The 57,671-nt window shown below is 40.6% G+C and carries 37 protein-coding genes (1 of these 37 running past the window's edge); 13 read left to right on the forward strand and 24 right to left on the reverse strand.

What is annotated here, in order from left to right:
- Positions 1–165: 165 nt before the first annotated feature.
- Positions 166–480, forward strand: coding sequence for a hypothetical protein (locus HYU69_06335; protein ID MBI2269963.1), 315 nt, complete (start codon positions 166–168; stop codon positions 478–480).
- A 42-nt stretch (positions 481–522) separates the two neighbouring features.
- Positions 523–6,978, forward strand: a complete 6,456-nt coding sequence (locus HYU69_06340) for a gliding motility-associated C-terminal domain-containing protein (GenBank protein MBI2269964.1) — start codon at positions 523–525, stop codon at positions 6,976–6,978.
- Between the two features lie 47 nt (positions 6,979–7,025).
- Here the strand turns inward: HYU69_06340 and HYU69_06345 are convergent, their stop codons facing one another.
- Entirely contained in the window at positions 7,026–8,486 is a 1,461-nt protein-coding gene (locus tag HYU69_06345; protein ID MBI2269965.1) for a hypothetical protein, read from the reverse strand.
- Between the two features lie 254 nt (positions 8,487–8,740).
- Between HYU69_06345 and HYU69_06350 the strand changes: the two genes are divergently transcribed.
- From HYU69_06350 to HYU69_06370, 5 genes are all read left to right on the forward strand, one after another.
- A complete protein-coding gene (locus HYU69_06350) occupies positions 8,741–13,039 on the forward strand; it encodes a PKD domain-containing protein (GenBank protein ID MBI2269966.1) in 4,299 nt (1,432 codons plus the stop codon).
- Positions 13,040–13,214: 175 nt separating this feature from the next.
- The gene (locus HYU69_06355; protein MBI2269967.1) at positions 13,215–15,359 is read left to right on the forward strand and encodes an SBBP repeat-containing protein; all 2,145 of its coding nucleotides are present in this window, start codon (positions 13,215–13,217) and stop codon (positions 15,357–15,359) included.
- Between the two features lie 90 nt (positions 15,360–15,449).
- Entirely contained in the window at positions 15,450–16,187 is a 738-nt protein-coding gene (locus tag HYU69_06360; GenBank protein ID MBI2269968.1) for a hypothetical protein, read from the forward strand.
- Positions 16,187–16,762 (forward strand): hypothetical protein, encoded by a 576-nt coding sequence (locus tag HYU69_06365; protein ID MBI2269969.1) that lies wholly within the window; start codon positions 16,187–16,189, stop codon positions 16,760–16,762. The genes HYU69_06360 and HYU69_06365 overlap by 1 nt, the downstream gene beginning before the upstream one ends.
- Positions 16,763–17,078: 316 nt before the next feature.
- Entirely contained in the window at positions 17,079–18,131 is a 1,053-nt protein-coding gene (locus tag HYU69_06370) for a PKD domain-containing protein (GenBank protein MBI2269970.1), read from the forward strand.
- On the opposite strand, the gene HYU69_06375 is transcribed toward HYU69_06370, so the two are convergent.
- Positions 18,118–19,695 carry a hypothetical protein gene (locus HYU69_06375; protein ID MBI2269971.1) on the reverse strand — a complete coding sequence of 526 codons (1,578 nt, stop codon included), beginning with the start codon at positions 19,693–19,695 and terminating at the stop codon, positions 18,118–18,120. The genes HYU69_06370 and HYU69_06375 overlap by 14 nt on opposite strands.
- A 193-nt stretch (positions 19,696–19,888) precedes the next feature.
- On the opposite strand from HYU69_06375, the gene HYU69_06380 reads away from it, so the two are divergent.
- Complete coding sequence (locus HYU69_06380) at positions 19,889–23,386, forward strand: hypothetical protein (protein ID MBI2269972.1); 3,498 nt, start codon at positions 19,889–19,891, stop codon at positions 23,384–23,386.
- Here HYU69_06380 and HYU69_06385 read toward each other — a convergent pair.
- From HYU69_06385 to HYU69_06405, 5 genes are all read right to left on the reverse strand, one after another.
- Positions 23,373–25,415 carry a urocanate hydratase gene (locus HYU69_06385; GenBank protein ID MBI2269973.1) on the reverse strand — a complete coding sequence of 681 codons (2,043 nt, stop codon included), beginning with the start codon at positions 25,413–25,415 and terminating at the stop codon, positions 23,373–23,375. The two genes, HYU69_06380 and HYU69_06385, sit on opposite strands and share 14 nt — an antisense overlap.
- A 108-nt stretch (positions 25,416–25,523) precedes the next feature.
- Positions 25,524–26,357, reverse strand: a complete 834-nt coding sequence (locus HYU69_06390) for a T9SS type A sorting domain-containing protein (GenBank protein MBI2269974.1) — start codon at positions 26,355–26,357, stop codon at positions 25,524–25,526.
- A 121-nt stretch (positions 26,358–26,478) separates the two neighbouring features.
- The gene (locus tag HYU69_06395; protein MBI2269975.1) at positions 26,479–27,240 is read right to left on the reverse strand and encodes a response regulator transcription factor; all 762 of its coding nucleotides are present in this window, start codon (positions 27,238–27,240) and stop codon (positions 26,479–26,481) included.
- Positions 27,240–29,243 (reverse strand): tetratricopeptide repeat protein, encoded by a 2,004-nt coding sequence (locus tag HYU69_06400; GenBank protein MBI2269976.1) that lies wholly within the window; start codon positions 29,241–29,243, stop codon positions 27,240–27,242. Before HYU69_06400 ends, HYU69_06395 begins: the two co-directional genes overlap by 1 nt.
- Before the next feature lie 20 nt (positions 29,244–29,263).
- On the reverse strand, positions 29,264–29,452 hold the full coding sequence (locus HYU69_06405; protein ID MBI2269977.1) for a hypothetical protein: 189 nt from the start codon (positions 29,450–29,452) through the stop codon (positions 29,264–29,266).
- Positions 29,453–29,480: 28 nt separating this feature from the next.
- Here HYU69_06405 and HYU69_06410 point away from each other — a divergent pair, with 28 nt between their 5' ends.
- Both HYU69_06410 and HYU69_06415 read left to right on the forward strand, forming a co-directional pair.
- Positions 29,481–30,434, forward strand: coding sequence for a 1-aminocyclopropane-1-carboxylate deaminase/D-cysteine desulfhydrase (locus tag HYU69_06410; GenBank protein MBI2269978.1), 954 nt, complete (start codon positions 29,481–29,483; stop codon positions 30,432–30,434).
- 200 nt (positions 30,435–30,634) lie between these two features.
- Complete coding sequence (locus HYU69_06415) at positions 30,635–31,627, forward strand: glucosaminidase domain-containing protein (protein ID MBI2269979.1); 993 nt, start codon at positions 30,635–30,637, stop codon at positions 31,625–31,627.
- Here the strand turns inward: HYU69_06415 and HYU69_06420 are convergent.
- The 15 genes from HYU69_06420 to rfbA all read right to left on the reverse strand — a co-directional run bounded on the left by HYU69_06420 (position 31,624) and on the right by rfbA (position 49,481).
- Positions 31,624–33,000, reverse strand: coding sequence for a 1-acyl-sn-glycerol-3-phosphate acyltransferase (locus HYU69_06420; protein MBI2269980.1), 1,377 nt, complete (start codon positions 32,998–33,000; stop codon positions 31,624–31,626). The two genes, HYU69_06415 and HYU69_06420, sit on opposite strands and share 4 nt — an antisense overlap.
- Positions 32,997–34,331, reverse strand: a complete 1,335-nt coding sequence (locus tag HYU69_06425; GenBank protein MBI2269981.1) for a dihydroorotase — start codon at positions 34,329–34,331, stop codon at positions 32,997–32,999. Before HYU69_06425 ends, HYU69_06420 begins: the two co-directional genes overlap by 4 nt.
- Positions 34,332–34,372: 41 nt before the next feature.
- Positions 34,373–35,086, reverse strand: a complete 714-nt coding sequence (locus HYU69_06430; protein ID MBI2269982.1) for a polyprenol monophosphomannose synthase — start codon at positions 35,084–35,086, stop codon at positions 34,373–34,375.
- A gap of 148 nt (positions 35,087–35,234) precedes the next feature.
- A complete protein-coding gene (acs, locus tag HYU69_06435; protein ID MBI2269983.1) occupies positions 35,235–37,151 on the reverse strand; it encodes an acetate--CoA ligase in 1,917 nt (638 codons plus the stop codon).
- Positions 37,152–37,193: 42 nt separating this feature from the next.
- Positions 37,194–37,961: a hypothetical protein gene (locus tag HYU69_06440; protein ID MBI2269984.1), complete on the reverse strand. Its 768-nt coding sequence runs from the start codon at positions 37,959–37,961 to the stop codon at positions 37,194–37,196.
- A 4-nt stretch (positions 37,962–37,965) separates the two neighbouring features.
- The gene (locus HYU69_06445; GenBank protein MBI2269985.1) at positions 37,966–39,573 is read right to left on the reverse strand and encodes a hypothetical protein; all 1,608 of its coding nucleotides are present in this window, start codon (positions 39,571–39,573) and stop codon (positions 37,966–37,968) included.
- Position 39,574: 1 nt separating this feature from the next.
- Complete coding sequence (locus HYU69_06450) at positions 39,575–40,162, reverse strand: sigma-70 family RNA polymerase sigma factor (protein MBI2269986.1); 588 nt, start codon at positions 40,160–40,162, stop codon at positions 39,575–39,577.
- A gap of 352 nt (positions 40,163–40,514) precedes the next feature.
- The gene (locus HYU69_06455) at positions 40,515–41,219 is read right to left on the reverse strand and encodes a hypothetical protein (GenBank protein ID MBI2269987.1); all 705 of its coding nucleotides are present in this window, start codon (positions 41,217–41,219) and stop codon (positions 40,515–40,517) included.
- 83 nt (positions 41,220–41,302) lie between these two features.
- Entirely contained in the window at positions 41,303–42,586 is a 1,284-nt protein-coding gene (odhB, locus tag HYU69_06460) for a 2-oxoglutarate dehydrogenase complex dihydrolipoyllysine-residue succinyltransferase (protein ID MBI2269988.1), read from the reverse strand.
- Between the two features lie 242 nt (positions 42,587–42,828).
- Complete coding sequence (locus tag HYU69_06465; protein ID MBI2269989.1) at positions 42,829–45,555, reverse strand: 2-oxoglutarate dehydrogenase E1 component; 2,727 nt, start codon at positions 45,553–45,555, stop codon at positions 42,829–42,831.
- Between the two features lie 50 nt (positions 45,556–45,605).
- Positions 45,606–45,956, reverse strand: a complete 351-nt coding sequence (locus HYU69_06470) for a hypothetical protein (protein MBI2269990.1) — start codon at positions 45,954–45,956, stop codon at positions 45,606–45,608.
- A 39-nt stretch (positions 45,957–45,995) separates the two neighbouring features.
- Positions 45,996–46,322: a (2Fe-2S) ferredoxin domain-containing protein gene (locus HYU69_06475; GenBank protein MBI2269991.1), complete on the reverse strand. Its 327-nt coding sequence runs from the start codon at positions 46,320–46,322 to the stop codon at positions 45,996–45,998.
- Between the two features lie 251 nt (positions 46,323–46,573).
- Positions 46,574–47,587, reverse strand: coding sequence for a polyprenyl synthetase family protein (locus HYU69_06480; GenBank protein ID MBI2269992.1), 1,014 nt, complete (start codon positions 47,585–47,587; stop codon positions 46,574–46,576).
- Positions 47,568–48,518 (reverse strand): NAD-dependent epimerase/dehydratase family protein, encoded by a 951-nt coding sequence (locus HYU69_06485; protein ID MBI2269993.1) that lies wholly within the window; start codon positions 48,516–48,518, stop codon positions 47,568–47,570. Before HYU69_06485 ends, HYU69_06480 begins: the two co-directional genes overlap by 20 nt.
- A gap of 99 nt (positions 48,519–48,617) precedes the next feature.
- A complete protein-coding gene (rfbA, locus tag HYU69_06490; protein ID MBI2269994.1) occupies positions 48,618–49,481 on the reverse strand; it encodes a glucose-1-phosphate thymidylyltransferase RfbA in 864 nt (287 codons plus the stop codon).
- A 367-nt stretch (positions 49,482–49,848) separates the two neighbouring features.
- Between rfbA and HYU69_06495 the strand changes: the two genes are divergently transcribed.
- Positions 49,849–51,024 (forward strand): hypothetical protein, encoded by a 1,176-nt coding sequence (locus HYU69_06495; protein MBI2269995.1) that lies wholly within the window; start codon positions 49,849–49,851, stop codon positions 51,022–51,024.
- A gap of 35 nt (positions 51,025–51,059) precedes the next feature.
- On the opposite strand, the gene HYU69_06500 is transcribed toward HYU69_06495, so the two are convergent.
- On the reverse strand, positions 51,060–52,505 hold the full coding sequence (locus tag HYU69_06500) for a hypothetical protein (protein MBI2269996.1): 1,446 nt from the start codon (positions 52,503–52,505) through the stop codon (positions 51,060–51,062).
- A gap of 237 nt (positions 52,506–52,742) precedes the next feature.
- On the opposite strand from HYU69_06500, the gene HYU69_06505 reads away from it, so the two are divergent.
- A complete protein-coding gene (locus tag HYU69_06505) occupies positions 52,743–54,353 on the forward strand; it encodes a T9SS type A sorting domain-containing protein (protein ID MBI2269997.1) in 1,611 nt (536 codons plus the stop codon).
- 166 nt (positions 54,354–54,519) lie between these two features.
- Positions 54,520–55,536, forward strand: a complete 1,017-nt coding sequence (locus HYU69_06510; GenBank protein ID MBI2269998.1) for an SPASM domain-containing protein — start codon at positions 54,520–54,522, stop codon at positions 55,534–55,536.
- Positions 55,537–55,614: 78 nt separating this feature from the next.
- Here HYU69_06510 and HYU69_06515 read toward each other — a convergent pair whose 3' ends face one another.
- Positions 55,615–57,671, reverse strand: the 3' portion of a protein-coding gene (locus HYU69_06515; protein ID MBI2269999.1) for an SBBP repeat-containing protein. Its footprint extends 1,621 nt past the window's final position; only the last 2,057 of its 3,678 coding nucleotides appear in the window; the start codon falls outside the window, past its right edge; its stop codon occupies positions 55,615–55,617.

The raw sequence follows: 57,671 nt of genomic DNA on the forward strand, positions 1-57,671 counted from the left end.
ACAATTTTCCATTGGGCATCGGTAAGGCTTGTTTCATACATGGTACATAGGGTTTTGGTCAACACTAAGTAATTCAGTAGGAGATTTCCTTTTAGATGCCCTTTATACTTTTTATCAAATGAATTTTAAACAGTTTCTAAAATTTACCTTGCTTTCCTGATTTTATTGACAGGCGTTTCACGACTGTCATTTTCCCAAAATCAAAGTCCGGAAAAATCAATTTCGGGCAATCATCATTATATTGAATACACTTTTCAACTTACCGAAGGATTAAATCATCCGGATGATGCGGAAAAGGTTGATCAGATCATGCAAAGTCTGAAAGACCTGGTTGCTTCTTCAAAAACAGATTATGAATCGCATTATATTAAAGTTCAGGTTTATGATGCCCGCATTACTTTTGAATCGCTTGTTTATGTTTTGGAATTAAGCGGATTTAAAGCCTCGGCATTGATCAGTACTAAGAACGAAGAAAATTAATTATATAGTTTGCCCTTCAAACAACGAATTAATTTTTAGTCAATGAAAAAATCAGTCCTTATTATATTATCGGTATTTGGATCTTCATTGGCTGTGTTTGCCCAGGGAGGAAACACCTGCGCTGCAGCACAGGCTGCTCCTATTACAATTGGAACAAGTTATTCGGCGCAAACAACCTGCGGCAAAGTAAACGATTATACCGGAACAGGAAGCACTTGCCTGAGTACCCTGTATTATGGCTCGGAGGATTGGTTTTATTATTTCTGTGCTCCCACCAGCGGATGCATTACCCTTTCATTAAGCAATCTTACTTCAGGCGTTTCCGGGAAACCGGCATACATTTCATTCTCCGTATTTGATGGCTGTCCCGGAACCGGAAGCTGCGTGAATGGCTCTTATCAATACCTGGCGGCCAATACCACTCTTGCATCAGGGCCTTCTATTCAGGTAAATGCAACTGCGGGAAAGTGTTATTATATTGTAGTCGATGCATATTCCTATACGAGCTATGCAGGGTGTTTTAATTTTACATTGAAGTCTTCAATTGTCCCTCCGTTAACTCAAACACCTGGCGGGAATACCTGTTCGGATGCTCAGGCAAATCCTATTACCATTGGAAATACCTATACCAATCAAACTACTTGTTGTGGAGGCAATGACTACACCGGAACGAGCAGCACCTGCATGGGTGGTACAGGCACTTACAACAGTGCGAGCGACTGGTATTATTATTTTTGCGCCACTCAAACAGGCTGCGTAACTTTTTCTATGCCCAATACATCTTCCGGTGTTTCAGGAATCCCAGTTTATGCCTCCCTCTCAGCCTATGATGGTTGCCCCGGTTCTTCATCGTGCCTGGCGGGAAACTATACATACGTTGGAGCGGGTACTACTGTCGCTGGCCCTTCAATAAATTTCATGGTTACCGCGGGCAAGTGTTATTATATTGTAGTTGACGGGTACAGCATCGGGGGGACATACGCTAATTGCGCCAAATATTCACTTACCTCTACTTTCCAGCTTCCCGTTTCTCAAACTCCCGGCGGAGCTACATGTACAGCAGCTATTGCCAACCCTTTAACTATCGGAAGTACTTATAATAACCAAACTACGTGTTGCACAGGCAACAATTACCAGGGAACGAATTCCTGTCTCAGTACAACTTATCTTTCCGCTAACGATTGGATGTATTATGTTTGCGCCACTCAATCAGGATATTTACAGGTTAACCTGAGTAACATCACATCTTCTGTAGCCGCATACCCAAGCATTTCGGTTTTTAACGCATGTCCGGGTACTGCAGGGGCATGCGTGAGCACCAACTATGTTTACATTAGTGCTGGTGTTGCCGGCACACAAACCCTTCTGATCAATGCAGTTGCGGGTCAATGTTACTTTATTTTAGTGGACGGATATGGTGATCCTTATGCCAATTGTGTCAAGTATTCTATCTCTACTTCATTTTCCGCCATACCCAAAAACCCAACTTGCAACAATATGGATTTTGAAACAGGAAATCTGACCGGCTGGTTTGGCAATACGGGTACCGCCACAATGGGAGCTGTGGGCGCACCGACGCCTATGTATACTTTGACGGCTATTGGCATTGTTGCGGGAAGACAAACAATAGTGGGTCCTGCAGGAACCGACCCTTGCGGCGGATTTCCGGTAGTCGGTGCCGGCAGCCGCTCTCTAAAACTGGGGAATAACTCTACCGGAGCGCAGGGAGAACAGGTCAGTCAGACTTTTTTGGTTTCAGCCGCCAATGCCAGTTTTACATACCGGTATGCAGTTGTACTGGAAGACCCGGGACACACAAGTAACCAGCAGCCATTCTTTATGGCATTGATGACAGATCAGACTGGAAAAAAGATTCCCTGTTCTGAATTTATAGTATCTGCAGCGGCTTCTCTTCCGGGCTTTTTTAATTCGACATCATGTCCTTCCGTCAGGTATAAACCCTGGAGTACGGTTAACGTTGACCTGACCTCATATATTGGAACTTATGTAACTATTCAATTCACAACCGGCGACTGCTCTGCAAGCGGCCATTATGGATACGCCTACGTTGATGCCCAGTGCGGAACGTCCATACTTGCTTCCAATAACGATACCATTTGCCCAGGTCAGTGTACTCCTTTGCAGGCTCCTGTTGGTTATGCATCTTATCAGTGGCAGCCCGGAAATCTGAGTACCGCAACGATAAATGCCTGCCCTACTACCACCACCGTTTATACATTAACCCTTACCGGGTTTAATGGCTGTAAGACCACCAATTATGACACTATTTGGGTTTCACCAAATCCTGTCGCCGATTTTACTTTTACCACACCCGGTTGTAACAAACCCATCAGTTTTACAAATACTTCTACGATCACTTCACCATCGACAATAACAAATTATTCCTGGACGTTCCAGGGGGGAACACCCGGCAGTTCTACCACTCAGAATCCAACCAATATAACCTGGAGTGCTCCCGGCACTTATAGTGTTACGCTTACTGTAAGTACTGCTGCAGGCTGTACATCATCTGTAACCAAGCAGGTGGTCATACCCGCCTGTACAATAGCTGTATCAATTTTGGGAGACTCAGTTTGTGCAGGAAATTGCCACTCGCTGAATGCTACTGCATCATTGGGCGTTCCTCCTTATACATATGCATGGAGTCCAAATATTGGCAACGGTCCCGGCCCGCACCAGGTTTGTCCTACTGCTACTACAATATATACTGTAACCCTTACTGATTCACAAGGCACTGCAAATACAGATGTCGCAACAGTGGCTATTTATCCTTCCGTGAATGTGACCGTTACCGCAAATAACATTACCTGTAACGGAAAATCTGATGGCAGCATTACTGCCAACCCTTCAACCGGCGCCTCACCCTATACTTACGACTGGAGTGCCCCGGCATCCTCACAAACCACACAAACTATAACAACCCTTGCTCCCGGTGATTATACAGTTACTGTAACCGACAAAAACGGCTGTTCGTCAACTTCTTCGGCAACTATAACAGAACCTACAGCGCTAACTACAACTATTACTCCGCCGGTATTAAATAATTGCAATGGAGGTACTACCTCGGCAACAATTACTGCAACGGGTGGAATAACACCTTATACATATACCTGGTCCGACCCCGGAGCACAAACTACCGCAACAGCATCCGGATTGGCCACGGGTATTACTTATACAGCAACAGTTACAGACAACAACGGATGCATCAACACTTCATCGGTAACCGTAACAGGCAGTGGGACACCACCAACCGTGACTGCGGTGAGCAGCGGTGATCTTACCTGTATAATAACCAGTGTGACATTAACCGGCACCAGCGCCGGAAACACTATGGTTTGGAATGGAGGTTTGCTGACTAATGCCGCCGACCCTGCCATTGTTTCATCTGCCGGAACCTATACTGTTACAGCAACTGATGGGACCACGGGCTGTACCGCAACACAAACCGTTACCGTAACATCAAATACAACAGTTCCTGACATCAGCATTGCAACGCCGGCACAACTTACCTGTACCGTTACAAGCACAACCCTGACCGGCAGTTCAACCTCCCTGGGTACTACTTTCCAATGGACAGGAGGACCCGCAACAGCTACTTATACCGTTTCTGTGGCGGCCATTTATACTTTAACTATTACTGATCCATCGAACGGATGTACAGCAACACAAACCGTTACTGTAACAACTGATACAATTATTCCTGATATCAGTATTGCAGCACCCGATCAACTTACCTGCATAAATACCAGTGTAACATTAACAGGCACTTCCGTTACTGCAGGAGTAAACTATCAATGGACAGCAGGTCCGGCAACGGCAAGCAACACTGTTTCTGCTGCAGGCATTTATACTTTAACTGTTGTTGATCCGGCAAACGGGTGCACGGCAACACAAACGGCTACAGTAGCAGCTAATACTGTAGTTCCTGATGTAAGTATCACCACACCACCGGAACTTACCTGCACAGATACCATCGCAATTTTAACAGGTAATTCAATAACTCCCGGAGTTACTTTCCAATGGACAAATGGACCCGCGAATGATAGCAACACTGTATCGATAACAGGTGTTTATACTTTAACAGTTACTGATACGACCAACGGTTGTATAGCTACGCAAACCATTACGGTGACATCAAACACGACAGTTCCAGACATCAGCATTGCAACTCCGGCGCAACTCACCTGTACTGTTACCAGTGTAATTCTGACAGGCAGCTCAATGACCACGGGTGCTGCTTTCCAGTGGACAGGAGGACCTGCAACGACAGCTTATTCCGTTTCTGCGGCAGGTATTTATACATTAACAGTAACCGATACTACTAACGGCTGCACAGCTACCCAAACTGTAACAGTTGTATCAAGTCCGGGCGTTCCCGATATCAGTGTGACACCTTCGCAGATCACCTGCTTTAACCCCAGCGTAACTTTAACCGGTAGTTCAACAACATCCGGTGTAACTTTCCAATGGACAGGAGGACCTGCTACAGCTACTTATACCGTTTCTGTGGCGGCCATTTACACTTTAACTGTTACTGATCCTTCTAACGGATGTACCGCCTCACAAACCGTTACCGTAACAGCTGACACTCTTCTACCCGACATAAGTGTTTCAACACCTGCTCAGCTGACCTGTATCGTTACGAGCGTAACATTAACAGGAAATTCAACTACTGCGGGTGCAACGTACCAGTGGACAAACGGACCAACTACAGCAAGTTATTCTGTATCGGCAGCCGCTATTTATACGCTGACTGTTACCAATCCGGCTAACGGATGTATATCAACACAAACAGTTACTGTCACTTCCAGTCCGGGCGTGCCGGATATCAGTATTGCGCCGCCATTACCGCTTACCTGCACCAATACAAGTGTGACTTTAAAAGGCAGCTCAACAGCTTCTGGTGTTACTTTTCAATGGACAGGAGGACCTGCATCAGATAGCAATGTGGTATCAACAGTCGGCATTTATACTATAACTGTTACTGATCCGGCCAACGGGTGTACAGCATCGCAAACTGTAACTGTAGTAAGCAATACCACTCCGCCGGTTGTTACTGCTACAGCAAGTGGTAATTTAACCTGTATTGTAACAAGTGTGGCATTGACCGGCACGAGTCCTGGCAATATTATGGTTTGGAATGGAGGAGCTTTAACCAACGCTGCTGACCCTGCTGCTGTTTCAGCTGCGGGAACTTATACTATTACGGCGACTGACACAACAAATGGCTGTACCGCAACACAAACAGTAACTATAACGGCAAACCCGGGTGTTCCCGATATCAGCATAGCATCTCCCCCACCTCTTACCTGCACCAATAGAAGTGTAATATTAACAGGCAGCTCAGCCACAACCGGCGCTACTTTCCAATGGACAGGCGGGCCATCAACGGATATCAATACAGTCTCAGTGGCCGATATTTATACCTTAGTGATTACCGATCCGGCTAACGGATGTACGGCTCAACAGACCGTAACGGTAACGATCGACACCATACCGCCAACAGTAACTGCAACGAGCAGCGGCAGTCTTACGTGCCGTACAACAAGTGTTGTTTTGACAGGTACAGCAGCAGGAAGTTCAATAGTATGGAATGGCGGCGCATTAACTAATACGGCAGATCCCGCCACTGTTACAGCTCCGGGAACTTATACTGCTACGGCTACCGATCTGGCAAATGGCTGCACTTCAACACAAACAATTACAGTGGTGCAGATTGACGGCATTACTCTATCCTCTGAAAGCACCAAAACAGTATGTGGCGGCGCGACGGGTACGATTACCGCACATGTGGCCGGGGGTACACCTTCCTTTACTTACGAATGGGATCATACAACAGGCAGACAAACGGATTCCGTAGCGGTGAATCTTATTGCCGGCACTTATACCGTAACCGCTACAGATGCCAATGGTTGTACTGCAATCGCAACTGATACTGTAAAAAATGCGCCACCCCCTGTTATAACTATTGTGCCTGCACAGCAAACAATAATGGATGGTCACAGTATAGCTATAACTGTAACAGGAGCTTCAACATATACATGGCTTCCGGCTTCAGGATTGTCTTGTACCAATTGTTCAAACCCAACAGCGAGTCCAGCGACAACTACAACCTATACAGTTGTTGCTGCCGATGACAACGGGTGTACTGTAACTGCCCTGTTAACAATCACAGTAAAACAAGCTTGCATTGATGACGAATCGGCTGTATATGTTGCCAATATATTCTCTCCCAATAATGATGGAAAGAATGATATACTCTTTATTGAAGGCAACGGCCTGAGTCAGATCTATTGGGCGATATACGACCGATGGGGTAACCTGTTGTTTGAAGCCTTCGACCAGGTTCATGGCTGGGATGGAACATATAAAGGCACAGAAATGGAACGCGGCACTTATGTATATTACCTGAGGGCAACTTGCATTAAAACAAATGCTGAAGTGAAATTAAAGGGTAATGTTACAGTTGTAAGGTAAGTGCGGCAAGGCAATATTCTTTATCAGAACTCCCGTTATATTCCACTCTATTTGCTCTTCTCTTTTTTCACTTTCTCTTTTATCACCTCTGCGAGCAACCGGTTTTGGATCTTACTTTTGAGCCATGAAATGAAATCGAGGTACTGAAGCTTGTTCTTTTCGGAAGGGATATTTCTAATTACCAATAATTTTTCCAAACACTCCGAGAATAACTGAACAGTATCTTTTCGGGAAGCAGTTGCTGAATAGTTATTACGAAACAGCTCTAATATTATCGTTTCCATTTCCCCCAACATATTTTCCTTTTCAAAAGTTGAATATGCAGATACGGCAAGCTCTTCTGCATACTGTATCCTGCCTAATTCATATTGTATAATTATATTTAATAATGTTGTAGAGTTATAAATATCCGGACGAATTTCGTCCTTGCTCATTTGCAGGATCTTATTCACAAAAACCAAAGCGGATCTGTGAACCGCTGTAATAAAATACACAGTGGCAAAATTATAATATATGATCTGTAAACCATGTGAACTCAATTTGAAATCCGGCTGAACCATATCCTCCTGAAGCTTTTCAACCAATTGTAATGCAGTATCAAAATCAGCAGTATCAGTATAATACAACAGTTCATGCAAACTGAACTCGATTTTTAAAGCAATAGGAGCACCCGGGTTATCCTGCATAGTTACTTTAGCCAACCTTATTCCTTCCGCCATAGCGCTGTAATTTTTCAATAAACCGGAAATAACAATCTGCCTGGAAAGTAATGTCAGGTAATCAGAATACGAATTATAACTCAACGTGCAATTTTGGCTAACAATATCAATTGCCCCCTGATTATGATCAAAAGCCTTTTGATAATTCATATTGTAATAGTTATAAGTGGTGTTAGCAAGGTGGTACCATAATTTTGAAGTAGTGGTGGTCGCCAGCTTATAGTCACGCAACAAAGGATTCCTAAATATTATTTTCAGTTCGGCATTGGCTTTCCCGACAGATGCTTCTCCATAAGCTATAGCCACCGCTTCGGTTTTATCACTCAGCCATTCATAACGAACTACATTTTCCATATCCTTTAAAGCTCTCAATTCCTTTGTCAGCAGTTTATTCAAATATGAAACATGTTTTGGGGGCGAGTTTTTATACCTTGAATACACATGCTCCTTTTTATACAAATCAACAAGATCATTGTGTACTTCATACTTCAGCGCCAATTTTTGTGCTTTCACAAGCAATTTTAACCCCGCCTTATGAAGCTTCTTCCTGTACAAAAAATCCAGGTCCTTTTTCATATCGGCCAATTGCGCCTGCACACTTCCCTTACTATGATAAAGCCGCATGGACTTCAATATGAGGTTAAAAAGATAGTGTTTGTTGAAACGAAAATTTTTGGTGAATGATTCTTGTTTAAATCTCGTCAGGAATTGCTTTTCATTGTATTCCTTTTGTTTATCCATTGCATCAAACAACTTAACAAAAGAACTCTCTTTTGCTTTCATACTCATTGAGGCAAAAACTTTAAAATAGCGCTTTTCTGTCTGATTTAAAGACTTAATAAGGGCAAAAAGGTCGATATTTTGCATATAAATTAAAACAATAAATAAGTATAAATTATATTATTTATTTGATTATCAATATTTTATAAAATATTTATTTTATAATTATATTATATGAAATCAAATTTATTACATTTTTCTTATTGATTTAGCGTTTTTATTGAATTAATTTTAGATGTATGGTTGATGAATTACAAAGACTAATGAAAAAAAAATCGCTTATTTACACTATGTTGCTATTCATTTCAACATCATTGTTTGTGAATGATCCTTTATCAGCAAAAACCGACAGCGAGGAAAATGATTCCGATTTAACAAAACGCAAAGAAGAAATTATCCAAAACATAATGAATATGCCCGTTTCGTTCCGACCAAATCACGGACAGTGGGAGAACAAGATCTTGTTCCAGGCAGCATCCGAAAATGGCAATATTTATTTCATGAACAATTGTCTCAGCTTTGCACACAGAAGAGATATTATTTCAGATACGACTAAAACCAATCAAAATATTTCAGGTAAGGATTATGAAATTTTGGTCTGGAACATTCACCTCGATGGCACAAACCCCAACACCCACATTCTTCCTTCGGGTAAAAAGGAAAGTCATGCTAATTATTTTATAAATAACAAACAGATTTCAAATGTTCCTGATTATTCCGAAATTATTTACAAAGATGTATATGACAAAATTGACTTAAAGTTTTACAACACTTCAAAAGATCTTGAATATGATTATATCCTGAAACCAGGTGCGGATGTTAATAAAATCAGAAGAACTGTTGATGGCATAGAAAAAATTACTATCAACAACACCGGCGATATTGAATTCACAAATAAATGGGGCATTATACAGGAAAGAAAACCGTATGCTTATCAGATCATTAACGGAAAAGAAACAGAAGTCCCTGTTCAATTTTTGCTTATCAATGACAAAACCTACGGATTTAAAATTACAGGTAAATATGACAAATCTAAAGAACTCATTATTGATCCTGTAATCCTTCAATGGTCAACATTTGTAGGAGGAATAGCAGGTGCAGGTTCGGGAAATATTAATGATATAAGCGTAGGAGGTAATTTTGCGAACCCTGCCATTTTTGGCACGGGCTATTATAATGCCTCATACCCTGTTACTCCCGGTGTTTATGACAATACATTTAACGGAGGGGAAGACGTATATGTATTCAGGTTAGACGGAACGGGTACCAATATGTTATGGGCCACCTACGTTGGCGGGGCCGGTAATGACCGTGGACAAGGCATATTGGCCAGAACAATGCCGGATGTAGTATATGTTACGGGGTATACGGCCTCTGCCGCATTCCCAACTACAGCAGGAGTATTAGGCCCTGCCTATAACGGAGGAGCAGCGGACGCATTTTGCTTTCAACTGGATGGTACTTTAGGAGCAGTAATGCTCTGGTCAACTTTCCTTGGTGGCACTGGTGATGATTATGGCACAGATGTAAGGGTTGACGGAGGCGGGGTACCTTATTATACAGGCTATACCAAATCAACTGACTTTCCAACCACTGCCGGAGCTTTTGATGTAACACCCAACGGCGGATTTGACGCATACTTCACTAAACTAAATCCGGCAGGAACTATGGTAACATATTCAAGTTACATCGGAGGCAGTGGAGATGACTATGGCAATGGCATTACATTAAATACATTTGGAACCGACCGAATATTTATAGTTGGTTCTACAAACTCCCCTAATTTTCCGACTACTGTAGGCGCTTTTGATGCTGTTTACAACTTAGGAGACGACGCTTTTGTATTTGCTTTCGATGCACCAGGTGGTGTTCCGAATGCGATACCATTATATTCAACCTACCTGGGCGGACCCGGAAATGAGTCAGCAACAAATTGTTATCTCAATTTTGCAAATCAGGTTGCTGTTACAGGATATACAAATTCTGTAGGCTTCCCCACTACACCCGGAGCTTATGATATTACCCAAAACGGAGGCTATGATGTTTTTGTTACCGTAATGAACCTTGCGGGCAACGCCCCTGTATATTCTACATTTGTAGGCGGAGGTGCTGACGATTACGGAGATGATATTGTTTATGGTTTTGGCGGCATGGGAATTCCCCTGTTTGTTGCGGGCACAACAAGTTCTGCAGATTTTCCCACAACTTGTCAGGCTTACGATAAAACATACAATGGCGGCTTATCCGACAATTTCCTATTGAAAATAAATTGCACAAACGGAGCCGCTGCCCAACTATTGTACTCCTCCTTTTTTGGCGGAACAAATAAAGATTATAACGCATGCCTATATTCTGATTACTCATTATCGCACATGGGTTGCGAAGGCGTATTGATGGGCTACAATTCACATTCATTTGACTTTCCAACCACAGCTGGTGTTTTTCAATCAACAAAATTAAACGAGGCTATTGCTGGATTAAATCCTCAACCGGGGGTGCTTATGCTTCGCAGCTCTGCTCCAACAGAAGGATTTTCTTATTCAAGTACTAATTGCAGCCTTACAGTAAATTTTGCGGCCCCACCCTGCACACAGTGGACATTTGACGGGCCATACACAAATTGGTCATGGTCGTTTGGGGATGCAACCAACTCAAATCTGGAAAACCCCACACATACATATGCAGCACCCGGCACATATACAATTTGGAACTCCAATTTTCCAAGTTGCGGAGGCGGTAGTCCGCAAACAATTACTGTAGGCGTTCCGCCAACATTAGTTCCATCAAGTACCAATTTAAAGTGCTTTGGAGGGAATAACGGATCTGTATCAGTAACGCCTTCAGATGGTAAGCCAGGTTATATCTATAATTGGAATAATGGCGCAACCGGACAAACCAATACCGGACTAACACAGGGTACATATACAGTAACTGTAACAGACAATAACGGGTGCACAAAAACCGCCACAACGAGTGTTACCCAACCCGCGGCAATCACGGCAAGCATCTCTGTTGTAACAATTAACTGCTTTGGAGGAACTACTACCGCAACTGCAACCGGTGGTGGAGGAACACCAGCATACACCTATTTGTGGAATGTCGCCGGCCAAACTAATGCAACTGCAACAGGACTTACACAAGGAACATATACGGTAACAGTTACAGATAACCAGGGATGTACGGCTACTTCAACTACAAATATAACGCAACCCACGGCAGCCACTGCCGGCATTTCTCCCGGAACGATCAACTGCTTTGGTGGAACAACTACAGCTACTGCATCAGGCGGAGGTGGAACACCCGCATACACCTATCTGTGGAACGCGACCGGGCAAACTACCATTAATGCAACCGGACTTACACAGGGCACTTACACAGTAACTATTACAGACAACAAAGGGTGTACTGCTACATCTACCACAAGTATCACACAACCGACTGCTACATCTATAAGTATAATTCAGGGAACTATCAATTGCTTTGGAGGAACGGCTACAGCCACAGCCACAGGCGGAGGCGGCACCCCCGCTTATACTTATCTATGGAACTCCACTGCACAAACTACAGCTACTGCAACCGGACTTATCCAAGGCAATTACACAGTAACTATTACTGACAACAAAGGTTGCACTGCTACATCATCAGCAAGTATTACACAACCGCCGGTTCTTTCTGCAAACGTTAATGTTAGTGATGCGTCCTGCGGTTCTTCAAATGGCAGCGCGGTTGTTAACGCAAACGGCGGCACAGGGGTTTTAACTTACAGCTGGAGTTCAGGTGCTACTTCCGTAACAGCTTCCGGGTTATCATCCGGAAATTACAATGTTACTGTTACTGATGCAAAAGGTTGTACGATTATTACAAATGCAACAGTAAATAACACCAGTGGAGGAACTGCTACAATTTCAATAGTTTCAAATGTGAATTGCAAAGGTGGTAATAACGGAAGTGTTACCGCAACTGCCGTAGGTGGAATTCCAACTTTCACTTATTCCTGGAGCAATGGAGCTTCTGGAGCCACAATTTCAGGTCTCACGGCTGGAAGTTACACAGTTACGGTAAAGGACGGATCCGGATGTCAAAGTATAAGCACTGTGAGTATAACAGAACCGGCTTCTTCAACAGTAGCTATTACAACAGGAACCATCAATTGCTCCGGAGGAACAACAAGCGCTACTGCAACAGCCGGCGGCGGCGCGCCTGCGTATACATACACCTGGAGTGCTGGCGGGCAAACTACAGCCATTGCCACAGGGCTATTACAAGGCAACTATACTGTAACTGTTACTGATAGTAAAGGGTGCACAACAACTACTACAACCTCAATTACTTCACCACAGCCCATCGTTGGTCAATTTACAAAGGGCACTGCCACCTGTGCAGGATGCGGTTGCAAAGAGTGGGTACTGGTGAATGCTACAGGCGGCAGCAGCCCTTATACATACTTATGGCAAGATGGATATACGAACAGATATAAAAATCAACTTTGTCCGGGTACATTTATAATAAATATTGTTGACAAAAATGGCTGCAGTACAAAAGTTAATCTTAATGTACCCTGAATTAAAAAAAATTGATTTTGCTGCGTGCCTCAAAAACACTGCTTATCAAACACATGATCCTGCTGAATCCTCATACTCTGTCGTTCCACAAAGCGATTATAGCAACCCATAAAGTGGATAGGCAAACAAATAAAATCAAGTATTTTAGCGTGAACTAAAATTTGGTCGGCCAACAATGAAAAGAAATACTTTTCTTCTTACTTTTTTACCGTTTCTCATTCTTTGGGGCATTTGCACCAAAAATATGTATGCACAAGGCGGTAGACTTTGGGGAACCTATTATGGTGGATCTGAGTTTGATGATATCGGATTAAGCTGGAGCGCCGGCAAGTGTATTGCAGGTGATGCTGCCGGAAATGTTTACATAGCCGCAGAAACATCCAGTCCCAATAATATTGCGGCCGGTGGATTTTTGAATGTGTATACAGGCGGAGGTTGGTATGAAGGATTTGTTACAAAGTTTGATGCTGCAGGTAACCGTTTATGGGGCACTTATTATGGTGCGGGCTTTGCAAAGAACACGCAGGCAACTTCTGTTGCAGTTGATAATATTGGAAATGTTTATGCGGCGGGTTTTACAAATAACAACGCGAATATTTCATTAGGCGGATTTCAAAATGCTTTCGCAGGTGGTGGCACTGATGCCTTCTTAGTTAAGTTTGATGCGAATGGGAATCGCCTATGGGCCACTTATTACGGCGGACCGGGTGCCGACTGGGGATTGGGTGTAAGTACTGACCCCTTTGGAAATGTTTATTTAGCCGGCACTACAGCAAGTCTATCGGGAATTGCTTCAGGAGGATTTCTGAATGTCATTCCTCCGGGATGGGCACTAAACGCTTTTTTGGTAAAATTTGATCCGGCCGGGAACAGGCTATGGGCAACATATTATGGAAATTCAGCTTCTGAATATGGATGGGCAGTAGTTACTGATGCTTTTGGAAATGTATATTTAGGCGGCTATACGGCTTCCTTAGCTGGAATTGCATCGGGAGGATTTCAAAATGTACACGGAGGCAATCTTTTCGATGCGTTCCTGGTGAAATTTGATGCAGCAGGAAACAGGCTCTGGGCAACATATTATGGAGGCAATGCTGATGACCTGGGCAGAGATCTGGCGGTAGATCCTTTGGGAAATATTTACTTAAGTGGCTTAACACAAAGCAATGTCGGAATCGCATCAGGAGGTTTTCAAAACGCGATTGGAAATATTGCTACAAATGATGCATTCCTCGTAAAATTTGATCCGGCCGGAAATCGGTTATGGGCTACATACTACGGTGGGACAGGAATAGAAGACGGATGGGGTGTAACCTGTAATAATGCGGGCGATGTTTTTCTTTGCGGAGAAACAAGCAGTCTTGCAGGAATTGCATCGGGCGGCTTTCAAAATGTTTATGGCGGAGGCGCTACTGATGCATTTATGGTAAGATTTGACGCTTCCGGAAATCGTCTATGTGCCACTTACTATGGCGGTACCGGAGACGACCGGGGATTTAGTGTCCTTTCCAAAGCTGCTGGCGCCGCTTATTTATTCGGAAATACGAATGGGAATGATGGCATATCATCTGGCGGTTTTCAAAATATGTATGGAGGCGGATTCATGGATGTTTTTTTGACCAAACTCTCTGCCTGTAATATTATTTTAACTGCTACAATCGTTTCTACTGATGTATCATGCAAAGGAACGTGTAATGGGTTGGCCACAGTATCTTCCTCAGGAGGCACTGCTCCATTTACCTATTTATGGAATGATGGACAAACTGCACAAACTCCAACAGGTCTTTGCGCGGGAACATACACCGTAACTGTTTCCGATGATGGAAATAATACCGGTACGCAAACTGTAACTATTACTCAACCGGACAATGCACTAACATCTGGCCTTACTTCAGGTTTGATCAACTGCTACGGAGGAACTACAACCGCTATGGCTACCGCGGGCGGAGGCACACCTGTATATACTTATAACTGGAGCGCCGGGGTTACGGGTTCAGGGTTCCAGGTTTCAGGCTTGTTGGCAGGCAATTATACTGTAACTATAACTGATAGCAAGGGCTGCATCTCAACTTCTACCGCCTCAATAACTTCACCTCCTGCAATAGCCGGACAATTTACCAAAGGCACCGCCGGATGTACAGGTTGCGGTTGCAAAGAATGGATAATGGTAACTGCCACCGGTGGTACAAGTCCATATTCATACTTATGGACGGGTGGATATATCGAAAGGTATAAGAATCATCTTTGTCCCGGAACGTATACTATAAATGTCAAAGATAAAAACGGATGTAGTATAAATGTTAACCTGAGCGCACCGTAAAATAATTTGAAAATATGTTAATTTGATCCCGAGTGATCGGGAGATAATAAAACAAAAACGTATTTATGATCAATTGAAAACCCATACACCATGCACCAATACAATACTATAAAGCAGCTGTTGCCCCTTGCTGCGGTAGTAGTATTCATTGGCCACAGCCACGCCCAGTTCTCGACAAAAGCCCGAACTGACCTCAGCATTGGATCGGGAAACCTGCAAACCCGGAACCCACTTCGCGGCAATGGCCTGTGCTTCACCCCCAACAAAGGCCAGCTAACAGATACGGACGGAAAGCTGCGCCCCGATGTTTTATACAAAGGCGATGGCGCAGGAGCCGATATTTACTTACGCAAAACCGGCATTAGTTATGTCTACACCAATATGACCGAAGTAATGCACGAAGTTGATGAACAAATAGAAGATTTAATTAAAGCGGGAACAATAACCGAAGCCTATGAGAAAGAAAAGAAAGATGAATTACTGGAAATGGAAAGCATTAAACTTCATCGGGTTGATATGGATTTTGCAGGTTGTAATAGCAATATATCCGCTGTAAATGAAGACGAAGTCGATGGCTACCAAAATTTTTATTATGCCCACTGCCCGCAAGGTATATCCAAGGTAAAACAATATAACAAAATAACCTGCAAAAATATTTACAACAACATTGATGTAATTTATTATGCCTGCCCTGAGCAAAGCCGAAGGGGCAACAAAGACCATGGCCTAAAATACGACCTTATCGTACAACCCCATGCCGACCCAATCAAATACAACTTAAGTGGACGGGAGCTGAAAGTATATATCTCAATGGTGAAGGAAACTTAGTGATCAAAACCAGCATAAATGAGTTTTACGAATCCATTCCCAAAGTATATCAAAACATAAACGGGAAAATTGTAAACGTTAAAGCAGAATACGTATTAGAACCTGAAGTCTATAGTATACCGCTTCAAACCTCAAAACTAAAGACAAAAAACCTGAGACAAAAGACTTATAATGTAACTTTCAAATTTTCTACTTTCAACACAAATTATCGTCTAATCATCGATCCTAATACCTGGATAACTTATTATGGGGGAAATAATACTGAAGCAGGTAACTGCATAACAAATGACGCGTTGGGAAATGTTATTTTTACAGGTTATTCCAGATCAGGAAATTTTCCGAAATCTGTCGGAGCATTTCAAACAATTTTGAGTGATTCTTCTTTTGATGCATTTATTGTTAAATTAACTCCTGCTTGTGTGCGTCTTTGGGCGACCTTTTATGGTGGCACTGGTATTGAATCCGGAAGAGGTGTAATTACTGATGGATCCGATAATGTAATTGTTACAGGGTCTACCAGTTCGACAAATTTTCCCATAGGCTTATCAGGAACAAATTTAATTCATCAGGAATAAGACAATGGGGAACCTATTTAGGTGGAGGTATTAATGGACCCGCAACCGGTGGCAGCAATGACTATAATACCGGACTTGCATGTGATATAAATAGTAATATTATTGTCGGAGGAGATACTTACAGCATAAATTTCCCAAGCACAGTCTGTGCTTATCAACCTGGTTTCGCCGGTACAGAGGATCATTCATTAGCGCTTTTCGACCTACTGGTACACTTATATGTTCAGGCTATATTGGTATTGGCAATTCCACAAGCCCACATAACGAAACAACACCTGTTGGTGGATCCATAGCTGTATATGGTGGCTATGTATATTTGGTTGGTTTTTCAACATGTAATTTCCCCGTAACTCCCAATGCTTATCAGCAAACATGTGGTGGAGCTGAAGATGCAACAGTAGCCAAATTGTGTATCAATGCTTGCGGCCTGCCCAATAATGTAGCCAGTTTTGTAGCCAACCCAACAACAGGTTGTTCTAATACTCCTGTTTCCTTTAGTTTAACCAATACAACCTGTGATACCACCAACACTACTTATCTGTGGACATTTAATGGAAGTTTTCAGGGAACCTCCAACATACATAACCCCAAAGACATTACCTGGACTAATACCGGGACTTATGATGTATCAGTAAAAATTATGAGTCCCTGTGATACTATTTCAGTAACACAAGCTAATTACATTACAATTACTCCCTGTGGAATTACCGCTACTGCAGCCGGTTCAAGTATATGCCCGGGAGTTTGTGCAACTGCGATATCCTATGGTAGCGGTGGCACAAATCCTTACACCTATTCCTGGAGTACCGGTGATACGTCACAAAACATAAACCCTTGCCCAGTCTCAACCACCACTTACACGGTAACAATAAAAGATACCGGGGGAAATACAGCCACTTCAACAGTTGTAGTAACGGTTAATCCTGCGGTTACCGTAACAACTTCAGCAACAAATATAAATTGTAACGGAGGTACGGGATCAGCGTCCGCCTTAGGCGGAAGTGGTACTTCCCCGTATGCATATAACTGGAGCAACGGACAAACCGCGCAAACAGCTACAGGCCTTACTACAGGAAATTATACTGTAACAGCAACTGATAGCAAAGGCTGCACTGCTACTTCTACATCTGCAATAATTTCGCCTCCCACTCTTATGGGACAATTTACCAAAGGCACAGCCAGCTGTAGCAGTTGCGGTTGTAAAGAATGGATAATTGTAACTGCCACAGGCGGTACAAGCCCATATAACTATTCCTGGTCAGATGGCAATACAAATAGGTACAAGAATCATCTTTGCCCGGGAACATACACTATAAACATCACAGACAAAAATGGCTGCAACGCGGGTGTGGTCCTCACTGCACCTTAACAGATAAGCGGCTTTTCTTTAAGGCCTTCCCTCGCACAATCTCAGCGAATGATCGCCTTTCTATCTTGCTACCCAACCAGGAAATGAAATCGAAATATTCCATTGCCCTTTTTTCTTCCGGATCCTGGAAAATGTGCTCAACTTCCTTTTTAAAACTCCGGAACAGCTCTACTCTTTCCTTTTGTGAGCTTATTTTTGAAATTTTTTTATCAAGAAATACAAATAAGACTTGTTCAGTTTTATGAAAACGCTTTACCTTTTTCAGGTAGCGTGAAACTGAACGGACCTCACTTCCGGAGAATTCATTACCGTCCAACTCATATTGAATCAGTATTTTTAAAATACGTGACCGGCAATTTATGTCAATGCTTAAATTATTATTGCTTTCCCCCTCTATCGCATTAAGCCATATCAACGCCTGCTTATACTTTCCAATTCCGAAATTCATATATGCAAGATTATAATACAAACGGAAGATGTAATTTTTCTGAAAATTTTTTCCTTTAAGTTCAACTATCCATTGTTCAATAAACAACAGCCAATTTGTACTTTCATTAAATCTCCCGAAACCGGTAAATACGCGGAGTATATTATTATAATGCATAATAAAATGTTCCTCATTATCCGGTATAATCTCTTCCGGAACCTCCCTTATACTATTGATATACCGCAAGGTTTTTTCAAAAGTTGCATGTTTGATCAATATGCTGATTATATTGTTAGTTGTAAAAAGATAGTTTCTTATATATTGCCGTAACCGGCCGGGGTCGCTTTTTATAAAGCTGGTAAGATCCGTAAAGGATTTTAGACTTTCTTTGATCTTTTCTTTTATTAAAAAATAAATACCGTTCAGATGATAATAGATTATACGCGACCTGTCGGATAAAGCAGTTTCTCTTTTTTCAAGAAGAACATTATTACCTAATAGCTTATCGAATTTTTTGATGTCATTTTCGGATCTGGCAAATCCGACTTTTTCGCTTAAAATATAAGTTTCATAAGCTAATTTCCGGTATTGCTGGAAATTTGCCATTTCAGCAATTGCCCCGCTTTGCTTAAAGTAGACCCCCTCTAAATTTTCTTCCAGCCAATTTACATTTGCTATACCTTCCATATATCGCAACTGCATTTCAGAAGCTTCGATATAACCCGCATACAAATCATTATCCAATGCAAGTTTCTTCGCTTTGGTAATTATTTTATTGAATTGCTTCGATTGTTTTTTTAAGCATAAAAAATCTGCGTAATCCAGTAATTCCCTGACCTCACTTTGAAAAGTCTTTTTTGAATGAAAAACCCGCATGCTTTTTAATATCATTTCATAGAGGTAGTTTTTTGCTACATGAAGTTGCCTGGAAAATTTTTCTTTTGAAAACCGTTTTAGCAACGCTTCTTCATTATATTCCATTTGCTCATCAATAGCATCAAACAGTTTCAGGTATTTATTTTCCTCCCCGATCACATGGCGTTGAGCAAAAACAGTAAAGTATCTCTTCTCCGGACCAGTCAATGACTTTACCAGGTTAAAAAGCTCAGGCGATTTATCTCTTTTTCTGCTTTTCATTAGACGATTTATTTTATACAAAGTTAAAATAATACCCGATACTTAAAATCAGACTCCTACAAATAAGATATTTTTTGTTTGTATTTTGCTTTTTTTTGGCCCAACTTGCATATAATAAAAATGAAAAAGAAGACGCTCTTATCATTATTTGCAATTAAATCACAGGATCAAAAAAAATGAAAAAATCACCTCAATGAAAAGATTAGCGCTTATTATTTCGATTTTTTTTATGGGGCAATCAATGCAAGCGCAATTGACAGGTTCTAATTCAGAAAATCCTTCTTCAGACTGGACAAGGAATGACATTTTCCGGAATAATGTTTTTATAGAAAATAAGGGGCAGTTTGATAAAAAGGATAAGCGACCTGCATCAAAAATTTTATTTGGAGTATTCGACAACGGAATGCAAATATTTTTTACTTCAAAAGGCCTTACCTACCGCTATGACAAGGCGGAGATCCCTGAGAAAATGATCGAGGAAATTGAAAAGAAACGAGGACACAAAAATGAAGCTAATGAAGAGAAGGTGGAGAAGGAAATCGCAAAAAACATGAAAACAATTTCTTACACTGTAAATTTCGAATGGTTAGGTTCCAACCCGAATGTTAAGCTAGTTGCCGAAAACATGGTTTCCCAATACTACACTTACGGTGATGAAAAGAAATCATATAAGGCATCGGCATATAAAAAACTGATCTATAAAGGTCTGTATACTGGCATAGATGTGGAATATATTTTCCATGAGAAGGAAGGAGTAAAATATTCTATTCTCGTTCATCCTGGTGCCGATGTCTCAAAAGTTAAGATGAAGTATTCGGGTGCTGATAAAATAAAGAAAGACGAACTGGGAAACATACATCTTGTAATTGCATTAGGCGATATAATAGATCATGCCCCAATTACTTTTTATGAATCCGACAAAACTGAAATTGCTTCATCTTTTTCAGTAATAAATAAAACTGTTGGTTTTAATTTAAAGAATTATGATGACAAAAGCAGCATTGTTATAGACCCCTGGACAGTTGGCATTACAATGAACACATCCAATCAAATCCTTGAGGTTGAAAGAGACAATGCAGGTAATATTTATATTCTGGGAGGACCAGAAAATAGTGGTATTCCAATGCTTCTTAAAAAATATAATTCTGCCGGATCCTTACTTTGGACCTATACTCCGGTAACCGTAGGCTTTAGCGGAAGGTATGGTGATGACCTTAAAATAGATAAATCGGGTAATGTTTATATTTTGGCTGGATACGGAGCCCAACTATTTAAAGTAAATAGTTTGGGTATTCCAATATGGGCAAATGCTGCCTTGGGCGGAGGGAATCGCGAATTATACCGGCTACTTTTTGATTGTGATAATTCCAATCCTTTTGTCACATCAGGGGAAGATGGAGGAGCTCCAAATCAGGCCTTGTATATAAATCCCGGAACAGGGAACACTTCATCAACAGTTCAACCTATTTTTAATGGTGCTCCCAATCAAGATGATCTAAGAGATCTGGTATTGGCTCCGAATGGAAATTACTATGGTATAACTGTTGGAAATAATTTTTCTACGCCAAACAGTAGCAAATTTGGGTCTCTCACAGCTTTTTCTCCTTCCCTAAATAATTCGTGGTCACTTAATCACGGTTATCCACTGCTATATTGGACACACTATGGGAAATTTGCAAATCAAGCTGCAGCTATAGGACAGCCCGGATCAGTACACTTAATAGCAGTCAGTAAAAATTATATTTACACAACCAGTGGATCTGTTCTGAACAAAAGAAACTTAGCTAACGGAACCATAATTGGAAGCACTATTATTATACCCGGAGGCGTTTTAGCAACCAGTGCCAACGGTAATTCGGGAATTGTATTGGATACGTGTGAGAATATATATGTATCATCCGGTGCTGGAGTATATAAATACGATTCAAACTTAAATTTCATTGCTTCAGCGACCACTCCGGGAGCAGTATATGATATTTGTTTGGGAATTACCGGAGAAGTAATTGCCTGTGGTGATGGCTTTCTTTCATCATTAAATTTATCGGCATGTGTCGCTGCTCCTTTAAATGTTTCCGCACTTGCAACTCCATCCGGAAATTGTAACAATGGCAATGTTGGTACTGTTACCGCCCTCCCAACAGGTGGTAATCCTTCCTACAATTATTACTGGATACCGGGAGGACAAACAACAAAAACAGTGACCGGTTTAGGTGCAGGCACTTACAGTGTTATTGTTGCCGATATGAACTGCAATAAAGATACAGCCATAGTTACAGTTTCATCTTCGGGAGCATTGATTACATCAATAACGCAAACAAATTTGCAGTGCTATGGCGCAAGTAATGGATCCACTGCAGTTACCGCTACAAATGGAACTCCCTCTTATACTTATTTGTGGTCAACCGGAAACACCGGAGCAGCAATTACAGGATTAAGTGCCGGCACATACATTGTTACCGTTACAGATGCTAATGCCTGCAGCTCTGTAAAACAAGTCAGTATTTCCCAACCTTCCCAAATGACTGTTGCTATTACAACTCTTGCTACAACTTGCAATAGTGCGACTGGAAATGCCACCGTTACTGTATCCGGATCATCCGGACCGTATACATATTTATGGGCTACAGGTAGTACATCCATTTATGCAAATAGATGTGGTACTTTTAATGCTGGCTGTCAAGGAATAATATCAGGAACATATACTGTTACTATAAGAGATTCGAATGGTTGTACCCAAACATCTACGGCTACTGTACCTTCCTCCACGAACCCAGCTGACCCCTCCTTCACCCAATCACCAAGTGGAACTATTTGCATCGGAACTACAGTAAACTTTATTAATACAGGTTCAACAGGCACATATAGCTGGACTATAACTCCGGCAAATGTAAGCGGTACAACAACAGATTTTTCCTACACTTTTTTAACAGCGGGTACATATAATGTACGACATACGGTTACAAATGGAGGATGTACGAATGCTTTAACAAGTCCTATTACAATAATTAACTGCACCGGTCCCATTGTAACTGCCACCGGCAGTTCAGTTTGCCTGGGCAGTTGTGCCACAGTTACCTCCTATGGCAGCGGTGGTGCCAACCCATATATTTATTCATGGAACAATGGAGCAACTACGCAAAACATAAGTCCTTGTCCTGCATCCACCACAACCTATACTGTAACAATAAAAGATACCGGGGGAAACACAGCCACTTCAACAGCAGTAGTAACAGTTAATCCTGCGGTTACCGTAACAATTTCAGCAACAAATATAAATTGTAACGGAGGTACGGGATCAGCGTCCGCCCAAGGTGGAAGCGGCACCTCACCTTACGTGTATAACTGGAGCAATGGGCAAGCCACCCAAACAATCACAGGTCTTGCTGCGGGCAATTATACTGTAACAGTTACTGATGCAAAAAGCTGTACTACCGCGACGAATGCTCTTATAATTTCACCACCATCATTGTTAGGACAATTTACCAAAGGTACTGCCAACTGCACAGGTTGTGGCTGTAAAGAATGGATAATGATAACTGCCTCAGGAGGCACAGACCCATACAGCTACTCCTGGCCCACCTCAGCCGGACATGATAAAAGGTACTTAAATCATCTTTGCCCCGGAACCTACACTATAAATATTAAAGACAAAAATGGTTGTGGCGTAACTGTCAACCTTACTGCTCCCTGACATTTGCAGGCGTAATGGGGATGACATTATTCAGAATCTCATCATCAACCATATTTGCCAACGTCACCTTCAACTTTTTTTCACGGTTCATTGCTCTCTGAATTGCAAAAATAGCTTCCTTGTTGCGGGCCCAGCTCCTGCGGGCAATACCATTATTCACATCCCAGAATAGCATTGATCTTAACCTGCGGTCGGCCTCCTTTGTTCCATCAAGCACCAAACCAAATCCGCCGTTGATCACTTCGCCCCATCCTACTCCACCTCCATTATGCAATGATATCCAGGTAGCACCCCGAAAGGCATCCCCTACAAAATTATGCACTGCCATGTCGGCTGTAAACTGTGAGCCGTCATAAATGTTTGATGTTTCACGATATGGAGAATCTGTCCCCGACACATCGTGGTGATCGCGGCCCAACACGACAGGTGCCGATATTTTTTTTTGCCTGATTGCTTTATTGAATGCTTCCGCAATTTTTATCCTGCCTTCAGAATCCGCATACAATATACGCGCCTGCGAACCTACAACCATTTTATTCTTCTGCGCATCTTTTATCCATCGCAGATTATCGGCCAATTGCTGCCTGACCTCTTTAGGCGCTGTTTTATATATTTTTTCCAGTACCTGCGCTGCAAGTTTATCTGTAATAGCGAGGTCTTTAGAGTCGGCGGATGTACACACCCAACGGAAAGGACCAAAACCGTAATCGAAACACATGGGGCCTAAAATATCCTGTATGTAGGAGGGGTAACGGAAGGTCCTTTTATTAGCTATGGTGAAAACATCAGCGCCAGCCCTGCCAGCCTCTAATAAGAATGCATTCCCGTAGTCAAAAAAGTACATACCGCCTTCAGTCATTCTATTTATTGCCACAACATGACGAACTAATGTTTGCTGAACTTCTTTTCTGAACTGCTCTGGTCGATCAGCCATCATGCGTTTGGATTCCTCCAATGATAATCCTGCAGGATAATAACCTCCAGAAAAAGGATTATGCAATGAGGTTTGATCTGACCCTAACTCCACTTTTATTTTTTTCTCAACTAATTTTTCCCACAGATCCACTACGTTGCCCTGGTAAGCCAGTGATACCGCTTCCTTTTTATTACGTGCGATCTCTATCCTATCAATTAACTTATCAAGATCTTCAAAAACTTCATCCACCCATCCCTGTTCATGACGCTTGCTGGTTGCCTGAGGATTCACCTCCGCAATAATGCCAATAGCTCCTGCTATCTTAGCCGCTTTTGGCTGCGCGCCGCTCATGCCGCCTAAACCCGAACTCACAAATACCATCCCCGAAAGATCACTTTTGCCTTTCAAAAATTTACGGCCGGCATTTAAAATGGTTATGGTAGTGCCATGAACTATGCCCTGCGGCCCAATATACATGAATGATCCGGCAGTCATTTGTCCGTACTGTGTTACACCCAAAGCATTAAAACGTTCCCAATCATCTGGTTTACTGTAATTCGGTATCATCATCCCATTTGTAACAACCACACGCGGGGCTTCTTTGTGCGAAGGAAAGAGTCCCATCGGATGACCTGAATAAAGCGCAAGTGTTTGTTCATCGGTCATTTCCGCCAGGTACTTCATCGTGAGCAGATACTGGGCCCAATTCTGAAATACCGCGCCATTACCCCCATAAGTGATCAATTCATGCGGATGCTGGGCAACTGCATGATCGAGATTATTACTAAGCATGTGCATAATCGCTCCTGCCTGCTTCGACCTGTAGGGATATTCCTTTAAAGGACGGGCGTAAATTTTGTAATCGGGACGAAAACGGTACATGTAGATGCGTCCATAAGTATTCAACTCCTCTGCAAATTCCTTTGCTAAAATTGCGTGGTGCTTTTTATCGAAATAACGCAGGGCGTTTTTAAGCGCAAGTTTTTTTTCTTCGGCATTTAAAATGTCCTTACGTTTGGGCGCATGATTAATGCTGTGGTCATACGGTTTTGGAATTGGCAATCCTGTAGGGATACCCTGCAATACCAATTTTTTAAATCCCTTTTCATCCATGTCCTGATCTTATTTGACCGTTAAGATATTGAATACGTTGCATACAACAAAAAGGCCACCGATTTGTTTATCAGCAGCCCTTAAAATTTTCTATCAGAAATACAAATATTACTCTACTTGGATCAATCTTTGGGTGGAAGGAACCCCATTGATAACCGACCTAAGGAAGTAAATGCCTTTGCCTGAAACATTCAGATCATACATATATTTTCCGGCTTGCAGGGATCTGTTTTCCAATTCCGAAATCTGCTGGCCCAATGCATTACACAATACGATTTGAACAGTTGAGTTTTCTGTTAATTCAAGTCCAATACCGGTTTTCAAGTTGAATGGATTGGGATAAATCTTCAATATATTATTCTCCTTAGCATAAGTCCCAATGCCAGTAATAGTTTTTTGCCCGGTTAAAATTTGCTGATCAGCCACTGTATTATATGCATAGTCCCTGATAGTTATTTTTGAAAAATTTTTAGGAGTATTTAATCTCGCCCAACCATAATGCCATTTACCTGATATTTTTATCCGAAGTCCTACGTAAAAATCGTTACTTCCTCCACTATAAACAATTTGTGCAGAATTGCTGGAATTAAAAACAGAACAGACCCAGGTACCATTAAACGGTGGCGATTTTAAGACAATATTCTCGGTTGTCAGTTGAAAAACTTCATTACCGGAAAAAATCAATATTTGCGTATTAGTGTCTTTACAATAAATTTCAACAGCCATGAATGTTGAATCGGGTCGAAAATGCCGGATCTCAAAATCTTTAGTTCCATCGTTATTCAAATCCAAAAAATAGTTGTAATGTCCGACACCCTTGCTGGCATCCACAATAGTATCAGGATTTATGTCAGTATAAACTATCTGAGATTGGATAGTATGCATGCCAAGGATTAAAAAACTAATGGCAAAAATTCTGGTTAGAAGTAAAGTCTTTTTCATGGTTTAAGAATTTACTTCAAATGTAAATCAACAGACTTAAGTATATCCAATATTTTTAGAATTCGATGGATCCGAATTAGAATTTGAAGGATTTAAAATAGAGTTGCAAGGAAATTAATCTTTACAGAGATTTAAGAAGCTCTTGTAGTCTATCTCTTTTTCTCTGGGCTACAGGCAGATTTGTTCCATCGGACATGACCACATAACCACCTTCACTTTTGATATACGATTTAAGGTAAGAAAGATTGATTAAATGAGATTGATGTATACGTTCAAAACCATGTTGAGAAAGCAATTCTTCATATTCCTTTAATGTCTTTGAAATCAAAATTGGCTTATGCCCTTTGATAAAGAAATTGGTGTAGTTATCTTGCGACTCACAACGAATAACATCATTTACATCAAACAGATGAATGCCGGTTGAAGTTGACAATGCAATACGCTTAAAATTGTCAACCTTTTTGCGGATATTTTCGAGTAACAGATCCAAATGCTCGAATGAATTACTTTTTTCTATGAATGATTTAACTTTACTCACTGCATTTTGCAAATCAACCGGGTCAATAGGTTTTAGAAGGTAATCCAAAGCACTGAATTTAAATGCCTTCACAGCATATTCCTCATGAGCTGTTATAAAAATAAGATGTGAATTTATTTTACGATTGCTTTTTGTCAGTTGTTCCAAAATATCAAATCCTGTTCCATCATTAAGCCGGATATCTAAAAAAATGACCTGGGGATTTAATTTGCTGACCGCTTCTATTCCGGTCTTTACACTTTCTGCTTCTCCGATAATAGTTATCTCAGGAGTATACTTTGCCAAAAGACTTTTCAAACCCTTTCTTAAATTCCCGTCATCATCAATAAGCAATGCAGTTATCATTATACTCTGATTTTTATGTCTGAAATAAATTGAACAGGCAGATTGATCATAACTTTAGTACCGGACAATTCATTGTTTTTATCCATCATATCTTCCATACGAACATTTGCAGACATTGAAGTTACTGACTCCATGATCTCCAATCTCTTTTTTGTTATTTCCAAAGCCATTGATTTATGCATAGTAACAGATCCTTCTTTAGCCTCCTTTGACTTCTCCAACCCAATCCCATTATCTACAATCAAACATATAAGGTTATCATTTTCTATGTTAAAATGAACTTCTATCCTGCCTTTTCCGGGCTTGGGAACAATACCATGTAAAATTGCATTTTCAACAAATGGTTGAATTAGCAAAGGCGGTAAGGCCATATCATCTTCCACGAGAGCGCTTTTCTTAATTTCGAAATCAAACTTATCGTTAAAACGCAATTGCTCCAGTTCAAGATAATTTTGAAGGCTTTCCATTTCTTTATCAATAGGGATAAGTGATGCTTTAGAATACTCAAGCGTTAAACGCATTAACTTTGAAAACTTGGCCAGGTAACGGATAGCCGAATCAGTACCATTTTGCGCAATGAAACTGGAAATGGACCCAAGACAATTAAAAACAAAGTGAGGGTTCATTTGAAGATGCAGGGCTTTCTGCTCATATTCAACCAGGTCCTTTTGAAGCGTTAACCGACGCTTTACCTGCCAACGGTTATAGATTACAAATACTAACCCTGAAAATAACAGCACTCCGGAGATTAAAAATGTCGACAATTGTTTTTGGCGTTTTGCACTTTCCAAATACAACGCTTCTTTTTTATCCTGTTCGGCCTTTTCCAGTGCCTGCTTTTTTTCAAATTCGTAGTTCATCTCTACACGCACAATTTTTTTTGCATTCTCGGTATTGAAACTGCTATCCCTCGCAATAATATACTTTTTGTAATGATCCAATGCATTCACTCCATCATGCATTTGTTCATATATTTTACTAAGGGACTCCTCGGCTAAACGAATAAGTTTAAACGATCCAATTTTTTTCCCTAATTGTAATGCCGAATCCTGGTACGACAGAGCTTCTTTAAATTTTTTTTGTTTAAAATAAACGTTTCCAATACCAGTTGAAGAACCTGAAACAAGAAAGTCATCCTTAATTTCTCTCGAAATTTTTAAACCCTCCAAATAATATTCCAATGCCTTATTGTATTGACCCTGATCAAAGTAGCAATCTCCAATATTAAGTATTGATACAGCGATCTTATCATTGTCTCCAAGCTCTCTATTTAACCTTAATGATCTCAGAAAATACTTCAATCCCTTCTCATAATTTAATTTATTGGTATAAACCGTTCCAATACCATTGAGTGACGTAGCTTGGCCCCTTTTGTCATTATTCTTATTGGATATATTTAATGATTTATTATAATATTCCAATGCTTTTGAATTGTCATGCTGAAAAAAATAAACGTTACCTATACTATTGAATAAAGGCGCAATTGTACTGCTGTTGTTAGTTTCCTCCAGTATTTGTAATGCATTAAAAAACTGTTGTAATGCCTTTGAATAAAATGCTTCTCCAAGGTATGTCCAACCTGTATAGTGATAGGAAGTAGCCAATTGCTTCTGAATAATTTTCCTGTTCGCGTTTTCGGGGGAAAGGAGTTGCTTATAAATATTTTGAGCATTCGTAAGATTTTTCAGCGAAGCTGAAAAATTGTGGGAGTTTGTATTAGCCCAGCCAATGTTCAAATATGCATCTGCTTCTCCCAATTGGTAATTAATCCTTGTCGAAAGAACGAGCGCCTGTCTTGCATAAAAAATTGCAGAATCCGGTTTGCCCCTGGTAAATTTATCCGATATGACATTCAGAATATTTATTTTTTCAGTATCTTCTTTAGCAATTTTTAAACCACTTAACAAACTATCAATTACTCGATTTTGCGAGAACGAGATATTGGTACACAATAGAATCATTAAAAGTGAAGAAGTGAAATTATATGGAAATATATTTTTCAAAATTGTGCGGTTAACCTGATTTATGATTTACTTTGAGGCTTATCAATTCGTCCTGTTTTTTTATTGAACCCATAAGGACAATGCTTACAACCATTCTGGCAACAGTAGCCCCGCTTTAATAAATATTTTTCCGTGAAAACCACATAACCTTCTTCGCTGTAATAAAAGTCATCCGGTTCAAGTTCAGGTTTATTTGAAAACTCATTCATCCTGATCAAAATTAGGTATTTTTGAGATATGTCAACGGTAAACGAACAACCACCGATAATTAAACTTAATGACCCCATACTTAATAAACAAGGTGCGGAATTATTTGTCTGCAAATTATACCTGACACACCCCACAATCAGCGGCAACAAATGGTTCAAGTTAAAATATAATTTACAGGAAGCAAAACGACTGGGACTTAACACCATTTTAACATTTGGAGGAGCCTATTCCAATCATATTCATGCTACTGCCGCTGCATGTAAAGAATATGGGTTAAAATCGATCGGAATAATAAGAGGAGAAAGAAGCAATCCGCTTAATTCAACATTAACCTTCGCTGAAAGTTGCGGCATGCAATTGTATTTTATTGACAGGGGGGTCTACAGGAACAAAAATACTGATGCCTTTATTGAAAAGCTTAAGACAGAATTTGGCGCATTTTATCTTGTGCCGGAAGGAGGCTCAAACTTATTGGGAGTTACAGGATGTGTTGAAATAATGGGGAACGTGAAAGCGGCGAGGGACGAGGGGCAAAGGACAATTGAAGATTTTAATTATGTGTGTTGCGCTTGTGGTACCGGGGCTACATTGGCGGGAATCACACTATCATTAAAGCCGCACCAAAAAGCCCTTGGCTTTTCAGTATTAAAGGGCGGAGAGTTTTTGAAAGAGGGTGTGCAGCTATTTATAGATGAATACAATAAAAATACTCCACGGCTCTCGGGATTAATCCCTTCAACAAGTGAGTACGGGATCGAAACCAACTACCACTTTGGCGGCTATGCAAAAGTCACCCCTCAACTATTTGAGTTTGCATCAAACTTTGAAAAGCAACACAACATTCCTCTCGATTATGTTTATACTTCCAAAATGTTTTTCGGACTATTTGATCTGATAAAAAAAGGCTATTTTAATAAAGGCTCCCGCATAATTGCCATACACACCGGCGGACTGCAAGGCAATAAAGGCTTTCAAAAATAAATCTGGAATTTTAACAAATGACTGTCAATCATCCTATCCAACCCATTCATCTGATTTCCTTTTTTCCTTTGCAACACAAACTCAAAAAACAGGCTTAATAACACTGTGTTGTTAAAAATTTTAGAATTAAAACGTCCTGATCCCCTCAACTTTATTCTAATTTCATATCTTAGTTATTTGTGACCTATTTTAAGACTGGTATGAAATTAGTACAACATATTTCACTTACGGTTGTTTTGCTTTGCATAGCTTATGTGTCTGCATCACAGGCTCCTCCTAACCGCAAAAGCGCAAAACAATATATTGAGGAATTTAAACATGCTGCGATCCGGGAAATGCATGAAGATGGCATACCTGCAAGTGTTACACTTGCACAGGGTATCCAGGAATCAAATTCAGGAAATAGCCCTCTAGCCATTTATGCCAACAATCACTTCGGCATCAAATGCCAGAAAGAATGGACTGGCCCCACTTTTATTCAGGATGACGATAAAAAAGATGAGTGTTTCAGAAAATATGAATCCGTATTCGACTCGTATGTTGACCATTCAAATTTTTTAAAATCACGTCCCCGCTATGCCTTCCTGTTTCAGTTGGAAATTACCGACTATAAAGGCTGGGCTCACGGATTAAAAGCTTCCGGCTATGCCACCGATCCAATGTATGCCAACCGCCTTATTAAAATCATCGAAGAAAATAAATTATCCCAATTTGATACCGTTAAGCAACCGTCACCCGAGCTTATCGCATCAGTTGATAATTACTTTAGCGCCGCAGAAAAAAAAATACATAAAGGAAAGTATTCAGCGCAAAATGAAAAATACGAACTTCCTTATTCCAAACGAAGCATTCAGCTTATCAATGGACGTAAATTTATTTATACCCGTACAGGCGAAACAGTTGACGAGATCAGCACCGAATATGATGTAGACCCCCGGCTGATACGCAAATACAATGAGTTGGATAAGGAAAAGAAGACACGATTCCGGCCCGGACAAATAGTTTTCTTACAACCCAAACGAAATAAGGGGTCGGAAGAATTTCATACTGTTCAGAGAGGAGAAACAATGTATAACATTTCTCAAAAATACGGGATCAAACTGCGGAAGCTTTATAAGAAAAATAAAATGAAACCGGGAAGCGAACCTAAAGCTGGAGAAAAACTTTGGCTCAGAAAAACCCCAAAAGGTTAATTCAACGACTTTATATACCTGCAATAATCTGTTTTCGCCTTTTCAAAGAAACCGATCAACTCCACCCTTTGCCTGACCGTGTTTTCAAACTGAGTTTTACTTCTTTTCATCAGGCTAAAAAGCTTTCTGCGACCTGCAGCCTCCTTCAGCACCGGAGATAGACCCAATACATACAAACCGGTAAGGGGCACTAACAACGCATATATACCCAATAATAGCCAACTGTGAAATAACAGCCCGACTACTATCAGCTGCGCTGCATAGTAGGCTATCCAGGAAAACCAGGCAACCGTCATATTAACTGAGGCATGAAACTCTACTTCTTTGGCCAATTTATCAGCAGCAACGTGACCCAATTTATATGGTGGATAATTCGTCATTAAACCAACGAAAAACAATGGCATACCAATAATAAAGATCAGAATATCGACTCCAACTCTCACAACTTTTATACTTTGCAGACCTTTTGCAGTAAGCAAATGATCGGGTATTTCCCGATCACGTAACACATCCATATATGCGCTTACTTTTAGCCTTACCTCCTCTACCCATTGCGGCTGATTGTCTTGAAAATAATTTACGGCATTTGCTATATCACAACTCACCTGAAAATCAGCTTCAAGATCGCGGGGGTTGAGCCCCAATTCAATCATTAATTGCTCCTTATATATCAGATAAATATCTTCAACTAAATGGTCGTTCTCCTTATGCTGAATATTCACCACCAGCTTCTTCATTGCGCGCTCCAGTTCGGCTGTCAGCTCATTCAGAGCCTTTGCCTTGTCGAGCTTATAAAGCTCAGCATATTTAGCCGTCGCAATAGGTTCTCCGAAATTCATAAATAAATTACTCCGGAATTTTGGGGGAGCCGAATAATTCAATCCTACCGGCAACAGAACGAGGTTACTTCCAAAATCCATTTGCTCCTCAACACCAAAAGCAATACGGGCTGCACCTTTTTTTAGTTTACGCAGCCTGCGTTCCTGCACACAAATTGCTTCAGGATAAATGACAAGAGCATTGCCCCCGCTAAGGACCTTACTGCAGGTCATAAATGTTTCTTCGTTCCTCCCAAGATTTTCAGCTCCTTCCGATAAACGATAGATCGGAATCAGTTTCCACTGAGTAAGCAGCCAACGCATGAATGGTTTTTTAAACGCGTCGCCGCGCGCAAGAGAAAATATCTGGCGACTGGTATGTAATTGTATTGAAATCGGATCCATGAAAGCATTCACATGGTTGCTGCAAATAAATACAGGACCTTTCTTTGACAGGTGCTTAAGATTACTGATCTGGATCCGTTTATAAAATATACGGATAGCAGGCATCGTTATCGGCCTGGTAATTTCATAAATAAGAGAGAAACTGTTCATCGTTGAAACAACAGGCGCTGACCCTTTTTACTTTCATCAAACACACCGTTTTCATAAGCCAGGTGGCCATTTACAAATGTGTGCGTGACCTTTGAGTGAAACGTTTCCCCTTCCAGTGGCGACCAACCACATTTATACAGGACATTAGATCTGTCCACCTGCCATGATGCATTAAGGTCAACCAGTACCAGGTCGGCGAAATAACCCTCACGTATATAACCCCGCGCTTCAATCTGAAAACAATCAGCCACCGCATGGCTCATTTTTTCAACCACTTTTTCAATAGTTATTTTTCCTCTTTTCGAAAGCTCCAGCATGGCCACAAGTGAATGTTGCACCATCGGTCCGCCGGCAGGAGCTTTCAGATAACTTTGTTTTTTCTCCTCAATAGTGTGAGGCGCATGATCTGTCGCAATAATGTCAATTTTATTATCAATAACACCTTGCAAAATGGCATCCCGATCCTGCTTTGTCTTTATAGCGGGGTTCCATTTTATAAAATTACCTTTTGTTTTATAATCCTCGTCGCTGAACCAAAGGTGATGTATGCAGGCTTCTGCGGTTATTCTTTTCTCCTTTAAAGATTTCGTGTTATCAAACAAGCTCAATTCCTGAGCAGTAGAAATATGTAAAATATGCAAACGTGCATTGTATTTCTTTGCCAGTTCAACAGCCAGCGAAGAAGACCTGTAACAGGCTTCGCTGCTACGGATTAATGGGTGACATTCAACAGGAACATTCTCACCGTACTTTTGCCTGTATAATTCAGCATTAGCGCGTATAGTAGCCTCATCTTCGCAATGAGTTGCAATCAGCAGTTTACTTTTTGAAAAAATATTTTCAAGAGTCTGCCTGCTATCGACCAGCATATTGCCTGTTGATGAACCCATAAAAATTTTTATTCCGCAAACATTTCGAGGGTTTGTTTTAAGTACTTCCTCAATATTATCATTGGAAGCACCCATAAAAAAGGAATAATTTGCCAGTGATTTTTCCGAACCCTGCTCGTATTTGGCTTCTAACAGATCCTGCGTAAGTGTATTAGGAACAGTATTAGGCATATCCATAAACGATGTTACCCCGCCTGCAACAGCCGCCTTTGATTCGGTATAAATATCGGCCTTGTGTACAAGGCCCGGTTCACGGAAATGCACCTGATCATCGATACACCCCGGCAGAAGATATTTTCCCGCGGCATCAACAACCTTATCGGCCTTGTCGGTAATCTCCTGTTCTGAGATCTTCTTTATCCGTTTATCCTCAATAAGTAAATGACCTGTAAAGGTCTTCCCCTCATTAACAATTACAGCATTCCTGATGATCGTTTTCATTATGGCCCTCTCATTCATCTTCTGCAAAGAAGAGAAATTTTCTATTTTATTTTTTTGAAGCGCATCTGAAGCACGCCCAAAAATGCTTCTTTAAAAATACCGGTACTCATTTTTGATTGCCCTTCTTTGCGATCGATAAAGGTTATAGGTACTTCAACCACTTTAAATCCGAGCCGTTTAGCAGTATATTTCATCTCGATCTGGAAGGCGTAACCGATAAATTTAATTCCGTCGAGATCGATCGCCTCCAAAACCTTTCTTTTGTAACATTTAAATCCTGCTGTAGTGTCTTTTATATTCACCCATAAAACCATGCGTGCATATACCGAAGCAAAATACGACATCAGTATCCTGCCCACAGGCCAGTTGGCAACATTGCCTCCACTGACATAGCGTGATCCAACTGCCACGTCAGCTCCATTTACACAAGCTTCTCTGAGTCTGACCAGGTCATCAGGATTATGCGAAAAATCGGCATCCATTTCAAAAACATATTCATAGCCGCGTTTAAGCGCCCATTTAAAACCATGTATATATGCTGTCCCTAAACCTAACTTCCCCTGACGTTCTTCAATAAAAAGCTTTCCCGAAAATTCTGTCATTAGTTGTTTCACTATGTTACCTGTGCCATCAGGCGACCCATCGTCGACAATTAGCAGGTGAAACGGAACGGATAAAGAAAACACCTTGCGGATCATCTTTTCGATATTCTCTTTTTCGTTGTAGGTTGGTATTATAACAAGGCTATCTGACAAAATATATTTATTTGTAAACTACTCATAAATATACAGTTAGATTTTTAAACCAGGAACCCGGTTAACACTTTTTAACGAAAAAATATCGTTCGCGTAAAGTGGTATCCGATTGACAAAATACTGAGGGGCAGGACAATACATTACAATATCACACTTTACCAATCCTGATATCTTCCACCACGCCCGGGTCCAGTAATGTAGAGGTATCTCCAAAATTAGAAAAATCACCCTCAGCAATTTTGCGTAAAATCCGACGCATGATCTTCCCTGACCGGGTTTTAGGCAAACCTGTTACAACCTGTATCTTATCAGGCTTGGCAAGCGGACCCATGTATTTGCGGACAGATTCAATAATTTCGTTTCTCAAAACATCAATATCTTTTCGCTCGTGATCCGGTATTACAAATGCGTAAACGCCCCAGCCCTTTATTGGATGAGGGAAACCCACCACGGCACTTTCAACTATATCAGGGTGTTGATTGATGGCGCTTTCAATTTCGGCCGTACCCAGCAAATGCCCCGAGACCTTTATGACATCGTCCACTCTTCCGGTAATACGATAATACCCGTCTGAATCGCGCTTACAGCCATCTCCTGTAAAAAAATAATTCGGGAAATTGTCAAAATAAGTTTTCCTGCATCGTTCATGGTCGCCATAAGTGGTTCTGAGGATACCCGGCCAGGGGAATTTAATACAAAGCAATCCTTCCACATTATTCCCCTTCAGTTCAATTCCTTTTTCATCAAGGATAGCAAGCTGAACACCAGGTAAAGGCAAAGTGGCATAACCCGGTTTTAATTTTGTTATGCCAGCAAGCGGTGAGATCATAATACCTCCGGTTTCAGTTTGCCACCAGGTATCAACGATCGGGCAATTTCCTTTTCCTATATTATCATTATACCAATGCCAGGCCTCTTCATTAATAGGTTCACCCACCGTACCGAGTACCTTTAATGAATCGAGCTTGTATGGTTTTACAAAATCAAGCCCCTGTGCTTCAAGAGAACGAATGGCAGTAGGAGCCGTATAAAAAATATTTACCTTATATTTATCAATGACCTGCCAGAAACGTCCAGCATCAGGATACGTTGGAATCCCTTCAAACATAAGGGTAGTGGCTCCGGAGAGTAAAGGCCCATATATCAAATAGGAATGTCCTGTTATCCAGCCAATGTCTGCAGTACACCAATAGACCGCAGCCCCACCCTCTCCTTCGGCGAGGGTGTCTTGATACTGAAATACATTCATAAAAGTATAATGTGTATAAACCATATACCCTCCACATGTATGGACAACACCCTTTGGCTTACCTGTTGATCCGGAAGTGTAAAGAATGAAAAGCATGTCTTCTGAATCCATTACTTCGGCCGGACAATCGGCATCCACCTTTTTCAGCTCATCCTCTAAATAAACATCTCTTCCTTCAGCCATTGTTATATCAGCACCTGTTCTTCTGCAAACAATCACCCTTTTAACTGTCGGGCAATCTTTCAGCGCCTCATCAACCACAGGCTTTAAAGGAAGATCCTTTGCGCCCCGATAGCCGCCATCCGCAGTAATAACAATATTACACGAAGCATCATGTATTCTTCCTGAAAGTGAATTGAATGAAAAACCGGCAAAGACAACCGAATGAATTGCCCCAATACGTGCGCAGGCCAAAACCGCAATCGCAAGCTCCGGCACCATGGGCATATAAATGCAAATGCGATCACCTTTTTTTGCACCATTGTTCTTTAACACATTAGCAAAGCGGCAAACCTGCTCGTGCAATTCTTTATAAGTAAGTGTCCTGTTCTTTTCTTTGGGATCATTCGGCTCCCAGATAATGGCTGGCTGATCAGCGCGAGTAGCCAAGTGCCTGTCAAGGCAATTTTCCGTGATGTTTAATTTTCCGCCAATGAACCACTTCACATTGGGTTCAATGAAGTTCCACTCTAATACTTTGTTCCATTTTTTGCGCCAGATAAATTGTTCGGCCTGTTCGGCCCAGAATTGTTCAGGGTTATCAATACTTCTTTTGTATTCAGACTGGTATTGTTGGAAGGAGGTGATATATGACATATTGTCCGCTAATTACATTGAAAAATTAACGAACTAATATAGCTAAAAACCAGAGAGCCCAAATATTTTCTTTTGAACAGCATAAATAAGACTGAATGTCTGTTTATCCGTAGTATCTCTTTTAACACTCAGCTGTATCGGGTCCAATATTTTTTTACTGCCATCCGGTGCAATACAAATAATATTGTGAAAATAAATGTCATTGTACTTTGGCTGAAAATCAACCACCTTCTGCTTCATCTCACCAGAAAGAATACAGGTATCGGATTTAAATAGTATCGGAACCCTTTTACTCTTATCCTTGTTATACCTATCTGTATCTTCCGTAAAATACATATCAAATGATCTTACCTTCAAATTCATTTTATAATACTGCGAAAAGGCGTATAAGTGACAGCCCCGCATTTTCAAAACTTTTGAGGCGGAGTCGAGTTTAACCCCGCAAAAAAATAGTGTAGGCGTCTTTATTTTATACTGCTTTGTATAGATCAATTTTCGGCTTTTGTCTGTTTGTTGATATACGGAAACAGCCGCCATTCCGGGGCTTCCAAATCGCAACACATAGGTATCTCCATCATTTGATACGATACGACCACCTTCCACAATCAATTTCACGTTCTTATTTCTCCCCTTTACTTTAACACGGACTGTATTTTCCTTTTCAAGCCAGAAAACAGAATCTTCATAAAATACAGAACATTTAGCCAAAGGCGAGCGAACTTTAAAAACAACTGACTTGCCACCAGACTGATCTTGTCCGCAGCAAACAGTTGCAATACCTATTAAAAGAATAAGCACTTTGATCTTCATTCGTTCACAATTTCAATAACTGCTTTAATTCCTGGGGTGTTTTAATATTGTTTGTAATCTCCATCTTAAACTCAATGGAAGCATTATTAGTATTTATCCGATCCAATTCATCCCTGCCTATGTAAACTACCTTTTCATCATAGGTGATCCCAACAATTTTATCAATAAATACATGCCCGAACGGGAAACTGTCAAAAGCATTTTCTCCAACATTATACACTGTGTTCTCACCATTTTTCAATAAATAAATATTCCGTACGAAAAGGGCATTACCATTTTTATCAGAGAATGAAGCTTTAAATGTTGGTACTGATCTCACCACCTTTGAAAAGAAAGGCTCAGGACGATCACAATTCCAGGCACCCATATTACTGATCATAAGTGTTCTGTACACCAGGCTAAGTGGAAAAGCATCCATATAATTTCCACTTATAAAATTATTAAACCGCTCATTCAGGTTTGCTCTTTGCACAGCTCCACTATATATAGCTCTGAGTCGGTATAATGAATCCCCACTTGCGCGTTCAGTTGTTTTACGTTTTGCAAGCAGGCTGATATATTCTGCTGTTCTGATCTCATATTCCCTCATTGCCTGCGCGTAATTTTTACCTTCAACAACAGGAGTTACAACAAAACTATGCGATTCTTTAGATGAGTTAAAAGTTACAATGTAATGTTCATTATCAGGGTGCTTTCTTATATACACATCTTCCCACAGCTTGTTTGCCAATGAAGGATCGTAACTTTGATCGGTTTCGGCCAGTTCAAATTTTACCCCGTCATAGGCCGACAACTCCGGAAATTCTTCTTTGTTATAATCGATGCTGAAACTCTTTGCATTTGTTGCAGCCAATTTAGGTTTACGCGGCTTTTTGAGTTCATCATTAAAAGCGTAGGTAAAGTCATGATGGACTGTTGAATTTGTGGTATCAAATATGGGTTGACATGTTCCGTTTTTGTGGGTGTTTTCGGAAATATAATTCCATTTTTTTTGAGCAGTATCAAGGTAATAAATGTTGTAGTCATCGGTATTAGTATGCGATACGAGGTGTGCCAATAAAGTTTTGCCGGGCTTTAGCCGCAAGGGCTTATTATCCTGGTAAGCCAAAGCTTCCAACATACCTGCCGATTCAAACTGGTAAGTGGTTCCGGCCGAATCATAATCCATCGGAATCCCGCTCAACATAATATCAATAGGATCATGGAATTCCCTATAACGGAATTCAACTTCTCCTTTTGCATCATTCCCATCGGAATCAACAAATGAATTTGCAGTAATTTCAATAATAGAGCCTGTTTTATAAACAATAGTGGTATCCCTTTCTGTGTTCAATACAAATTTATCAGATGCAATATCTAAAGCCCTAACCGGTGGATCTATAAATGGTTTTACAGATGAAACATCTGCTGATGCGGCACTATTGTAAACCAGGTAAGCTGAAACAGCTACCAAGGCTGCAGAACCGCTTATCAGTGAATACAATTTCACACCCTTTGCCAGCCAACCCGCTTTAGCTGCGTAACCCGACATAAACTTATTGAAGTTCATGTGTTGCGTTATTTCCTGTTCAGAAAGTTTTTCGCGATTTGTATTTATTTTAAACTTGCTCATATTAAATATTTTTAAGTTTCGTTTTTAATTTTTCCAGTATCCTGTATATCCTCATTTTACAAGCGCTCTCGCCCATTCCTGTTATTTCGCATATTTCTTTAAAGGAGCGGTCTTCAAAGAAGCGCATATCGATTAGGTCCAGTTCATCTAGCTCTAATTCTTCCAGTGCTTGAAATAGGTCCTTATCTATATTGGCTGAGACTCGTTCATCCACTTCCTGTTTTAAATTGCCTATCGCCTCTTCATCGATATTGATCGTACGCTGTGTTTTATTTTTTCTGAACCACTGATTCAGTTCATTGCCGGCGATCCGGAATAACCAGGCGCCAAAAGGAACGCCCTGAGCTTTGAATTTTGAAAGATTATTCAGTGCCGAATAAAACACTTGTGCCGTTATCTCATAAGCAAGGTCCTTGCTATCCACCCGCTGATAAACATACCCTACGATACGGGCATAATATGTTTTATATATAAGTTCGAACTTTCGCGGATCATCTTGTGCCGCTTTTACCTGTTCCAGCTCAGCATTAATCTGCTCAACAGTAAGGTGGTATTTAGACTGATCGGTCATATTCAGTAAAGCTATCATTTTACCTCCTTTTAGCATCATAATGCAAGAGGGGCAAAAAAGTCACAATCTGATAATGGGAAAAATGCTCTTTTATAATAACGAGTAGCTTTTATTACTTATTACGAAAGGAAAGTTAAAATAAGAACAGAAAACGACTATTGGGGGATGCCCCGGTTTTTATCCGCCTGTTTATGACAGAAAAATAAAACCTGCAGATTATTATTCCACTTACATAAATTTATGGAGGTGGCAAGCCATGAAAAGAAGTGATGGACAAGTTGTTGGTTGGGAGAATACGGAAAAACTGGCTTAATTTGAAATTCAGGCAAGAGCAGAGTTACCTCTTCAGGAGCTTCACGACTAACTAAAATCAAAATACAATTATTCTATACCCTATAGATAACACTACTGGCATTAATTGATTTTTAAACACAACCGGACTATTACTCTTCAGATAGTTAATGTAGTCATAAACATCCGAATTTCTTACAGGAACAATAAAGGAAAGGGATACATATCGTTTCCCACTTGGCTTAGACCGGATATCTATACCTAATCCAAATGAAGGACCATAAAATACTCTATTATAAGATTCTGCATTTTTCACAGTTATTGCTGCATTATACCCATACATCGCCAAAACATATGGAACAGCCACAGCAAAATCCTTATTGAACTTAATCCTGAACTTTATTCCAGCATTAAAACCGACGCCCGCAATTGCATAACCGGTGCCTGCAAAAAACCCCAAATTCTTCCGGCCGGGATATACAAGTACATTTGCTCCTATTCCACCCAAATCAAGGCCCACACCCAGGCCAATAGCAGCCTTATCAAAAAACAGTTCGGGCTCTTTCTCCGGAACGCCGCGCTTAAGAGATTGAATATCACTTTTATTAATGAAACCCAAAATTTTCTTGCCATCCTTATTAAAAATAAAATCAACTTTTACACTATCCTCATTCTGGATCGTACATAAGAATATCTGCCCGTCTTTTTTGACAATTGTATCCTGAGAATAAATTACAATTGGAGCTATGAAAACAAGTGTAGCAAACAATGCTAAAATTTTCACAATATTAATTTTAAAGGAGTTATATAATTACTCATTGATCCATTTTACCATGGTAAGAGTCGAAGTAGCATATCTCTTTCTGCTTACAACCCCAACAAAACATCACTCGGATCCTTGCCGCCAAACAAAAGCTTAGAAGGATTCTCACACATCTCTTTCACTTTTACAAGAAAGCCCACCGATTCTCGGCCATCAATAATGCGGTGATCATAAGAAAGCGCCACATACATCATCGGGCGAACGACAACTTGTCCGTTCACGGCGATCGGGCGCTCAACAATATTATGCATACCAAGGATAGCACTTTGAGGAGGATTAATAATAGGCGTTGACATGAGTGAACCAAACACGCCTCCATTGGTGATGGTAAATGTGCCGCCTTCCATGTCTTTTAATTCAATTTTATTATCGCGGGCTTTGACAGCAAGGTTTTTAATTTCAGTTTCAATTTGCGCGAGCGACATTGTTTCGGCATTCCTTAATACCGGAACTACGAGACCTTTTGGAGCACTAACGGCAATACCTACGTCACAATATTTATAATAAACAATTTCTTCCCCATCTATCATCGCGTTAACAGCAGGAAAATGCTGCAACGCTTCACAAACCGCTTTAGTAAAAAAGCTCATAAAGCCGAGCCCAACGCCATATTTCTCCTTGAACTTATCTTTGTATTTCGCACGCAAGGCATATATCTGGCTCATATCAACCTCGTTAAAAGTAGTAAGCATGGCTGTGGTATTTTTTACAGCAACCAATCGCTGCGCCAACTTTTTACGTAAAGGCGTCATCTTTTTACTTTCCACATCACGTGTCCCTGACCAGCCTTTCAAAGCGCCTGTGTCAAAGCCTTTACTCATGGCGTTCAATACATCTCCTTTGGTTATACGACCATCTTTACCGCTCCCATTTATTTTAACGGGGATCTGGTTTTCATCCATAAGTTTCCTCGCAGATGGGGATGGTGTACCGGTGACGTATGTGGTTGTTGGTTGTTCAACCTGCGCTGAAGCTTTGGTTGACAAATGGTTGTTGGTTGTTGATTGCACAACTTGTTTTTCTTCCCTTTTCCCAACCTTTTCTTCTCCCGACTCCCGGCTTCCGACTTCCGACTTCTTCTCTCCCTTAACACTCGTATCGATTGAACAAACTACCTGTCCCACTTTAACGGTATCGCCTTCCTTCGCCAGAAGTTTTATCGCGCCGTTGTCTTCAGCATTTAGCGTAAGGGTTGCCTTATCTGAATCAATTTCAGCGATAGCTTCATCTTTCTCCACGTAATCTCCATCCTTTTTAAACCAATGTGCAATTACTACTTCCGTTATTGATTCGCCGGGGCTGGGAACTTTTTGCTGCAGAATGGCCATTGTTTATTTGGGATTAAAAATTTATCAAAGTCAATTACATTTTATTATTACAAACATTTAAGAATCCTTCACTTACTTTTCTTCCTTGATGAAGAAAAGTAACAGGGCAAATGTACGGTGTACATTTGAGCCAGCAAGCGGGCTGAAATCAAGACAAAACGATTGCTCACCCGCAAGGCTCATCGGCATCGCGTTTTGTCATTGCCAGCCCGCTCCAAAACAATATAATTCTGCAATCATTACTATTTACTTATTACTAATGCTTTCTCAAATAATTTATCTACAATTGCCTGCTGCTGACCTGCATGAGCTTTGGAGAAACCCGTTGCAGGGCTTGCGCTTTCGTGGCGGCCAATGTATTTAAGCGGCACATTCCCGAACATGCGTATCATGAAACTCCATGCTCCCATATTCTCCGGTTCTTCCTGTACCCAATAATATTCTTTGGTACTCTTGTATTTCAATAATATCTCCTGTATTTGTTTAGCCGGGAACGGATACAATTGCTCAATACGAACAATTGCCACTTCATGAGTGCCGGATCTTTCTCTGCCCTCAACCAGGTCGTAATAGATTTTGCCGGTGCAAAATGCAACGCGTTTTACATATTTCGCGTCTATCGAAACATCATCGATCACTTCTTTAAATCCTCCTGTGGTAAAATCAGTCACAGATGAAACACAGGCCGGGTAGCGTAATAATTTTTTAGGAGTAAAGCATATAAGCGGCTTGCGAAAATCCCGCTTCAATTGCCTGCGCAATACATGAAACTGATTGGCAGGTGTTGTACAGTTCACAACCTGTATATTATTTTCGGCACATTGCTGTAAAAACCTTTCCATGCGGCCACTGGAATGCTCTGGGCCCTGTCCTTCATAGCCGTGCGGGAGAAGCATTACAAGGCCATTCATCCTTCTCCACTTATATTCCGAGCATGTAATAAATTGATCGATCACGATCTGAGCTCCGTTAAAGAAATCACCAAACTGGGCTTCCCAAATTACAAGATCGCCGGGCGCCGCCAATGAATAACCAAACTCAAAACCCAACACACCATACTCGGATAGGGATGAATTGTATATATCCAGCTTACCTTTTGCACCAAAACTATTCGAAGGAGTATATTCTTCTTCCGAATCCTCAATTTTAACCACAGCATGCCGGTGCGAGAAGGTGCCGCGCTCAACATCCTGCCCGCTGAAACGTACATCATGTCCTTCATTCATGAGGGTTGCATACGCCATCAACTCTCCCATGGCCCAATCATAATTATCCTTTTCGATCATCCCCAAACGCTCTTTAAAAATATTCCCCATTTTACTGAAGAATTTCTTATCCGCAGGAAGAGTGCTGATCTTTTTCGCTATGTCGAGAAATACTTTTTTATCAACTGCTGTATCGGGTGACCTTTCAAAATCTTTGTCGACTGCCATACGTAAACCTTTCCACTGGCCTTGCATAAACGATGTAACCTTGGCTTTTTCCACCTGCCTGGCTTCATCCAGCTTCCCCTGTAACAATTCTTTGAAATTTTTCTCCATCTCTTTGGCCATACTGCCATCAATGGTACCTTCTGCAAGCAGTTGCTGAGCATAGATCTCACGTGGATTCGGATGAACCGCTATCGCTTTATACAACAATGGCTGGGTAAAACGGGGTTCATCGCCTTCATTGTGTCCATACTTACGGTAACACAATACATCAATAAATACATCACGGTGAAAGGTTTGACGAAACGCCATTGCCAATTGTGATACATACACTACCGCCTCCACATCATCACCATTCACATGGAACACAGGAGACAATACCACCTTAGCGACATCAGTACAATAGGTGCTCGAACGTCCATCGATGTAATTAGTGGTGAAACCGATCTGGTTGTTTACAATGACATGAATAGTTCCTCCCGTTTTATATCCGTCCAACTGCGACATCTGTATCACTTCGTAAACAACACCCTGTCCGGCCAAAGCCGCATCACCGTGCATGAGTATCGGACATACTTTACTATTATCTCCCTTATGTGCATTATCAATTTTAGCACGGGCTATTCCTTCTACAACGGGATCGACTGCTTCCAGGTGCGATGGATTAGGTGTTAAGCTCATGTGCATGGACTTCCCATTATTACTTACCTGGTCGGATGAATAGCCCATGTGGTATTTAACGTCACCATCAAATACGGAATCCTCTGACAAACGGCCTTCAAACTCTGTGAAAATATCTTCGTAGGTTTTATTTAAAATGTTGGCCAACACATTCAAACGGCCACGATGAGGCATACCGATAACAAAATCTTTTATTCCAAGGTCGGCCCCTGTTTCGCATACTGCATGCAAAGCAGGAATGACTGTTTCAGCGCCTTCCAATGAAAACCGCTTTTGCCCGACAAATTTTGTGTGCAGGAAATTTTCGAACACCACTGCCTGATTCAGCTTATCCAGGATCGCCATACGCTCCACCATACTGAACTTTGGAGTATTCTTACAACCTTCCATTTTATCCTGGAGCCATTTTATGATCTCAGGGGAACGTATGTACATATATTCAGCGCCAACAGATTGACAATAAGTTTGATTCAGATGGGCAATGATATCTTTCAATTTGGCAGGACCGATACCAATTTGGGTTCCGGCCTGAAAAATAGTTTCAAGATCAGCTTTTACCAAGCCGAAATTTTCAATATCCAGTGTCGGTGAATATTGCCTTCGTTCACGAACAGGATTCGTTTTGGTAAAAAGGTGTCCGCGGGTACGATACCCGTTTATCAGGTTGATCACATTAAATTCCTTGCGGACATTATCGGGAATATCACCTGTTTCTTCAAAATTTTTACGGGCAAATTCAAAGCCTTCAAAAAACCTGGCCCAACCCGCTTCAACGGATCTGTTATCCTTTATATACTGCTGATAAAGTTCATCAACAGTGGCAATTTCAGCATTACTTAAATAAGATTGCTTGTCCATGGTTGGATTATAATTACGCTTATCAAATTTAGTAAATTAAGATGAATTCTCTATTGATCTTTGGGGCTATAATGCCTGCGGAGAACGATCTTCTGCAACTCCCGCCTGATAACAAGATCAGCGATGGCTTCTGATAAACTGGTAACGGTGGTATCGCTCACAATTGCAGAGACTTTGCTCTCATTCACATCGATCCGGTAAAGTAAATTAAGCAGCTTTTTGTAATCGCCTTCGATCAGTTTGGCTATATGCGGACTGACCTGGTACAGCAATTCGTTGTACGCATTTTCGGGATCGCCGGAAAATTTGATCTCAATACCAAACATATCAAAATCCCTTATGATCTGCTGCGCTGTGGCGTTGATGTAATCTAACTTGTTGAAATATGGTGTTATGTTCATAGGCCTCACCCCGACCCTCTCCGACGGAGAGGGAGAAGGTTACTTTTTATGTTTAAATAACAATAATCTTTCAACAGGTCTGTTGTTGATGATATGCTCATTGATAATTTCATCCACGTCTTCTACTTCAACACCAACGTAAAAAATTCCTTCCGGGTAAACAACAACAGTTTGCCCGAAATCGCAAATGTCGAGGCAGCCTGCACGTTGTGCTCTTAATTTGACCGGCAGGTTGAGCTCTTTGAGTTTTTTCTTAAAGGCATCAACTATTTCCATGCCATGAGCCTCACCGCAACTTCTGCGCGGAGCTTCGGCAGCACGCTGGTTGGTGCAGATGAATATGTGTTTGTCGTAAATTAATTCCATACCTCATCCCCGTCTTCTCCAAGTAGAGAAGGCGCTGATTTTACAATAGAGATTATATCGAATTAGATTATTATATACATTTTCAAAAATATATATGGAAAAAATTTAGAGCTTTCGTGCTTTGGTGGCCAAAATCCAATTGCCACTAAAGCACAAAAACACTAAAACCCACAAAAAAGTTTATTCGATATAAATTCTAATCATTATAAAAATTTTCAGTGCGTTAAAAAATAGCTCAAACACTAAACACCTTATCCCTCCCTGCTAATGAGACTTTCAACCAGCGCCACTAAATTTCTCCTTTTGCTTTCATCACAGGGAATTTCGTTTAACAATTCAATTCCTTTATTGTAATAACCCGTCACTTCAGCATTGGCCAGTTTACGCACATTTAAAAAATCGTAAATGGCTGTAACGGCTTCCACTTTTTGTTGCGGATCAAACGACGGGGCATATATCCATTGCTGCAGCTCTTCCTTTTTATACGGATTTAACTTTGCCAGCTCGATCGACTTTAGCAAAAGAAACGTCTTCTTGTTGGCAATAATATCTCCACCTTTTTGCTTGCCGAACTTTTCCTTGTCCGCATATACGTCTAAAATATCATCCTGTAATTGAAACGCAATGCCGATATTTTTTCCGAATTCATATATACGATCCGCATCTTCAGGCCTTGCCCCGCCGGTAACAGCACCTATTTTTAATGCGCCGGCCAACAATGCCGCTGTCTTGAGTTCTATCATCTTTATGTATTGACCAATGGTCACTGACAGAAGTTTTTCATAATTCATATCCAGCTGCTGGCCTTCACAAACTTTTAACGCTGTTTCATTAAATATTTTCAACACTTCTATTTTACGTCCGGGATCACATCCGGATGTGCTTATCAATTCGTATGCCTTCACAAGCATCGCGTCACCGCTAAGTATAGCGGTATTCAAATTCCATTTTTGATGAACAGTCGGCTTATTTCTGCGCAAGGGAGCATTATCCATAATATCATCATGGATCAATGAAAAGTTGTGAAACAATTCAATACCAAGAGCGGGATTTAATGCATCACTCACATTGCCATCAAACAGGTCGCATGCAAGCAGGCTAAGCAGCGGGCGCATACGTTTACCGCCAAGCGACAAGGTGTATTTTAATGGCTCGTATAATTCAACAGGCTGACCATTAAGGCTGCTGCAAAATTTTTCAACCCCTGAATTAATAAGCTGCCAGAATTGTTGTGTCGGGTTCAAGTTAAAGTATGTAGCGTGTATTTCCGATGACAATTTTCAAACCTTCCTCTAACGGCTTCATCGGCTCCTTTAGCAAAGTCTTCATTTTACTAATGTCGGGTCTTCTGCGTGTCATGTCACCCTCTTCGAGTGCCGGTAAATGAACAACTTTTGATCTTGAGTCCGTTAATTTAATGATTAATTGCGCCAACTGAACGATTGGCACTTCCGTTTCTCCTCCGACATTTAAAACATCATTTACATATTTATTGTTATAAAACGCATTGGTAGTTGCCTCAATATTATCATTGATAAAACAAAATGTCCGGGTTTGACTTCCATCACCGTAGACGGGAATATCTTCACTTTTAAGCGCTTTTGAGATAAATTTTGACACCACAAAGTCTTTACTTTGTTTTGGGCCATAGGTGTTGAAGAAGCGGAAGATGGTATAGTCTAACCCAAATTCCTTTTTATAAGATCTCAAAAATGCTTCGCCTACATTTTTAACAATTGCATAGGGCAAACGTGAATTTAAAGGAGTTGTATCTTCATTCTGCGGATATTCCACCGGCTCTCCATAAACTTCAGAAGACGATGAATAATACACCCGCTTCACACTGGTATTTTTCGACAATTCCAGTATATTTCGTATTCCATTAATATCATCCAGTACTTTAACAGGACTTTCAAGTGTACGTTTAACACCAACAAGAGCCGCATAATGAAAAACAAAATCAAATGAATAAGAGCGAAACACCGCTGATATCTCATTGAAATTATTTACATCACATTTTATAAATTTAATATTACCATGTTTTGAAACAGGGATCTTATCCAAACTGCCGGTAAGCAGATTATCCACGATAACCACAAAATTCTGTTCGTTCTCAGCAAGCTTCTCAACAAGGCAGCTTGGAATAAAGCCTGCGCCACCGGTCACAAGTATTTTAGTTAATACTGTTGTATTCATTTGTATATAAGTTACTGTTTGTCAAATGCCTATCGGCACACAGGTTCATTTTCAGTTGGTCACGCCTTTTGGCATGATGGCTATTTCATTCCCTTTAATTTATTGTTCAATTATATCCGACAAATATGTACCATAACCGCTTTTTATCAATGGCTCAGCCAATTTGCGAAGCTGGTCTTTTCCAATATAACCCATCCGGAATGCAACTTCCTCTATACATCCGAGGCGCAAACCCTGGCGTTCCTGTATGACCTGAACAAATTGTGATGCCTGCATCAATGATGAAAAAGTTCCGGTATCCAACCAGGCTGTACCGCGGTTAAGGATCCCCACTTTCAGCCTGCCAGTACTCAAATAATGTTTGTTCACATCGGTAATTTCATACTCACCGCGCCCACTTGGCTTTAGTTGTTTCGCTATTTCAATAACCGAATTGTCGTAAAAATACAAGCCTGGCACAGCAAAGTTTGATTTGGGTTTTTTGGGCTTCTCTTCAATGGATAATGCTTTATTATCCTTATCGAACTCAACAACTCCATAACGCTCAGGATCTGATACGTGATAAGCAAATACAACACCTCCTGTGGGATCATTATTCTCGCGAAGCAGCGTTTGCAGGCCGCTTCCAAAAAAAATATTATCACCCAGGATAAGGGCAACCTTATCTTTTCCGATAAACTTTTCACCTATAACAAAAGCCTGTGCCAGTCCGTTCGGAATTTCCTGCACCGCATAGTTAAAACTGCACCCAAGACTTTTGCCATCGCCTAACAAGCGCTCGAAGTTTGGCAGGTCTAAAGGCGTAGATATGATAAGTATGTCCCTAATGCCCGCCATCATCAATACCGACAATGGGTAATAGATCATAGGTTTATCGTAGATCGGCATTAGCTGCTTGCTCACGGCAAGGGTGAGCGGATGCAAACGGGTTCCTGAGCCCCCGGCTAATATAATTCCCTTCATTTTTTTATCCTGTATATTATGGTTCCTCTATTTTCTCTTTTAAAATAATTGTCGAAAGTATCCGGCCTGATCTTTTACATCGCCATTCTGATTACTAACTTCCATGCACTGCAAATTAAAACTGCGACCATTAAAAAACTGCTGATCATACTTCTTATACGCCTGATTCAATATCGCTCCTATCTGCAACCCACATATTAAATAGAGATAAAGAACTAAAATTACGTGTTTTATGGGGTCATTATCAGGAAAAAGGTGTTTTTTTGCAGATATATACGCTTATGTTAAAATACTTGCCAAATTGTGCTTATTTTAAGAATCTAAATTGGCCCAATATTTGAAATCCGAACATTAAATAGTTGATTTTATGAACCGATTTTACATTTCATTACTTGCTCTCGGGATACTTTTTGTTTCCTGCCAGAATTCAAAAAAATTGCTCAACAGCGGTAATTACGATGCCGCTATTGGTCTCGCCACCCGAAAATTGATCAAGGATAAGAAGAACGAAAAGCAAATACTTACTCTTGAAGAAGCGTTCAAAAAAGCCGCGGCGAGAGACAATTCCCGGATCAACTTTCTGAAACAGGAAGGACGCCCTGAGAACTGGAATGACATTTACCTTATTTATATGCAGATCAATAATCGTCAGAATGTTGTAAGGCCGCTTCTGCCTTTGTTCATTAAATCACAAAACCGTAACGCGAACTTTGAATTTATTGATGTGAATGCGGAGCTTATCACTGCCAAAGAAAAAACCGCCGAGTACGATTATGCCGCCGCGATGCAACTGCTTGAAAAGGGCACACGTTCGGATTCACGCAATGCCTATGAAAAATTAAGAAATGTACAATCCCTTTATCCGAATTACAAAGATGTAAACGATCAGATCAAACGCGCTTATGCAATGGGGGTAAGTTACGTGCTTTATAAAATGCAGAACAGATCGGGTATTCCTTTGCCTGCAAATTTTGAAGATGAATTAACAAAAATAACCCTCCAGGAATTGAATCGGACCTGGCTGCAATACGATGTGAAAGCTGTTGAAGGAAGAAAATATGATTACACGATTTGGGTAAACATGAAAGTGATCGATGTGAGTCCTGAACAAGTGAAAGAAAATTCCTTTGTAGAATCGAAAGAAGTGCCCGATGGGTTTCAATACCTGTTGGATGCAAAAGGAAACGTAAGAAAAGATACATCCGGAAACGATCTTAAATTACCTAAAACAAAAACTATTTTTTGCAAAGTGAACGAAATTCACCAATTGAAAAAGGCGGTCATTACCGGCACACTTGATTATATAAACAATAATACCCAGCAGCTTATAAAAGCGGAAAATATAGTAGCCGAAAATATTTTTGAGAACCACGCATCGAGAGCCGAAGGCGACCTTAACGCCCTAAAGCCTGAAACTAAATCCAGATTGGGTTCCGGGCCTGCCCCCTTCCCTCCAAGCCCCGCAATGATACTGAACGCGGGACAAGCGTTGAAGGCGAGAGTAAAGGATATTATCTGGGCGAATAAAAATTTGTTGTATTAAGAAAAGGTCCGGGTTCCAAGTTCAAGGTTAATCAACTACAACTCCTCCACCCTTTCCAACAACCAGGTAAGGTTCGCGTCATTTTGATTGGTTATAATCCGGCTTTTTAATTTTTTAACTGCCTTTTCGTAAGCCGTATTTGAAGCTGATGAGTTCCGTAATTTTAAATCGAAAGCTTGCCTGGTATACTTCACTAAATGCTGGTGGCCCTTGCGTTGATAGATGGATATCTTTTTATTTCTTACCAAGTATATTTTATACGCATCGATGAGAGAATAAAATGGCTCTACTTCATTCATCTCATAATATATTTTAAGCAGCATGGATTTCGCCCCAATATGATAATATACATCCGTGAATTCAACCCGTTGCAATAATTTAAGCGCGCTTTTATAATCCTTCTTATTGTAATAGTACACAGCAAGGTTGTATTCGTACGCATTTTGCCTGAACTCAGGCGCAATGCGATCCTTATATTTTTCAATAAAGGTCTTTGTCCAATCATATTTTTCAAGCTTTACACCAATAGAAACAATGTTTTTGTAATCCCATTGTGACAAATATTTATCGACAAATATTATTTCGCTCTCTAATAACGACTCGTAAATAGAAAATATTTCCTTAACATATTCCTGTTTGCCATTATTGATCTTCTTTATGCAATAGTTTTGCGCATAATCAAACATTTGCCTTGCTTCATCTTTTGAGAATTCTTTGAAATGTTTCTCAAGCGAATGTTTTAATTCTATAAAATGTTGCGGGACTTCTTCTTCCAAAAGACTTAATAATATCTTATAATATATATATATGGCAGGAATAGATTGAAATATCTTAATGTGCTTGCTTATATAGGCAAGCAACTCATCCAGCATGTTCAAATTATAATTTGCGGCAATAATATTTTTCCGGTTCACCATTTCGCATAAACTATGCAGCTTTTCTGAGAGATAAAAAGCATCTAAACTGTCGGACTTTTGCTGCAGGCTCTCATTACTTTTACGAACTTCCTTTGTCATAAAATAATGATCGCGCTCTCCTTCCAATGTATACCTCTCATAAAAATAATCTGAATCATTAAGTTTTTTCTCCTGTATCTTTTTTAAATACTCATTTGTATTGCTTATGAAATGTTTATCGAGGTTTCTTTCACGTAATTCAACCATCAACAGTTCCTTCTGCAATAATTCATCTTTCTCAAATTTTAAATACGAAACAAAAGCTTCGAGGTGGCGCATCAGGAAACTCATCACATCTCTTATTTTTTGATCGTTGTAATTTTCTTTCCCGAATAAATAATAATACGCCCTTATTTTGTCGGGCTCATTATCCTTATCAGCACCAACAGAATCCAATATATATCTATTAAGTTTTACAACAGAGTTGTTTGAATTGAAAAAAGGTGATTCGATGTATTCCCTGAACCGTCTTTTCTCAATAGAATCAAGGCTTTTATACAATTCTATTAGTTTTGAATTATTCAATTAACTATTTTTTAAATAAGTATTGATATATAAAATATTGATTATTAATTATTTATATTATTTATATATAAATAATAATATTCACAAATATAAATAAATGTAATTTATTTAACAAGTAAGTCCCCTCATATTTGTATCGTGAAACAAGTGTACAATTGGCTCACATTAAATAAGCAAAATGAAAAGCAAACAAATACTAAAAAACAAATGGAATTAATTAACTTAACAAATCGAAAAATGAAAAACAACAACGAAAGGAATAACATTGTATATTCCAAAAGCAGATTGCGACAAGCGATAATCGCTCTCACGGGCGGGTTAACATTTTATATTTTAACGTGCTCTGCATTAAATGCTCAACCTCTGGTATTAACCGTTACTAATCCTAATATTTGTCCGGGGAATTGCGGTACAATTCAATTGGTTACTGCGGGAGGAACTACTCCACATTACTATAATTGGAGCAATGGAGCCACTACACAAAATATTAACACGTGCCCGGGTACAACCACAACTTATACAGTAACGGTAACTGATGCAGTAGGCTCTACTGCTACTGAAACAGCTGTAATTACAGTGTTACTAAGCGGCGCTGGGAACAATGCCGGTTTCATCTCTTCCATCAGCCCTTCATGTGGAGCAAGTAATGGAAGTGCGAATATCATTCCAAACATAGGGTCTGGACCTTATACTTATAATTGGAATAATGGCGCAACTACTAAGGCTATCAGTACTCTTGATAGCGGACGTTATATGGTTACCGTAACCGATAATAACGGGTGCAGTGGGACAGCTACTACTTTTATTGATGACTCTTGCAATTTAGTATGGCCAGGTGATGCAAACAGAGACCTTATAGCCAATAACAATGATATCCTCGCAATAGGAGTTGGTTATGGATCAACTGGATCTGGCCGGCCCGGCGCATCAATTTATTGGGGTGGACAGGGTGGAGCTTCAAATTGGTCGAATTCATTAACTAATGGAACAAACTATAAACATGTTGACTGCAACGGCAACGGCACAATTAATGCCTCTGACACAACTGCAGTTAAACAAAACTACGGTTTAACCCATGCGCTTAAATTAGCAAACCCCGAATATATAAACGGCCTGCCTGATCTGGCTTTCTCGATTCCGACTGACACGGCTTTATCGGGAACAACAGTTAATGTACCAATATCATTAGGTTCAAATACTAACCAGGCAAACGGCGTTTATGGCTTAGCCTTTAGCATTACTTACGATCCGAAAATAGTTGACACAACAAAATTAAGTTTGTCGCTTAATGGCTCGTGGTTAGGCACAAACGGCACAGATCTGATCTACATAACTAAAAACTTTGGTTCAATGGGACGTCTGGACGTAGGTATTACCCGTATCGATCATACAAATATTTCAGGATTTGGCAAGATCGGCGATCTGAGCATAACTATGAAAGATGATATTTCCCTGAAAGCAGCTTCAAAAATTTACAAAACACTTACACTTGATGCGGTTCAGATAAAAGCAATAAGTAATGATGAAACATTGATCCCTCTTAATGTAGTATCGAGCTCCGTTGTTGTTGAAAATGCAGACCCAATGAGCATTAACAAATACAAGGCTGATGCTGCAGTTCGTATTTATCCAAATCCTGCATCGGGATTAATTAATCTCGAACTTAATAATGCTGATGTTAAAGAATTAAAACTGGTAAATATTATCGGCGAAACGGTTTGGTCGCAAACGAATGCAATTGGCAATAAAGTTGTGATTGATGCGCAAACTTTACCTGCTGGTACGTATTACCTATCAGTTACGACTTCGCAAGAGAGGATAATAAAACAAGTGAATGTAATAAGGTAGAAAGCAATTGGCAGTTGGCAGAGGGCAATAAATAAATCAAAAAATAAATTTGAAGCTGACGATAGCATTTTGCCAGAGTAAACAAGAGCCTCCTCGTAATTGAGGGGGCTTTTTGTTGAAAGCGAAATAGTAAAACTTTGAGTTAATTTTTTATTAGCTTTAACACATGTCGTTTACAGACAACATAAACCTCCTATCAAAACTCACCTTTACACGCGGCATTAATGCGGCGAAGGTAACTTCTGGTTATTATCTTTCAAAACTCACATTAAGACCTTTTCAATGGGGATTGCCGATCAGTATAGCTATTGAACCTACAACATCGTGTAACCTGCGCTGCCCCGAATGCCCCAGCGGCAAACGCGAATTCACCCGGCCGACAGGAATGCTCACGCAGGATTTTTTCAAACAAACCATTGATGCATTATATAAAAACACGTATTACCTCACTTTTTATTTCCAGGGCGAACCTTATCTGAATCCGCAATTTTTAGATATGGTGAAGTATGCTTCCTCAAAAAAAATATATACTGCTACTTCCACTAACGCACATTACCTGGATGATGAGCATGCAAAAAAAACTATAGAATCCGGATTAGATCGCCTGATCATATCTATCGACGGGACAACGCAGGAAACCTATCAGTCCTATCGTGTGGGAGGCAACCTGGAAAAAGTAATTGAAGGAACAAAAAACATAATTAAGTGGAAAAGGGAATTAAACTCAAAAACCCCTCATGTTATTTTTCAGTTCCTGGTTGTAAAGCCTAATGAGCATCAAACAGAAGAAATAAAACAATTGGCCAAAGAGCTTGGAGTTGATGAAGTGCGCTTTAAAACAGCACAGGTGTATGATCACAAAAATGGACATTCATTAATTCCCGCAAATGAAAAGTATTCCCGTTACAAAAAACAAAATGACGGAACGTACGAAATAAAAAATACGCTGAATAATCATTGCTGGAGATTATGGAGCTCAACAGTTATAACCTGGGATGGATTGGTAGTGCCCTGTTGTTTTGATAAAGACGCTCAGCACCAGATGGGCGACCTGAAACAACTGCCATTTAAAGAGCTCTGGAAAAATCCTGCTTATACAAAATTCCGCTCGGCTGTTTTGCGATCACGCAAAGAAATTGATATCTGCTCGAATTGCAGTGAAGGGACAAAGGTTTGGGCGTAATGAAAAATGTTATTGGTTATTGGTTGTCAGTTGTTGGTGAATCACAAACTGTCAAATGTCAACCAACAACTAAGAACCTCAAGGTGTAATCAAATTAACATTCACACTACATCCATTTTTATCAGTAATATTTATTTTATAATTTCCCGGGCAAAGTTGATTTTTATACCTCTTGGTATATCCATCCGGCCACAAATAAGTGTAAGGGCTTGTGCCACCTAAAGCATTTACCATTATCCATTCTTTGCAGCTACAACCAATGCAGTTGGCGGTGCCTTTGGTAAATTGGCCAATCAAGGGTGCTGGTACAAGTATTGTAGTTGTAGATATTGAGGTGCAGCCTTTTGAGTCAGTAACTGTAACAGAATAACTACCACTTGTCAAACCTGAAACCGTTGAGCCTGAAACCAAAGTACTCCAACTATACGTATACACCCCCGTTCCCGCACTGCCACTGGCTATTGCGCTTCCGTTACCCAAGCCATTGCATGTTATGTGGGTTGGGGTTGTTGTTACGTTAACTGTGGGGTTAATTACAATGGTTAATGCTACAGTATTAGCGCATTGCCCGGCGGTTGGTGTAAATGTGTAGGTATTAGTTGCAGTATTATTTAGTGCAGGACTCCAGGTACCTGTTATACTGTTGTTACTTGTTGTTGGTAATGCAGCCAATGTGGCTCCTGAACAAATGGCTGCTGCACTATTAAATGTCGGGGTAGCGCTTGTATTTACTGCAATGGTTAATGTTGCAGTGTTAGCGCATTGCCCGGCTGTTGGTGTAAATGTATAGGTGGTAGTGGTGGTATTATTTAGCGCAGGACTCCAAGTGCCTGTTATGCCGTTGTTGCTTGTTGTTGGTAGTGATGCGAGTGTTGCGCCTGCGCAAATGGCTGCTACGCTATTAAATGTTGGTGTTACGGCTGAATTTACTGTAACTACTGCTGTTGATGTAGCAGTTGTTCCTGTATTATCTGTTACAGTTACGGTATAATTGGTAGTGGTTATTGGGCAGGCGGTTACTGAGCTTCCGGTTGTTGCGCTTAGCCCTGTGCCTGGTGACCATAAATAAGTATATGGTGCAGTACCACTGCCACCTGTTGCTGTTAGGGTTGGGCATGGTGTTGCCCCACTACATAGTGTTGCAGAGTTTACATTGGCAGTTATGCCACCGCAAGACGTAACAGAGGCTGACTTGGTAAGGTTCGCAGTTTTGCAGGGAGTTGTAACAGTTAACTGAACATCATGCGTACCTATATCGGAAAATGTAATTGTTGGGGTTACAGCAGTAGAAGTGGATGGGGTTCCACCAGAAAATGTCCATTGGTAAGTGTAACCTGTAAGATCACAGGAATTGGATACTGATGGGGTAAATGTAACGGGTGCATTTGCACATACACTTGTTGTGTTTGCAGTATAATCTAAAGCAAGTATCTTGCCCTCACAAATGTTGGTGCATAAGGAAGTAACAAAGACATCATAACCTCCGCCAAAAACAGTTTGCGCGGCTCCTGGTGTAACTGGATATCCGCCATCAGTAAAACCTGTAATGTATAATGAATTCCCAAAAATGGCTATTCCGCCTGCACCATATGGGTATCCATCAAGATCATCGTGTCCTGTACCTCCTAAATATGTTGCGCATACTTTTTTTCCGACAGAATTAAATTTAACAATTAACTGATCTTCTGGAAATGTTGCAGTCGCACCTCCGTTAAATACCTGTTGATATGAACAAGGATCAACTAGATCAGGAACAGCCATATCTTCAGGTTCCATAAGCAGGTAAATATTATTATTCAAATCTGTGGCAACACCCCCAAATCCAAATTCAGCCTGTGTGCTGCCATAAAATGTTGCCCATAAAAGAACGCCCAAATTATTAAACTTCGCTACAAATGCATCACCCATTCCTCCATATGGCTGAGAATATCCACCTGCCGGAAGGACTGGAAAATCAGCAGAAAGAGTTGTCCCAGAAATAAGCACATTATTGGCATTGTCTATCGTAATATCAGAGCTATCATCCCGAACACCACTTCCTCCATAGCAGGTGGCCCATTGACGAACACCTCCATTATCAAATTTTATTATAACGACAGTATGTAGAAAAGCAAGACAACCCTGAATATAGCCTG

This window comes from Bacteroidota bacterium (assembly GCA_016183775.1).
Lineage (GTDB): Bacteria > Bacteroidota > Bacteroidia > JABDFU01 > JABDFU01 > JABDFU01.

Excerpts from the sequence above, each read along its gene's own strand:
- HYU69_06340 (MBI2269964.1), top strand. The coding sequence starts at position 523 with ATGAAAAAATCAGTCCTTATTATATTATCGGTATTTGGATCTTCATTG.
- HYU69_06345 (MBI2269965.1), bottom strand. The coding sequence starts at position 8,486 with ATGAGTATGAAAGCAAAAGAGAGTTCTTTTGTTAAGTTGTTTGATGCA.
- HYU69_06350 (MBI2269966.1), top strand. The coding sequence starts at position 8,741 with ATGAAAAAAAAATCGCTTATTTACACTATGTTGCTATTCATTTCAACA.
- HYU69_06355 (MBI2269967.1), top strand. The coding sequence starts at position 13,215 with ATGAAAAGAAATACTTTTCTTCTTACTTTTTTACCGTTTCTCATTCTT.
- HYU69_06360 (MBI2269968.1), top strand. The coding sequence starts at position 15,450 with ATGCACCAATACAATACTATAAAGCAGCTGTTGCCCCTTGCTGCGGTA.
- HYU69_06375 (MBI2269971.1), bottom strand. The coding sequence starts at position 19,695 with ATGAAAAGCAGAAAAAGAGATAAATCGCCTGAGCTTTTTAACCTGGTA.
- HYU69_06380 (MBI2269972.1), top strand. The coding sequence starts at position 19,889 with ATGAAAAGATTAGCGCTTATTATTTCGATTTTTTTTATGGGGCAATCA.
- HYU69_06385 (MBI2269973.1), bottom strand. The coding sequence starts at position 25,415 with ATGGATGAAAAGGGATTTAAAAAATTGGTATTGCAGGGTATCCCTACA.
- HYU69_06390 (MBI2269974.1), bottom strand. The coding sequence starts at position 26,357 with ATGAAAAAGACTTTACTTCTAACCAGAATTTTTGCCATTAGTTTTTTA.
- HYU69_06395 (MBI2269975.1), bottom strand. The coding sequence starts at position 27,240 with ATGATAACTGCATTGCTTATTGATGATGACGGGAATTTAAGAAAGGGT.
- HYU69_06405 (MBI2269977.1), bottom strand. The coding sequence starts at position 29,452 with ATGAATGAGTTTTCAAATAAACCTGAACTTGAACCGGATGACTTTTAT.
- HYU69_06410 (MBI2269978.1), top strand. The coding sequence starts at position 29,481 with ATGTCAACGGTAAACGAACAACCACCGATAATTAAACTTAATGACCCC.
- HYU69_06415 (MBI2269979.1), top strand. The coding sequence starts at position 30,635 with ATGAAATTAGTACAACATATTTCACTTACGGTTGTTTTGCTTTGCATA.
- HYU69_06420 (MBI2269980.1), bottom strand. The coding sequence starts at position 33,000 with ATGAACAGTTTCTCTCTTATTTATGAAATTACCAGGCCGATAACGATG.
- HYU69_06425 (MBI2269981.1), bottom strand. The coding sequence starts at position 34,331 with ATGAAAACGATCATCAGGAATGCTGTAATTGTTAATGAGGGGAAGACC.
- acs (MBI2269983.1), bottom strand. The coding sequence starts at position 37,151 with ATGTCATATATCACCTCCTTCCAACAATACCAGTCTGAATACAAAAGA.
- HYU69_06440 (MBI2269984.1), bottom strand. The coding sequence starts at position 37,961 with ATGAAGATCAAAGTGCTTATTCTTTTAATAGGTATTGCAACTGTTTGC.
- HYU69_06445 (MBI2269985.1), bottom strand. The coding sequence starts at position 39,573 with ATGAGCAAGTTTAAAATAAATACAAATCGCGAAAAACTTTCTGAACAG.
- HYU69_06450 (MBI2269986.1), bottom strand. The coding sequence starts at position 40,162 with ATGATAGCTTTACTGAATATGACCGATCAGTCTAAATACCACCTTACT.
- odhB (MBI2269988.1), bottom strand. The coding sequence starts at position 42,586 with ATGGCCATTCTGCAGCAAAAAGTTCCCAGCCCCGGCGAATCAATAACG.
- HYU69_06465 (MBI2269989.1), bottom strand. The coding sequence starts at position 45,555 with ATGGACAAGCAATCTTATTTAAGTAATGCTGAAATTGCCACTGTTGAT.
- HYU69_06470 (MBI2269990.1), bottom strand. The coding sequence starts at position 45,956 with ATGAACATAACACCATATTTCAACAAGTTAGATTACATCAACGCCACA.
- HYU69_06475 (MBI2269991.1), bottom strand. The coding sequence starts at position 46,322 with ATGGAATTAATTTACGACAAACACATATTCATCTGCACCAACCAGCGT.
- HYU69_06485 (MBI2269993.1), bottom strand. The coding sequence starts at position 48,518 with ATGAATACAACAGTATTAACTAAAATACTTGTGACCGGTGGCGCAGGC.
- rfbA (MBI2269994.1), bottom strand. The coding sequence starts at position 49,481 with ATGAAGGGAATTATATTAGCCGGGGGCTCAGGAACCCGTTTGCATCCG.
- HYU69_06495 (MBI2269995.1), top strand. The coding sequence starts at position 49,849 with ATGAACCGATTTTACATTTCATTACTTGCTCTCGGGATACTTTTTGTT.
- HYU69_06505 (MBI2269997.1), top strand. The coding sequence starts at position 52,743 with ATGAAAAACAACAACGAAAGGAATAACATTGTATATTCCAAAAGCAGA.
- HYU69_06510 (MBI2269998.1), top strand. The coding sequence starts at position 54,520 with ATGTCGTTTACAGACAACATAAACCTCCTATCAAAACTCACCTTTACA.